This is a genomic window from Enterobacter sp. UPMP2060 (genome assembly GCF_053709655.1).
In genome coordinates this window covers 1-56,547 of record NZ_JBSKJQ010000010.1, presented here as the reverse complement: position 1 = coordinate 56,547, position 56,547 = coordinate 1, and the positions used below count along the sequence as shown (strand labels likewise).

Here is a 56,547-nt window from a genome sequence, read left to right as displayed (position 1 = left end):
TGTCACAACATGAGGCAATAAAGCGGTTCCTGCAGCACAAAGATTTTCAGGCACATCTCATCGGGCAATTCATTCATCGGGAATTGTATGTGAATAACCCGATTCCTTCGATGGTCTGCTATGAAGATTTTGCCGTGTTTCCCGGCATGCTGATGCAATCGAGTAAAATAGTCTATCAGCGTCAGGGACATTATTATTACATCAAACGTAACGACAGTTTGTCGAGCCGTCTCGACGCCAGTAAAATCGCTACGCTGGTTGATTGCACATTACAAATGGAAGAAACATTCCCTCGTTCTTTTAAGCATCTTGTTAATTGTCACTGGTTTGATATCTACAGAAACCACCGGCAGCATCTGACTGACCTGCAACTCAAACTGGTTAAACAGCGGGTCAATGCACTTTATTCTCTCTCTTTCTTCTTTACCAGAGATGTACGTTTCAGCTACAAAAAAAGGGTCATTGAGGCATTATGGAAAAAGTAAAACTGCGGCTTTATCAGCTGACGCTGATTTTGAGCCTTATTTCGCTTGCGCTGGCGCTGCTGAGTTCAGGTAAGCAGCGAGAGTTTTTCTATATTGCGATTTATGCCAGCATTATCGGCTTAGCGTGCGAATATAAAAAAATCACAATGCGTCCTTTTTCTATCGCATTGCCGATTTTATTGATTGGCCTGCTTAATCTTGGCTGGTATCTGGTGTATGAATATCATAGCGAAGGTCTGAACGTTTATAGCGATTATCTCGGTGCAAGTAAAAAATTAATTCTGGCAAGTATTCTCATTTTTTACCTTGACCGGTTTAAGTCTTATATTGATAGAGCATCCTTCCAGAAATATTTTTTATACGCCTCTGGTGCAGGGTTTATACTCGCCACTGGCTATGGCTTATGGCAGGCTTCACAGGGTATGGGGCGTATCGAGATGGCCATAAACCGTGCGACCGTGTCGGCCTATGTTTATTCTGTATTGTCACTGGCGTTTGTATACAGCCTTTATCTACAGAAAAATATCAAACTGTATGTAGCCGCAGGACTCATCATCTTAATATCTTATTTCGTCATTCTTCTAACGGGCACCCGTGCCGCAATGGGGTTATATCTACTCCTGGCGATTGTACTCACGCTTTATCACTTCAGAAGAATACACCTTAAATCTACGCTGATTTTCTTATGTATTGTGGCGGGTATTGTTATCGTTAGCTACAAACCATTAATCCTACCCAAGCTACAACAAACACAAGCTGAAGTTGAAAGTTATCAAAAAGGCTATGATGCAACCTCACTCGGCGCACGTTTCTCTATGTGGAGTGTTGGCATTCAAAACGGGCTGGCCCATCCTTTAGGGCAGTCAGTTGAAGACCGCGAAATATGGACACAGCAATATGTGAAAAATGGGCACCCACACCTCGCGGCTGCACTCGAGTTTATCAGGGTGCATCTGCACAATGAGTTTATTGAGAAATATTCTCTGCAGGGGATCCCAGGGCTGGCGATATTAGTGTTTTTCTATATATCGATGATCGTTTACGCCCTTAAAAACAGAAATGGCCTGCTGCTGACGACCATGCTTCTTTTATTACTCTATGGCCTGACTGACGTCATACTGTTGAGTTCTGAGGCTTTAATCTTCTTTGTCACCGTGTTTGCGCTGAGTACCCCTTTTTCGCAAACCAGGCAACGCTAATGATAATGCCCGCCTGGCGGGCATTATTTTTTCTTGTATTGATAAAACTCCGCCAGCGTCATCCCTACCGTCTTATCGGATAACCAGCTAAAAAGCGTTTCTAAATCCTGATACAACCCTTCAATCGCCGCCTCATCTTTAAACGTTGGGCTTCCGCCAGGCATAAATTCCGACGAATGAAGCATAAACTCCACGTACTCACTTCCCTGCGACAGGCATTGCTGTGCGACCTGAATCATTTGCGCCGCATTCCCACCGGACGGTCTTAGCCAGTTCACAGAGGGAGAGCGGTATTTACCGCGAAGCCTGTCGTAACCCTGTTTGATCGTGTTCAACCACGCCGGGTGTTTATACTGAATGCTCATCGGCACTTCGAGTAATGGGCTATGGCCTGCCCGGGAAATATTGTCTAAATCCATGAAATAGGCGTGGTCGGGGAAATGCTGATAATCCGTTCCGCCATTACCCTGTGGGGCGCCTTTCGCATTGCGCCAGTTCACGCGTGGCGTCACGGAGCAATCCACCTGGTAGCCCAGTTCAACGAGCAATTTTGCGTAGCGACTGTCAAATGCCCAACGTCCGGCACGGTGGCTTAACATTTTGGTCTGGAAGGTCTCTTCCAGCAGGCGTGTCATGAACAGCACTTTTTCGCGCATCACCTCATCCGAAAATTCAATCAGATAAGGCTGCCATCGCCAGTCATCGCCCGTGAGATCATGTTCCGGCGGGCTATTCCATGCGTGAAGGTGCATTCCCACCTCCCCCTGACCGCGGGCGATTGCGTCCCTGGCGAATTCGATGAAAACGGGTTCGATCGCCATCTCGTAATTGGTCAGCCACACGGGCTTAAAGCCGAAACGCTCACAAAGCGCCTGGAAACGCGCCAGATAACGCGCATTTTCCGTTTTAATGACGCGGTGATTTTGCCAGAGATTATCGCCCTCAGTATCAATTGTGATGATAAACGCTGGTTTGTTCATAATGAGTCCGCAAGACAGGAAAGTTAGCGCTATGTTACGCACTCTCCAAAGCATGAGTAAACCCTTCCAGGGAAATTACTGAGATTATGGAGAAAGAGTGCAAGTCGCTATCAGGTCTATTAGAATTGCCATCAGTACAACGCCGATAAGATGATGATGAATAACTTACCTGACACACCTGATTTGCGCATTTTACTTATCAAACTCCGCCATCATGGCGACATGTTGCTGACCACTCCCGTCATTGATTCGCTACGTCAAAAATGGCCGCAGGCGCAGATTGATGTCCTGCTGTATGAAGAAACGCGCGATATGCTCGCCGCGCATCCGGCGATCGGTACAATTTATGGAATCGATCGTAAATGGAAACAGCTTGGCACGCTGAAGCATCTTCAAAAAGAGTGGCAGTTGCTGCGTGCGTTAAGAAATCAGCATTATCATCTGGTGATTAACCTTGCCGATCAATGGCGTAGCGCGATCGTCACCCGCTTCACCGGTGCACCCGTTCGCCTCGGATTCGCGTTTAACAAACGCAACAGTGCATTCTGGCGTTTTTGTCACACCGATCTGGTCTCTGTCGACGGCCACAAATCCCTGCATACGGTCGAACAGAATCTTTCCATTCTGGCGCCATTACCGGTCGCGCCGCAGCCTGCCGTCACCATGGCTTACACCGCAGAAGACTGGCATCATGCCCGCCAAAAGCTGACGCAGACGGCTGTGGGCGACAGCTATATCGTGATCCAGCCGACGTCCCGCTGGTTCTTTAAATGCTGGAGCGAAGACAAAATGGCGCAAACCATTACTGCACTGCAGCAGGATGGTCATACGGTTGTGCTCACCGCGGGGCCGGATAAAAAAGAGCTGGCGATGATCGATCGCATTCTCGCCGCCTCGCCAAGGACGGGAGTCGTCTCGCTGGCGGGCCAGCTAACGTTGCGCCAGCTGGCCTCACTTATCGATCATGCGCGTCTTTTTATCGGCGTTGACTCCGTTCCAATGCATATGGCCGCCGCGCTGCAAACGCCCTGCGTGGCGCTGTTTGGCCCTTCTAAACTCACGTTTTGGTCTCCATGGCAAGTCAACGGTGAAGTCATCTGGGCCGGCGATTACGGCCCGCTACCCGATCCGGATGCCATTGATACCAAAACGAAAGAACGCTATCTCGACGCCATTCCCGTTGATGCTGTCGTCTCCGCCGCAAGGAGATATCTGTCATGAAAAACCATCGTCTGGCCATTGTTCGCCAAAAGTATCGCCCTGATGGCGGAGCGGAACGCTTCGTTTCGCGCGCTCTCACCGCGCTGAGCAATCAGAACCTTGAGCTCAACGTCATCACGCGTGAGTGGCAGGGAGAGAAGCAAGACGACTGGCATATCCACATTTGCAACCCTCAAAAATGGGGCCGCATCAGTCGGGAACGCGGATTTGCACAGGCCGCGCGCGCGCTGTGGCAGCAACAGCAGTTTGATATTGTTCAAAGCCATGAGCGCATCCCGGGTTGTGATATCTATCGCGCGGGTGATGGGGTGCATCGTCGCTGGCTGCTTCAGCGCGCGCGCATTTTACCAGCCTGGCGTGCGCAAATGCTGATGTATGACCGCTATCACCGCTACGTGATGCGTGCGGAACGGGAAATGTATCAGGCGCCTGAGTTAAAAGCCGTAATCTGCAATGCGGAGATGATCAAACGCGAAATCGTCGAAGACTTTGATATTGACGCAAATAAAATTCATGTGATTTATAATTCTATTGATTCCAGCCGCTTCGTTCCGGCCCAGGAGGCACAGCGTGCGATTTTGCGCCAACAATTTGGTTTGCCAGCCGATGCCGTTGTGTTCTGTTTCGTAGGCTCAGGGTTTGAACGAAAAGGATTAGCCAGCGCCATACGCGCTATCGCTGGAACATCAGCCTGGCTGATTGTGGTTGGGCAAGATAAAGCAGAACGTCGTTATCGCGACCTCGCCCGTTCGTTAGGCTGCGAGGGGCAAATCCGTTTCCTGGGGGTGCAAAAAGAAACTCTGCCTTTTTATCAGCTATCCGATGGTTTACTGTTGCCAACGCTGTATGATCCCTTTCCTAACGTCATTCTTGAAGCGATGGCCTGCGGCTTGCCCGTCATTACTTCAGAGAGTTGCGGTGGTGCAGAGTTTATTCAACAAGGCCAGAACGGATTTTATTGTGACGCACTTGATATCAGTACACTGAAGGAAGCGGTAGCCGCCATTCCTTCACTGGAAAAAAATAACAATATGGGACGAGCGGCACGTGAACGTGTAAAAGACGCCACTCCCGAAAAACTATCAAGTCAGCTTATTACGCTTTATCAAAAATTACTGGATTAAAAATGCGCATCCTAATGATTATTGATGGTTTACCCGGTGGAGGAGCTGAAAAAACGGTTCTTACACTCTCCCGTGGATTAATAGAAATGGGACATCAGGTCTCTCTATTCTCTCTGCGGAAAGTGTGCGACTACGCCATCCCGGAAGGCATCGATTATCAGGTTGTTCAGGACACATGTAAAAAACCGTGGCGAAAGCTGACGGAAATCCCACGCCGCGCCCAACTGCTGGATCAGGCGATTGAGCAAGCTGAGCGCAGCGGCAAATTTGATGTGGTGTTCTCTCACCTGCACAAAACAGACCGCATTGTGTCGCACTGCCGCGCGCTGGAACGTGACAAAGTCTGGTTCTGCGTGCACGGCATGTTCTCGTTTTCCTATCTTCGCCATCGCAGCGGACTTTCGCGCTGGTTTAAACATCTTAAAATTCGTCATACCTACGAAAACCGCAACGTTGTCGCCGTCTCAGGCGCCGTGTTGACAGACCTTTCCGAGACGCTGGCGCTCAATCTTCGACGCAAAGCGGTTATCCATAATCCTTTCGATATTCCTGAAATTCAGCGTCTGGCGGATGCGCCCTTCGAGATGCAGGGAAAGGATTACATTATTCATGTTGGCCGCTTCCATGAGCACAAACGCCACGACCGCCTTTTACGTGCGTTCGCCCTGAGTAAAATTGACACAACCCTGGTCATGATGGGCAATGGGTCTGACGCTCAAATTCAAAAACTCAAGCAGCTTGCTGCCGAGCTGGGTATTGAAAACAAAACGGTTTTCCGCCCGTTCGAGTCCAATCCCTATCCCTGGATTAAAGGGGCACGCCTTTTAGTGTTAAGTTCTGACTGCGAAGGTTTTGGTAATGTGCTGGTCGAAGCCATTATCTGCCAGACGCCACCGGTCAGTACAAATTGCCCCGGAGGCCCTGCCGAAATCCTCACCGGCGCTTTAGCGCGCGGGCTGGCAGAGTTAAATGACGAGTCACTGGCAAAAACGCTGGCGGATATTTATACCGCCCCACCGGTCGTTGGCGATACAACCATCGCGTCGTTCGGTATCAATGCCATTTGCCAGCAATATATTGCTCTGGTCGACAATCAAAAATAATCAGGTTTCTTATGCAAAATTCAGCCCCATTGTTAAGCGTGGTGGTTGCCGTTTATAACGGTGAAGCTTTCCTGGATCAGTTCTTTACCTGCCTTGTCAATCAACGCATCGACAGCATGGAAGTCATCATTGTCAATGACGGCTCTACTGACCGCTCGATGGAGATCGTCGAAAACTGGCGAGAAAAACTGCCGCAGCTGCAGGTCATAGAACAGCAAAACCAGGGCGTATCCATCGCGCGTAACACCGGTCTGGCCGTTGCGACGGGTCAATATCTCTCTTTCCCGGATATTGATGATGTCTTTAAACCCGGCATGTACCAACACCTGCTGGATATGGCCGTCACGCAGGATCTGGATGTCGCCACCTGTAACGGGAATTACGTCTGGGAGAATAACAAGAAACCCTCGCGCCCGATCTTCCCTGAAGACAAACTGGCTTCGACTGGGGTCATGGCTGGCCCTGCGTGGTTAAAAATGGCGCTGGACTCTCGTAAATTCCTTCACGTCACCTGGCTGAACATCTATCGCCACGACTTTATCCGTAAACACAATTTCCATTTCGAGCCCGGCCTGCGCCATCAGGATATCCCGTGGACCACCGAAGTGCTGCTCGCGGCAGAGCGGGTTCAGTACACCAGTGAACGTTATTACGACTACTACATTCACTCCGCATCGGTGTCCCATATGCCGGACAATGACGACACGCTGATTCGTTCCGCGCGTCACTACATGAAAATCCTGCAGATGCTCGACGCCATCAATCAGCGCTACCCGGATAAAGTGAAAGGGATCCCTGCCTGCCACTGGCAAATTGCCAAAGAGGGGCTGGGCATTATTCACACCTTCGACAACATGAAGGATGAGAAGAAGAAATCAATGATTATTAAAGAGTTCTTCGAAACAGGCATCTGGAAACTCATCTGGAAAAGTGCAAAAAGTCCGCGTCTGCGCTGGCGGCTGGGTCGACGTTATTTCCGTTTGAAACGGTATCTGGCATAAGAGATAGCTTTACCTGGCCTAAATGCTTAGAATTTGCCCGCCGAAACTAAAAAAACGGATAATCGCTTGGAATTGTTGTATACCGCTCTGCTCTACATCATTCAGCCACTGGTGTGGCTGAGACTGTTGCTTCGTAGCCGGAAAGCGCCTGCGTATCGTAAACGCTGGGCTGAACGCTATGGCTTCTGCCGCAATAAAGTCGTACCGGACGGTATTTTGCTGCATTCCGTTTCTGTCGGTGAAACGCTGGCAGCGATCCCGCTGGTTCGCGCCCTGCGTCACCGCTACCCGTCGCTGCCAATCACCGTCACGACGATGACGCCGACCGGCTCGGAGCGCGCGTTATCCGCTTTCGGCAAAGACGTGCAGCACGTCTATCTGCCTTACGATCTGCCCTGCGCCATGAATCGTTTCCTGAATACCGTTCGCCCGAAGCTGGTGATCGTGATGGAAACTGAACTGTGGCCGAATATGATTTCCGCCCTGCATGCCCGTAAAATCCCGCTGGTCATTGCCAACGCGCGCCTTTCAGAGCGCTCGGCGAAAGGTTACGGCAAGCTGGGTAAGTTTATGCGCCGCCTGCTGAGCAAAATTACGCTGATTGCCGCGCAGAACGAAGAGGATGCGGCACGCTTTATCGCGCTGGGCCTGAAACGCAACCAGCTTGCGGTAACGGGCAGCCTGAAATTTGATATTTCCGTTACCCCTGAACTCGCCGCCCGTGCGATCACGCTGCGTCGCCAGTGGGCCCCGCGTCGTCAGGTCTGGATTGCCACCAGTACTCATGATGGCGAAGAAGAGATCATTCTGCAGGCTCACCGCAAGCTGCTGGAAAAATTCCCTGATTTACTGCTGATCCTCGTGCCGCGCCATCCGGAGCGTTTTAAAGATGCCCGTGAAATGGTGCAGAAAGGCGGCTTCAGCTTCACGCTGCGCAGCAGCGGTGAAATCCCTTCCGGCAGCACCCAGGTGGTGATTGGCGATACGATGGGCGAGCTGATGCTGCTGTACGGAATCGCTGACCTCGCGTTTGTCGGTGGCAGCCTGGTCGAGCGCGGCGGTCATAACCCGCTGGAGCCGGCAGCCCACGCCATTCCGGTACTGATGGGGCCGCACACGTTTAACTTCAAAGATATCTGCGCGAAACTACAGCAGGCCGATGGTTTAATTACCGTGACCGATGCGGATTCGGTGGTTAAAGAGGTATCGACCCTTCTGACTGACGAAGATTATCGCCTGTGGTACGGGCGCCATGCCGTCGAAGTGCTGCACCAGAACCAGGGCGCACTGACCCGACTGCTGCAGCTTCTGCAACCTTATCTGCCCCAGCGGAGCCACTGATGTCAACGCGCCTGTCGGTCGTCATGATCGCCAAAAACGCCGCCGACCTGCTTCCGGATTGCCTGGCGTCGGTTGCCTGGGCTGACGAGATAGTCATTCTTGACTCCGGAAGTACCGACAACACGGTGGACGTTGCCCGGGCAGCGGGCGCAAAAGTCTTTGTCGACGCTGACTGGCAGGGCTACGGCATCCAGCGCCAGCGCGCGCAGGGGTATGCCACAGGTGATTATGTCCTGATGCTCGACACCGACGAACGCATCACGCCTGAGCTTCAGCAGGCCATTCAGGCGGTGATTTCCTCGCCCCAGCCTGGCGCCGTATACAGCATTGCCCGCCGCAACTACTTCCTTGGCCGTTTTATGCGCCACAGCGGCTGGTATCCTGACCGCGTGATGCGCCTCTACGAGCGCGAGCGGTATCAATACAACGACAATCTGGTGCATGAATCCCTGAGCTGCGATAGTGCCCAGGTGATTCCCCTGACGGGCGATTTGCTGCACCTGACCTGCCGTGATTTCGCGAGCTTCCAGCGTAAACAGCTCAACTATGCCACCGCATGGGCTCAGGAGCGTCACCAGCGCGGCAAGAAGGCCTCGCTGACGGGTATCTTCACCCACACGCTGGGCGCGTTCCTGAAAACGCTGCTGCTGCGTGGTGGCGTCCTGGACGGCAAGCAGGGCTGGTTACTCGCGGTTGTGAATGCCCAGTATACTTTCAACAAATACACCGAGCTGTGGGCGCTCTGCCGCGGCTACTCAGAGAAAACGTGAGCCATGAGCACAAAAGCGATTTATCCGGGTACCTTCGATCCGATCACCAACGGTCATCTTGATATCATCACCCGTGCGGCGTGCATGTTCGACAAGGTGATCCTGGCCATTGCCGCCAGCCCCAGCAAAAAGCCGATGTTTGACCTCAACGAGCGCGTACAGCTCGCCACCGATGCCATTTCGCACCTGCAGAATGTTGAGGTGGTCGGATTTAGCGACCTGATGGCAAACTTCGCCCGCGCTCAGCAGGCCAATATTCTGATCCGTGGTTTACGCGCGGTGGCAGACTTTGAGTATGAGATGCAGCTGGCGCACATGAACCGCCACCTGATGCCGGAGCTGGAGAGCGTGTTCCTGATGCCCTCCAAAGAGTGGTCGTTTATCTCTTCCACGCTGGTAAAAGAGGTGGCGCGTCATCACGGCGATGTCACCCATTTCCTGCCGACTAACGTCCACCATGCATTGATGGAAAAGCTAAAGTAGCCTTATTTCTGGCACTGACGGCAGTAGAACGTGGCGCGCTGGGCGTGCTTCGTGGCAATCACCGGCGTGCCGCAGACTCTGCACGGTTCGCCTTTACGGCCATACACCTGCAGCTCCTGGGCAAAATAGCCCGGCTTGCCGTCACTTTGCAGGAAGTCCTTCAACGTTGTCCCGCCCTGCTCAATCGAGCGAAGTAATACGGCTTTAATCACCCGGACCAGCAGCTCGCACTCCTGCGCCGACAGCGAAGAGGCCAGCCGATCGGGATGGATCCCCGCCGCAAACAGCGATTCGCTGGCGTAGATATTCCCCACGCCGACCACCAGCTTGTTATCCATCAGCCAGGGCTTAATCGGGCTTTTCTTCTTCGCACACTTCGCCTTGAGGTATTCCGCGTTAAACGTGTCTGAGAGCGGCTCCGGGCCCAGATGCGCCAGCACGTTATGCCCTTCCAGCTCCTTCGTCCACAGCCACGCGCCAAAGCGCCGTGGGTCGGTGTAACGGAGCACTTTGCCGTTGCTCATCACCAGATCGACGTGGTCGTGCTTTTCCGCAGGCAGTTCTTCGGTAAGAATGCGCAGGCTCCCGGACATCCCCAGGTGGATAATAATCCAGCCGTCGGGCAGTTCCAGCAGCAGGTATTTCGCGCGACGCTGTACGCTAAGGACGGGTTTATCGCTCAGGGCATGGATCTCATCGGACACCGGCCAGCGCAGACGTCCATTGCGGACCACCGCGTGAAGAATCGTCGCGCCGACCAGATGGGGCTCAATGCCGCGACGGCTGGTTTCTACCTCAGGTAATTCAGGCATGGTTCCTCCGTTGAGATGCAGAATGCAAAAAACCCCGCAGTTGCGGGGTTTTTCGATACAAGGAGACTAAAATTATTTGATTTTAGCTTCTTTGTACAGTACGTGCTGGCGTACAACTGGATCGAATTTTTTCAGTTCCAGTTTTTCCGGCTTAGTACGTTTGTTCTTCGTGGTGGTGTAGAAGTGACCTGTACCAGCAGAAGAAACCAGCTTGATTTTCTCGCGAATACCTTTAGCCATGATTTATTTCCTCTTTAAGTACTTAGTACTTTTCGCCACGGGCACGCAGTTCGGACAGAACTGTATCGATGCCTTTCTTATCGATTACACGCATACCTTTAGCAGATACGCGCAGGGTGACAAAACGCTTCTCGCTCTCAACCCAGAAACGGTGAGAGTGCAGGTTCGGCAGGAAACGGCGTTTAGTCGCGTTCAGTGCGTGGGAACGGTTGTTACCGGTCACCGGACGCTTGCCAGTAACTTGGCAGACTCGGGACATGTCTATTCTCCAAAAATCAAATTAGCTCGAGCTTCGTATGGGGTATCGGCGCCTCGTCAGGCTTTACAGCCCGGTCATCGCATAGTTCTAAGTGAACTCTCGATTGCCAGGCCCAAATGCCAAACCCGAGATTCTCAAAGGTGGCGTAGTATACGCTGACTCGGCGGTGTGCTCAAGTCCCGAACAGACAAAGATCCCGATGGATCGCGAGAAATAGCCTAAATCCAGCCATGTTCTGCGAAAGAAATGTACTCACCGCGGCCAATTATCAGATGGTCCAGCACACGAATGTCCATGAATTGACAGCATTTGATAATGCGTTCGGTGATTTCTTTGTCCGCTCTGCTCGGTTCTGCACAGCCAGAGGGGTGATTATGCGCGAGGATCACGCCCGCTGCATTCACTTTTATCGCTTCCCGCACAATTTCACGCGGATGCACCTCAACGTGACTCAACGTGCCCGCAAAGAGACAGCTATGTTTCAGCACCCGATTTCTGTTATCGACAAAGATCACTATAAAGATCTCGCGTTCAATATCAGTTAACTGGCTTTGCAGGAATTCACGCGTCATTTCTGGCGTCAGGATCGGATCTTCCTTCTCCATGCGGACATTGTAAAAACGGCGGGCAAGTTCAGCAATGCCCCTCAGCTGGGCATATTTCGCCACGCCAATTCCCTCAACGTGCTTAAACTGCGCCATATCGGCGGTCAATAAACCGTACAGCGAACCGAAATGTGCGATCAGCTCTTTTGCCAGCGTAAATACCGTTTTTCCGGGCGTTCCGGTACGTAAAAAGAGCGCCAGCAGTTCATCGTCTTTTAACAGGCTAACGCCATAGCGCAGCAGTTTTTCGCGCGGCAGCAGCTCCTCATCCTCTTCTTCCATGCTCTTTCTCCCCTTTTTAACCTTATGCTGCCACAGGCCAATCCGTCGCTCGACGGCCACATTGCGTTCTTGCGTAGCGCCTCGCAAAGTGGTCGAAGGACAAAATCACCCCGCTTTGGGGATTGTGATAAAATGCCCGCTCTCTGGTGAAACCCAACAGGAAAGAATCATGATGAGCCTGGCCGGTAAAAAAATCGTTCTTGGCGTGAGCGGCGGCATTGCTGCTTATAAAGCGCCGGAGCTGGTGCGTCGTCTGCGCGAGCGCGGAGCTGACGTGCGGGTCGCGATAACCGAAGGCGGTAAAGCCTTTATCACTCCCCTGAGCCTGCAGGCCGTTTCAGGATACCCGGTATCTGACAGCCTGCTCGATCCGGCCGCCGAAGCCGCGATGGGCCATATTGAGCTGGGTAAATGGGCAGACCTGGTTATCCTCGCCCCCGCCACGGCTGATTTAATCGCTCGGGTAGCGGCCGGTATGGCAAACGATCTGGTCTCCACTATTTGTCTGGCCACGCCTGCGCCTGTTGCCGTCGTTCCTGCCATGAACCAGCAGATGTACCGTAACGCGGCCACCCAGCATAATCTTGAGACGCTGGCCTCACGCGGCCTGCTTATCTGGGGTCCGGACAGCGGCAGCCAGGCCTGCGGCGACGTTGGCCCGGGTCGCATGCTTGATCCGCTGACGATTGTTGATATGGCCGCAGCCCATTTTTCGCCTGTCAACGATCTGCAACATCTCAACATCATGATTACCGCGGGCCCCACGCGCGAGCCGCTGGATCCGGTGCGCTACATCACCAACCACAGCTCCGGCAAAATGGGCTTTGCGATTGCCGCCGCCGCCGCAAGGCGTGGCGCGAACGTCACGCTGGTGAGCGGCCCGGTATCGCTGCCTACCCCTGCGTTTGTGAAGCGAATTGACGTCACCACCGCGCTGGAGATGGAAGCCGCCGTGCAGGCACATGCGCAAAGCCAGCAGATTTTTATCGGCTGTGCGGCCGTCGCAGACTATCGTGCCGAGACTATCGCCGAGGCTAAAATTAAAAAGCAAGGCGATGAATTAACACTAAAAATGGTGAAAAACCCGGACATTGTCGCCGGTGTCGCCGCACTAAAAAGCCATCGTCCATACGTTGTTGGGTTTGCCGCAGAAACGAATAATGTGGAAGAATATGCCCGGCAAAAACGTACCCGCAAAAACCTCGATTTGATTTGCGCGAACGACGTATCGCTGGCCACACAAGGATTTAACAGCGACAGCAACGCACTGCACCTTTTCTGGCAGGATGGAGATAAAGTCTTACCGCTTGAGCGCAAGGAACTCCTGGGCCAACAATTACTCGACGAGATCGTTACCCGTTATGATGAAAAAAATCGACGTTAAGATTCTGGACCCGCGTGTTGGCGAGCAATTCCCGCTGCCAACCTATGCCACCTCCGGCTCTGCCGGTCTTGACCTGCGCGCCTGTCTCGATGACGCCGTAGAACTGGCTCCGGGTGCCACTACCCTGGTTCCAACTGGCCTGGCAATTCACATTGCTGACCCGTCGCTGGCAGCGGTGATCCTGCCGCGCTCTGGTCTGGGTCATAAGCACGGCGTTGTGCTGGGTAACCTGGTCGGCCTGATCGACTCCGACTACCAGGGTCAGCTGATGGTCTCCGTCTGGAACCGTGGTCAGGACAGCTTCACCATTGAACCGGGCGAGCGTATCGCCCAGATGGTCTTTGTACCGGTGGTACAGGCAGAATTTAACCTGGTGGCAGACTTTGACGCCACCGACCGTGGCGAAGGCGGCTTCGGCCATTCCGGGCGCAAATAACGGCCCGAAAGATACGTATCTCACAGCGTTATAATGCAATAACAAACCGCAAACGCCCGTTTGCGGTCGCTGTGTGGATGCCAGCCTGGCAAGTGCTTATTTTCAGGGGTATTTTGTAACATGGCAGAAAAACAAACCGCGAAAAGGAATCGTCGCGAAGAAATACTTCAATCTCTGGCTCTGATGCTTGAATCCAGCGATGGCAGTCAACGCATCACCACCGCTAAACTGGCCGCCTCTGTAGGCGTGTCTGAGGCGGCGCTGTACCGTCATTTCCCGAGCAAGACCCGAATGTTCGACAGCCTGATCGAGTTTATTGAAGACAGCCTGATCACGCGCATCAACCTGATTCTGAAAGACGAAAAAGACACCACCGCGCGTCTGCGTCTGATTGTGCTGCTAATCCTGGGCTTCGGTGAACGCAATCCGGGCTTAACCCGTATCCTCACCGGCCACGCGCTGATGTTTGAACAGGACAGACTGCAGGGCCGCATTAACCAGCTTTTCGAGCGTATTGAAGCGCAGCTGCGCCAGGTACTACGCGAAAAGAAAATGCGTGAAGGCGAAGGTTACACCATTGATGAAACGCTGCTGGCGAGCCAGATTCTGGCGTTTTGTGAAGGGATGCTCTCCCGCTTTGTGCGTAGCGAATTCAAATACCGTCCAACGGACGATTTTGACGCCCGCTGGCCGTTAGTGGCTGCTCAGTTGCAGTAATCCGTAAGCCCGGTAAGCGTAGCGCCACCGGGCAATTTAATTACACCCCGAACTCTTCCCGGTACGCACGTACCGCCGCCAGATGGTCCGCCATCTCAGGCTTCTCTTCCAGATACGCAATCAGGTCTTTCAGGGTAATAATCGACGTCACTTTGCAGCTGTAATCGCGTTCGACTTCCTGAATAGCGGAAATTTCACCGCGACCACGCTCCTGACGATCCAGAGAAATCAGCACGCCAGCAAGCGTCGCACCGTTGGCCTGAATAATCTCCATCGATTCACGGATCGCCGTACCCGCGGTAATCACGTCATCGACCAGCATGACGCGGCCCTGCAGCGCGCTGCCGACCAGATTCCCGCCTTCGCCATGGGTTTTGGCCTCTTTGCGGTTAAAGCAGTACGGCACGTCGCGGTCATGGTGTTCCGCCAGCGCCACCGCGGTGGTGGTCGCAATCGGAATGCCTTTATAGGCCGGGCCAAACAGCAGGTCAAAATCAATCCCGGAATCCACCAGCGCTTCGGCATAGAAACGGCCTAACAGTGCCAGATCGCGCCCGGTATTAAACAGCCCGGCGTTGAAGAAATAGGGACTTTTACGCCCGGATTTCAGCGTAAATTCGCCAAACTTAAGTACCTGCTTGTTAAGCGCAAACTCAATAAACTGGCGCTGATACGATTTCATGGATTTGCTCCTTTGGTTTTTCTGTCTTACAGGCAAAAAAAAGGCGACTCATTGGTCGCCTTTAAAATCAATTTTCTAACGCCGCTTTCTGCGTCGTTACAATGGATTCGATTCCCCCTCGGGCTAACGCCAGCAGGGAGAGAAGCTCTTCGTGGGTGAACGGCTCGCCTTCCGCCGTGCCCTGCACCTCAATGATGCGACCGTCTTCGGTCATCACCACGTTCATGTCGGTTTCGGCTGCGGAGTCTTCAACGTATTCCAGATCGCAAAGCGCTTCGCCGTTAACGATACCTACAGAAACCGCCGCAACCATGCCTTTCATAGGGTTGGTTTTCAGCTTACCGGCCGCAACCAGCTTGTTCAGGGCATCGGCCAGCGCCACGCAGGCGCCGGTAATGGACGCGGTACGCGTGCCACCGTCAGCCTGAATCACGTCGCAGTCCAGCGTGATGGTGAATTCGCCGAGGATTTTCAGGTCAACGGCGGCGCGCAGCGCACGCGCGATCAGACGCTGAATCTCCATGGTACGACCGCCCTGCTTACCCTTTGCCGCTTCACGGGCATTACGGGTATGGGTCGCACGCGGCAGCATGCCGTATTCTGCGGTGATCCACCCCTGGCCCTGACCTTTCAGGAAGCGCGGAACGCCTTCTTCGATGGAGGCGGTGCACAGCACTTTAGTGTCACCAAACTCAACCAGCACGGAGCCTTCAGCGTGTTTTGTATAGTTACGGGTCAGGGTGACGGGACGCACCTGGTTGGCGCTACGACCTGATGGACGCATGATGGATTCTCCGGCTTGAAACGAATGTGGCTGCGCATTATACGGATAAAGGACGCTTATTCCTATCCTGAGAAGCCCCCGAAAGCTATAATCCCCCCATCTCTCCTTTAAAAACGGGAATGTCTATGATCCGCAGTATGACCGCCTACGCCCGGCGTGAAATCAAGGGTAGCTGGGGTAGCGCCACATGGGAAATGCGCTCGGTAAACCAGCGTTACCTGGAAACGTATTTCCGTATGCCGGAGCAGTTCCGCAGCCTTGAGCCTGTCGTACGTGAACGTATCCGTACGCGTCTGACGCGCGGAAAAGTTGAATGTAACCTGCGCTTTGAGCCTGATGCGAGCGCACAGGGCGAGCTCATCCTCAACGAAAAACTGGCAAAACAGCTCGTGAATGCGGCGAACTGGGTCAAAATGCAGAGCGATGAAGGCGAAATCAACCCGGTTGATATTCTGCGCTGGCCTGGCGTCATGGCCGCCGGTGAGCAGGATCTGGACGCCATTGCCGCTGAAATCCTGGCAGCTCTCGACGGCACGCTGGACGACTTTATCGTTGCCCGCGAAACCGAAGGTCAGGCGCTGAAAGCGATGATTGAGCAGCGTCTTGAAGGCGTGAGCACCGAAGTTGCCAAAGTCCGCACCCATATGCCAGAAGTGCTGCAATGGCAGCGCGAGCGCCTTGTCGCCAAACTGGAAGAAGCGGAAGTTCAGCTGGAAAACACCCGCCTGGAACAAGAGCTGGTGCTGATGGCGCAGCGTATCGATGTCGCTGAAGAACTGGACCGTCTGGAAGCGCACGTTAAAGAAACCTACAACATTCTGAAGAAAAAAGAAGCTGTGGGCCGCCGTCTGGACTTTATGATGCAGGAGTTCAACCGCGAGTCGAACACCCTAGCGTCTAAGTCGATCAATGCAGAAGTGACGAATTCAGCGATTGAGCTGAAAGTGCTGATTGAACAGATGCGCGAGCAGATCCAGAACATCGAGTAATGCTTTTCGGGTGGTGTCGACAGCACCACCCATTACTATTTCTAATCCATCTTAACGCCAATTTTGTCGCTTTACCGCCTTTCATCAAGCTTTCTCTATAGAACTTGATAAAAATTTATAGGGCAAACTGACTCGCCTTAGAAAATCTCAATCGTGATCTTGCGCACAAATCGCTAACCTCCCCCCGCGTTCACACCGGAGGGTATATGCTGCTTCACATCCTTTATCTCATTGGCATCACCGCAGAAGCCATGACCGGCGCACTTGCCGCCGGACGTCGCCGTATGGACACCTTCGGCGTGATCATTATTGCTACAGCAACCGCACTGGGCGGCGGTTCCGTGCGCGATATCCTGCTTGGCCATTACCCGCTCGGCTGGGTTAAACACCCTGAGTATGTGATTATTGTTGCGACGGCCGCCGTGTTAACCACCATAGTGGCGCCCGTTATGCCCCATCTTCGCCGCCTGTTCCTGGTGCTTGATGCGCTGGGGCTGATCGTCTTTTCGATAATCGGCGCGCAAATCGCGCTCGATATGGGGGAAGGACCGGTTATCGCCACCATTGCTGCCGTGGTCACGGGCGTATTCGGCGGTGTGCTGCGCGATATGTTCTGCAAACGCATCCCCCTGGTCTTTCAAAAAGAGCTGTATGCCGGCATCTCCTTTGCGGCAGCGGTGCTCTATATCGCCCTGCAGCATTACGTTTCAAACCATGATGTGGTGGTCATCTCGACGCTGCTGTTTGGCTTTACGGCCCGCATGCTGGCGCTGCGTCTGAAGCTCGGACTGCCCGTTTTTCATTACAAACACAGCACCCACTAGCTTCAGAACCCGTTGATGTGCTGTTCAGCGAGCCATTTCGCCAGCACATCAATCTGAGGCGCGTGAATCCAGTTTACGATTTGTCGCGCTTTCTCCTCTCCCGTTCCCGGCAGGGTCTGCCAGTCCTTTGCGTTGCGCCCGCTCATCTTCTGCCACGATATGTCTCCCATCGCCTTCAGCGAAGCCTGGGTCAATGGCACACCCATTGCCATGAGCCAGCGGATAAACGGCTTCTCGCGCACCAGATTAAATCGGTGCCAGAGCGCCAGCCCGCGTGCTGAGGAAAACCCCGGTGTAGCCTGCAGCTGCGCCTGCGTTAATAACAGCCATGAAAAGAGATGTTCAAAACGATGTGCCTGCCAGAGGGTCCGCCAGCCTGATTCGCCTAATCCTTCAATATCGAATACCTGCTTTGAACTGAGCCAGGTCAGCCGGGCAAAGAACTGCTCCATACACTCCGGCGAAGCATAGAAACAGCTAAGAGCATGATAGCGTGAGGCCGGTGGCTCTGGTTTATGTCTGTCAGTCCCGCGCCAGAGCACCTTATCAAGCCGGGGGATACCCTGCCCGGCCAGGCTGATCTGTATCTGATCCCCTGGAGCAATATCCAGACTCTGCCAGCGCCCAACCGAGCCCAGACTCACCCGCTGCACCTGTTTATCATCCAGTTGCACGGGTTCCAGCGCTGCTACAACGGAAATTTTGCCCGTGCGCCCCACGGAAAAATGAATATCACTCACCTCAGCGACCTGGGCTGCGGGAGGATATTTCCACGCGACAACCCAGATGCCTTCTCCCGGTAACCACTCTTCGCCCGCAGGTTCATCCTCCGAACGCACCACAATGCCATCCGTGGCAAAGGGTAATGCGGTCACGTGCCAGGCCGCGCGCTGCTTCTCGACGGCATCGACAGATTCGGCGGGTAGCGTATACCGTGCCGACAGCGTAAAACCGGCCTGAGACAGTTCAGCTAAAGATGTACGCATATCTTTCGGTCCGTCCGGCCAGGCCCAGATGAATACGCCGATCTTGCTTAATAGCGAGTTATCCTTTTGCCGCATCATCGCCCCCGCCACCTTGGCGCGAGCGTTCATTCCGCCCATCTGGTTCTGAATGTGGTTGTCGCGTAACCAGTAAAGCTCGCCCTGCAAGACGCTATTCGCCAGCGCGCCGGTGAGCTTTTGCGGAACCGACGGGATTAAACGCACCTTATCGGTCCAGTCTTCCCCTTTCAGGCCATCACCGCGACTGATAGCCTGGGTTAACTTTCCGTTGCGATAGACCAGCGTTACCGCCACACCGTCAACTTTGGGCTGCAGCCACAGATGTTGTCGGGTACGCATCCACTGTCTCAACTCCTCTTTGCTGGCCACTTTATGTACGCCCGTATGGGCAACGGGATGTTTTACACTTCCCGCCAGCGCCGGGAGTTTCTCTTCTGAAGGCTCACCGCCAAAACAGCGCTGCCACTGCGTTAATCGCCCGTGAAGCTGGTCGTAAACCTCGTCGTTGATCTCACTTACGCCCTGCTTCCAGTAAGCCTCATCCCAGCGTTTGATTTGGGCGCTTAACGACGCCATCTCTTTTTCTGCTTTTGCCTGCGACCACACCGGACACACCGCCACGCCATAGCCACACCACAACAGCATTAACCCGCTTATCCATCGCCACATCGCTACCCCTCCTATGCATTGCCGGAGATATACCCGGATACCTGAAACAACGCTAACGGCAACGTTTCACAATGCGATACGCTATCCGGTGTTTCTTTTGGTTGCTGAAAACCACAGATAAAACCTGAAAACGGCACGCAAAATTCAATAATCCAGGGGAAAAAGTGTGACAAAGGCTACGTCACACGGCGGTGACGTGTATAATAAGCCCGTATGTAGGACTTCTTCGTTAACACATACAAAAGACTCTCATGGCTCAAGGCACGCTTTATATTGTTTCTGCCCCTAGTGGCGCGGGTAAATCCAGCCTTATTCAGGCACTGTTAAAAACCCAACCGTTGTACGACACACAGGTTTCTGTTTCTCACACCACGCGAGCGCCGCGTCCGGGTGAAGTGCACGGTGAACACTATTTCTTTGTGGATCACGACGAATTCAGAGCGATGATCGGCAGAGACGCGTTTCTTGAACACGCTGAAGTATTTGGTAATTACTACGGTACCTCGCGTGAAACCATTGAGCAGGTTCTGGCCACGGGCGTGAATGTGTTCCTGGATATCGACTGGCAGGGCGCACAGCAAATTCGTAAGAAAATGCCTGATTCGCGCAGTATCTTTATTTTACCGCCATCGAAAGATGAGCTGGATCGCCGCCTGCGTGGCCGCGGTCAGGACAGCGAAGAAGTGATCGCAAAGCGTATGGAACAGGCTGTTGCAGAAATGAGCCATTACGCGGAATATGATTACCTTATTGTGAATGATGATTTTGATGCCGCACTGAGCGATCTCAAAACCATTCTTCGTGCAGAACGTCTGCGTATGAGCCGCCAGAAGCAGCGACATGACGCATTAATCACCAAACTGTTGGCAGACTGAACCCACTTTCAGTATCATGCCCAGTCATTTCTTCACCTGTGGAGCATTTTAAGTATGGCACGCGTAACTGTTCAGGACGCTGTAGAGAAAATTGGTAACCGTTTTGACCTGGTGCTGGTCGCCGCGCGTCGCGCTCGTCAGATGCAGGTAGGCGGTAAAGATCCGCTGGTACCGGAAGAAAACGATAAAACCACCGTTATTGCACTTCGCGAAATCGAAGAAGGTCTGATCAACAACCAGATCCTCGACGTGCGTGAGCGCCAGGAGCAGCAAGAGCAGGAAGCCGCAGAACTGCAGGCCGTAACCGCTATTGCTGAAGGTCGTCGTTAATTAAACCTGCGGGTCGCCCTTGTATCTGTTTGAAAGCCTGAATCAACTGATTCAAACCTACCTGCCTGAAGACCAGATTAAGCGTCTTCAGCAGGCGTATCTCGTTGCACGTGACGCTCACGAGGGCCAGACACGTTCAAGCGGTGAACCCTATATCACGCACCCGGTAGCGGTGGCCTGTATTCTGGCCGAGATGAAACTCGACTACGAAACGCTGATGGCCGCTCTGCTGCATGACGTGATCGAAGATACCCCTGCCACTTATCAGGACATGGAACAGCTGTTTGGCAAAAGTGTTGCCGAACTGGTGGAAGGGGTCTCTAAGCTTGATAAACTGAATTTCCGCGACAAGAAAGAGGCGCAAGCCGAAAACTTCCGCAAGATGATTATGGCGATGGTGCAGGATATCCGCGTCATTCTCATCAAACTCGCTGACCGTACCCACAACATGCGCACGCTGGGCTCACTTCGCCCGGATAAACGTCGCCGCATTGCCCGTGAAACCCTCGAAATCTACAGTCCGCTGGCGCACCGTTTAGGTATTCACCACATTAAAACCGAGCTGGAAGAGTTGGGTTTTGAAGCGTTGTACCCGAACCGCTATCGCGTGATTAAAGAGGTGGTGAAAGCCGCACGCGGTAACCGCAAAGAGATGATTCAAAAAATCCTCTCGGAAATTGAAGGGCGCTTACAGGAAGCGGGAATTCCGTGCCGCGTCAGCGGTCGCGAAAAACATTTGTACTCCATCTACTGCAAAATGGTGCTCAAAGAGCAGCGTTTTCACTCGATCATGGATATCTACGCCTTCCGCGTAATTGTCCACGACTCGGACACCTGCTATCGCGTGCTGGGGCAGATGCACAGCCTCTACAAACCGCGTCCGGGCCGCATGAAAGATTACATCGCCATTCCAAAAGCGAACGGCTATCAATCTTTGCACACCTCGATGATCGGGCCACATGGCGTACCTGTTGAGGTGCAAATTCGCACCGAAGACATGGACCAGATGGCAGAGATGGGTGTTGCCGCACACTGGGCGTATAAAGAGCACGGTGGCGAAAGCAGCACGACCGCACAAATCCGCGCCCAGCGCTGGATGCAGAGCCTGCTGGAGCTTCAGCAGAGTGCGGGTAGCTCGTTTGAATTTATCGAGAGCGTTAAATCCGATCTCTTCCCGGATGAGATTTACGTTTTCACCCCAGAAGGTCGCATTGTCGAACTGCCTGCGGGCGCAACGCCTGTCGACTTCGCATACGCCGTGCACACCGATATCGGGCATGCCTGCGTCGGCGCGCGCGTCGACAGACAGCCTTATCCGCTGTCTCAACCGCTCTCCAGCGGCCAGACGGTAGAAATTATTACCGCACCGGGCGCACGTCCGAACGCGGCCTGGCTGAACTTTGTCGTGAGCTCCAAAGCACGCGCCAAAATTCGCCAGCTGCTGAAAAACCTCAAGCGCGATGATTCCGTCAGCCTGGGGCGTCGTCTGCTCAACCACGCGTTGGGCGGTAGCCGTAAGCTGGCTGAAATTCCGCAGGAGAACGTCCAGCGTGAGCTGGAACGCATGAAGCTTGCGTCGCTTGACGACCTGCTGGCAGAGATTGGCCTCGGCAACGCCATGAGCGTGGTGGTGGCGAAGAACCTGCAGCAAGGCGACACGACAGCGGTGCCTGCAACCACGCAAAGCCACGGACACCTGCCGATTAAAGGCGCGGACGGGGTGCTGATCACCTTCGCAAAATGCTGTCGTCCAATTCCTGGCGACCCGATTATTGCACACGTCAGCCCGGGTAAAGGGCTGGTTATCCACCACGAGTCCTGTCGTAACATTCGCGGCTACCAGAAAGAAGCCGAGAAGTTTATGGCGGTCGAGTGGGATAAAGAGACCGCGCAGGAATTTATCACCGAAATTAAGGTGGATATGTTCAACCATCAGGGTGCCCTGGCGAACCTGACGGCAGCGATCAACACGGCTTCATCCAACATTCAGAGCCTGAATACGGAAGAAAAAGATGGCCGCGTGTACAGCGCCTTTATTCGTCTGACCGCCCGCGACCGCGTGCATCTGGCGAATATTATGCGCAAGATCCGCGTCATGCCGGACGTGATTAAAGTCACCCGAAACCGAAACTAGGTTTATGAATTCACAACGTTATGCACGTATCTGCGAAATGCTCGCCAGGCGTCAGCCTGACCTGACGGTCTGCATGGAGCAGGTGCATAAACCTCATAACGTCTCTGCTATCGTTCGTACCGCAGATGCCGTCGGTGTGCATGAAGTGCACGCCGTCTGGCCGGACGGCCGTATGCGCAATACGGTCTCGGCGGCGGCAGGCAGCAACAGCTGGGTGTCTGTCAAAAATCATCACACCATTGGCGAAGCCGTATCGCACCTGAAAGGGCGCGGGATGCAGATCCTGGCCACGAACCTGTCCGCTAAAGCCGTAGATTTCCGCGAGATCGACTACACCCGCCCGACCTGCATTTTGATGGGTCAGGAGAAAACCGGGATCTCCCGGGAAGCGCTGGATCTGGCGGATCGTGACATCATCATTCCGATGATCGGCATGGTCCAGTCTCTCAACGTCTCCGTGGCGTCCGCGCTCATTCTGTATGAAGCGCAGCGCCAGCGTCAGAACGCCGGGATGTACGAGCGCAGCAACAGCATGCTGCCGGAAGATGAGCAGCAGCGCCTGCTGTTTGAAGGTGGTTATCCGGTGCTGGCTCGCGTTGCGAAGCAGAAAAAATTGCCTTACCCCCACGTCAACGCGCAGGGCGAAATAGAAGCCGATGCCGAGTGGTGGGCCACCATGCAGTACGCCGGGTAAGCGATGAAAGGCCGCCTGCTGGATGCCATCCCTCTTAACAGCCTGACGGGCGTGGGCGCGGCGCAAAGCAATAAGCTGGCAAAAATTGGCCTGCACACCGTGCAGGATCTCCTGCTTCATCTCCCCCTGCGTTACGAAGACCGCACCCAGCTCTACAAGATTGGCGATCTTCTTCCCGCCATTTACGCCACCGTTGAAGGCGAAGTCCTGAACTGCAACATCACCTTCGGCGGACGCCGAATGATGACCTGCCAGATCAGCGACGGCACCGGCATTCTCACCATGCGTTTTTTCAACTTCAGCGCGGCGATGAAAAACAGCCTGGCGACGGGCCGCAGGGTGCTGGCCTATGGCGAAGCCAAACGCGGGAAATACGGCGCAGAGATGATCCACCCGGAGTACCGCGTGCAGGGCGATCTCAGCACGCCGGAAATGCAGGAGACGCTTACCCCGGTTTACCCGACAACCGAAGGCATCAAGCAGGCGACGCTGCGCAAGCTCACCGATCAGGCGCTGGAGCTGCTGGATACCTGCGCCATTACCGAGCTGCTGCCGCCAGAGCTGGCGCAGGGCATGATGAGCCTACCCGAGGCGCTGCGAACCCTGCATCGACCGCCGCCAACGCTGCAGCTCAACGATTTAGAAAGCGGCAAACACCCCGCACAACAGCGTCTTATCCTTGAGGAATTACTGGCACATAACCTGAGCATGCTGGCGCTTCGCGCGGGCGCGCAGCGTTTCCACGCTCAGCCGTTAAGCCAGAACGATGCGCTCAAAGATAAGCTGCTGGCCTCGCTGCCGTTTAAACCCACCGGCGCGCAGGCGCGCGTCACCGCCGAGATTGAACGCGATATGGCGCTCGACGTGCCGATGATGCGTCTGGTGCAGGGCGACGTGGGCTCCGGTAAAACGCTGGTTGCCGCCCTGGCGGCCCTGCGCGCGATTGCTAACGGTAAACAGGTGGCGCTAATGGCGCCGACCGAGTTGCTGGCTGAACAGCACGCCAACAATTTCCGCGCCTGGTTTGCGCCACTCGGAATTGAAGTGGGCTGGCTTGCCGGGAAGCAAAAAGGCAAAGCGCGCCTTGCGCAACAGGAGGCTATTGCCAGCGGGCAGGTGCAGATGATTGTCGGCACGCACGCCATCTTCCAGGAGCAGGTGCAGTTTAACGGTCTTGCGCTGGTGATTATCGACGAGCAGCACCGCTTCGGCGTGCATCAGCGTCTGGCGCTCTGGGAGAAAGGGCTGCAGCAGGGCTTCCACCCGCATCAGCTGATCATGACCGCTACGCCGATCCCGCGTACCCTGGCGATGACCGCCTACGCCGATCTGGATACCTCCACCATCGACGAACTGCCGCCGGGCCGTACGCCGGTCACAACGGTCGCCATTCCCGACACGCGCCGCAGCGATATCATCGACCGCGTGCGCAACGCCTGCACCCAGGAAGGGCGTCAGGCCTACTGGGTCTGTACGCTGATTGAAGAGTCTGAACTGCTGGAAGCGCAGGCTGCCGAAGCAACGTGGGAAGAGCTTAAGCTGGCGCTGCCCGAGCTGAACGTGGGTCTGGTTCACGGACGCATGAAGCCCGCCGAAAAACAGGCGGTGATGCAGTCGTTCAAACAGGGTGATTTACATCTGCTGATCGCCACCACGGTGATCGAAGTCGGCGTGGACGTCCCCAATTCCAGCCTGATGATCATCGAAAACCCGGAGCGTCTCGGCCTTGCCCAGCTCCACCAGCTGCGCGGGCGCGTCGGGCGCGGCGCGGTGGCGTCCCACTGCGTACTGCTCTACAAAGCGCCTCTTTCCAAAACCGCCCAGATGCGTCTGCAGGTGCTGCGCGACAGCAACGACGGTTTTGTTATTGCGCAAAAAGACCTGGAGATCCGCGGCCCGGGCGAACTGCTGGGCACGCGTCAGACGGGTAATGCGGAATTCAAAGTAGCGGATTTGCTGCGCGATCAGGCCATGATCCCCGAGGTTCAGCGGCTCGCCCGCCATATTCATGAACGCTACCCCGAACAGGCGGCAGCGTTAATTGAGCGCTGGATGCCGGAAACCGAGCGGTATTCCAACGCCTGATCTCAGGCAAACATCGGCAGCATCAGGTACAGCTTGATCACCAGCGCGTTGACGATATCAATAAAGAACGCCCCAACCATCGGGACCACCAGAAACGCCATGTGCGATGGTCCGAACCGTTCGGTGATCGCCTGCATGTTGGCTATAGCCGTTGGGGTAGCCCCCAGACCAAACCCGCAGTGACCCGCTGCCAGCACCGCCGCATCGTAGTTTTTGCCCATCATGCGCCAGGTCACGAACATGGCGTACAGCGCCATAAACAGCGCCTGTACCGCCAGAATCGCCACCATCGGCAGCGCCAGCGAGGCCAGCTCCCACAGCTTGAGGCTCATCAGCGCCATCGCCAGGAACAGCGACAGGCAGACGTTGCCGAGCACCGATACCGCCCGTTCAAACACGCGGTAGAAGCCCATCAGCGCCAGACCGTTGCTCAGGATCACCCCGATAAACAGCACGCAGACAAACGTCGGCAGTTCAAACGCGGAACCCGCCAGCCATTGCGCAACCACTTTGCCCACGGTCAGGCAGATGGCGATCGTCGCGATAGTTTCAATCAGCACCAGCGAGGTGATGCTGCGGCCAACGTCCGGCTTTTCGAAGGCGGTCGGCACCAGCTCATCGTCCGGCCTGCCGTTCGGCGTGGTGGAGTGCTTAACCAGATACCGCGCCACCGGACCGCCAATCAGGCCACCCAGCACCAGGCCAAAGGTCGCACAGGCCATCGCCACTTCCGTCGCGTTTTCAAACCCATAGCGCTCGATGAACAGCTTGCTCCACGCGGCCCCGGTTCCGTGACCGCCCGAAAGAGTAATCGACCCCGCCAGCAGACCCATCAGCGGATCCAGCCCCAGCAGCGTTGCCATGCCGATGCCAATGGCGTTTTGCATCAGCAGCAGCCCCACCACCACAATCAGGAATACGCCGAGCACCTTACCGCCCGAGCGCAGGCTTGCCAGGTTGGCATTCAGGCCGATAGTGGCAAAGAAGGCCAGCATCAGCGGATCTTTCAGGGACATATCAAAATCGATTTCCCAGCCCATGCTTTTTTTCAGTATCAGCAGGGCCAGCGCCACCAGCAGGCCACCGGCGACAGGTTCAGGAATGGTGTATTTCTTCAGAAGGGAAACGCTATGTACCAGCTTGCGACCAAGCAGAAGAACCAGCGTTGCGGCAACAAGGGTCGACAACGTATCGAGATGAATCATAAAAGGCTCCTGTTATGCGCGTGTTCCATACACACGCGGCGTTATCCTGGGCCGGTTTGCGCTCTTCATGAGCCCCCGGCGCAAAAAGTGTAATTTTTTTTCCCCACGCGTTGTAGAAAACCTGCTCACAGCGGCAGATTTTCTTCCCTTTTTTTGCTGGCAATCGTTTGCTTTTACCAGGTGGTCAGATAAAATGCCCGCTTTTCCACCGTGGGATTGCCGCCGATGTCCGTTAACACCATAGAGTCGCCTGATGCGCAACCGATTGCGCAGAAGCAAAATAGCGAACTGATTTACCGCCTTGAGGATCGCCCGCCGCTGCCGCAAACGCTTTTCGCCGCCTGCCAGCATCTTCTGGCGATGTTTGTTGCGGTGATCACCCCGGCGCTGCTGATTTGCCAGGCGCTCGGTTTACCGGCGCAGGACACGCAGCACATTATCAGCATGTCTCTCTTCGCCTCCGGCGTGGCCTCGATTATTCAAATTAAAGCGTGGGGGCCGGTAGGGTCGGGATTATTGTCGATTCAGGGCACCAGCTTTAACTTCGTGGCACCGCTGATCATGGGCGGTACGGCGCTAAAAACCGGCGGTGCGGATGTCCCAACCATGATGGCGGCGCTGTTCGGCACCCTGATGCTGGCCAGCTGTACGGAGATGGTCATCTCCCGCGTTCTGCATCTGGCTCGCCGCGTCATCACCCCGCTGGTTTCTGGCGTCGTCGTAATGATTATCGGCCTGTCGCTGATTCAGGTGGGCCTGACCTCCATTGGCGGCGGTTATGCCGCAATGAGCGACCACACCTTCGGCGCGCCGAAAAACCTGCTGCTGGCGGGTGTCGTGCTGGCGATCATTATTCTGCTTAACCGTCAGCGTAATCCTTACCTGCGCGTCGCCTCGCTGGTGATCGCCATGGCGGCGGGCTACCTGCTGGCGTGGGCGCTGGGCATGCTGCCGGAGAACACCGCGCCGACCAACAGCGCGCTGATCACTGTCCCCACGCCGCTGTACTACGGTCTGGGCATTGACTGGGGCCTGCTCCTGCCGCTGATGCTGGTCTTTATGATCACCTCTCTGGAAACCATCGGCGATATCACCGCTACCTCCGACGTCTCCGAGCAGCCGGTGTCCGGCCCGCTGTACATGAAGCGTCTGAAAGGCGGCGTGCTGGCGAACGGCCTGAACTCGTTTGTCTCTGCGGTATTCAACACCTTCCCGAACTCCTGCTTCGGCCAGAACAACGGCGTGATCCAGCTGACCGGGGTTGCCAGCCGCTACGTCGGTTTTGTGGTGGCGCTGATGCTGATCGTCCTCGGCCTGTTCCCGGCGGTAAGCGGCTTTGTGCAGCACATTCCTGAGCCGGTGCTGGGCGGCGCAACGCTGGTAATGTTCGGGACCATCGCGGCCTCCGGCGTGCGTATCGTCTCCCGCGAGCCGCTGAACCGCCGCGCGATCATGATTATCGCCCTGTCGCTGGCCGTCGGTCTGGGTGTTTCCCAGCAGCCGCTGATCCTGCAGTTTGCGCCTGACTGGGTGAAAAACCTGCTCTCTTCCGGCATTGCCGCGGGCGGTATCACCGCTATCGTTCTGAACCTCGTTTTCCCGCCTGAAAAGAACTGATCCTCTTCACGGCAGGCAGCCAATGCCTGCCGTGACATCTAATTACACCATTCCCGCCTTGAGGATTGCGCATAAATCGTGCATAACTCCCTTATGTGCGTTTTGCGGGATGGAAGACCATGAAATTTATTGGAAAGCTCCTCATCTATCTTCTGGTAGCCCTGCTCATTGTGCTGCTGGCGTTCTACATTTTGCTCCAGACCCGCTGGGGCGCGTCTCAGGTCAGCAGCTGGGTGACGGTGAATACCGACTACGAACTCAGTTTCGACAAGATGAATCACCGCTTTTCGTCGCCTTCCCACATCATTCTGGAAAACGTCACCTTCGGTCGGGACGGTAAACCCGCCACGCTGGTAGCCAAAAAAGTCGATATCGGCCTGAGCAGCCGCCAGATAACCGATCCGTTGCATATGGACACCATCACCCTGTTCGACGGCACGCTGAATCTCTCGCCCCAGACGGCACCGCTGCCTTTCCAGGCGGATCGCCTGCAGCTGAACAACATGGCCTTTAACAGCCCGAATACTGAATGGGACTTGAGCGCGCAGAAGGTCACGGGCGGCGTCAGCCCGTGGCAGCCGGAAGCGGGCAACGTGCTGGGGAACAACGCGCAGATCCAGATGAGCGCGGGCTCGCTGACCCTGAACGGCGTACCGGCGACCAACGTGCTAATCGAGGGCCAGCTCAACGGCAAGGAAGTGGTGCTGAAAACGATTGGTGCCGACATGGCCCGTGGCTCGCTTACCGGCTCCGCCCTGCGCAACGCCGACGGGAGCTGGATTATCGACACGATGCGCCTGAATGAGATCCGCCTGCAGAGCGATAAAACGCTGATGGCGTTCTTCGCGCCGCTGGCCTCCATCCCTTCTCTGCAGATTGGTCGTCTGGACGTAACCGACGCCCGGCTTCAGGGCCCGGACTGGGCGGTGACCGATCTCGATTTAAGCCTGCGCAACCTGACTCTCAGCAAAGGCGACTGGCAGAGCCAGGAAGGCCGGCTGTCCATGAACGCCAGCGAGTTTATCTACGGCTCGCTGCATCTTTTCGACCCGATCCTGAATGCGGAGTTTTCCCCGCAGGGCATGGCGCTGCGTCAGTTCACCTCTCGCTGGGAAGGCGGCATGGTGCGCACGTCCGGTAACTGGCTGCGCGACGGTAAAGCGCTGGTGCTGGACGATGTTGCCATCGCCGGGCTGGAGTACACCCTGCCGCAGAACTGGAAAACGCTGTGGATGGAGCCTCTGCCGGAATGGCTGAACAGCGTCACGCTGCAAAAATTCGGCCTGAGCCGCAACCTGGTGATCGACATCGATCCCGCCTTCCCGTGGCAGATCACCTCTCTGGACGGCTACGGCGCAAACCTGCAGCTGGTGAAAGATCGCCAGTGGGGTATCTGGGGCGGTAGCGCAACCCTGAACGGCGCGGCGGCGACCTTTAATCGCGTGGACGTGCGCCGTCCGTCGCTGGCGCTGAATGCGAACGCCGCCACGGTGAACATTACCGAACTGAGCACCTTTACCGAGAAAGGCATTCTGGAAGCCACGGCGACGGTTTCTCAGCTGCCGCAGCGGCAGACCACGGTGAGCCTGAACGGGCGCGGCGTGCCGCTCAACGTGCTGCAGCAGTGGGGCTGGCCTGCGCTGCCGATTACGGGCGACGGCAATATTCAGCTCACCGCCAGCGGCAGCGTGCAGGCCAGCGCACCGTTGAAGCCAACGGTGAACGGCAAGCTGAACGCGGTAAATATGGATAAACAGCAGGTGCAGCAGACGATGACGGGCGGTGTGGTATCGACCGCACCCTCACCCCAGCCCTCTCCCTGAAAGGGAGAGGGAGCAAACCCTTCCCTCGCCCCTTTGGGGAGAGGGTTAGGGTGAGGGGAATTAAAGGTGAACCACCACCTCATTCCCCTCCGCTTTCACCACCACACCCCATTCGCTGCCCGCGTGTGAACCACCTTTTACGCCGCTCACCTTCTGTACGTTGCGCAAGCACACGGACCAGTTTTGCGCGTCTCCCGCGCCGGTAAAGGTCACGATATCGCCCCGACGTGACGCCTTCAGCGTAAACGCCACGGCCCCGTCCGCCGCAGGCACTTCGCTCACCGCCGTTGCGCCATCGTCCAGGTTAAACAGCTGGAAGGCCGTCCCCGCGTTCCACGCGTAGTCCGGCTTCTGGTTATTGTTGCCCAGCGCCAGCAGGGTGTTGTCGCGCACGTAGACCGGCAGGCTCATGAAATCGTGCTGCTGCTTATGCCAGCGGCTGCCCTGAATTTCGTCGTTATGCCACAGATGCGTCCAGCGTCCTTCCGGCAGGTAGAACTGCACGTCGCCCGCCTCGGAGAACACCGGCGCGACCATCACCGCATCCCCCAGCATGTACTGGCGGTCGAGGTAATCGCATGCCGGATCGTCCGGGAACTCCAGCATCATCGCCCGCAGCATCGGCGTGCCGAACTCGCGGGCCAGCGCCGCCTGACGATACAGGTACGGCATCAGCTGACACTTCTGCTGGGTGAAGTGGCGCACCACGTCGCAGGACTCGTCATCGTACGCCCACGGCACGCGATAGGATTTGCTGCCGTGCAGGCGGCTGTTGCTGGAGAACAGCCCGAACGCGCACCAGCGTTTGTAGACGTGCGCCGGAGCGGTGTTTTCGAACCCGCCAATATCGTGGCTCCAGAACCCGAAGCCGGACAGGCCAATCGACAGCCCGCCGCGCAGGCTTTCGGCCATGGATTCATAGTTGGCGTAGCAGTCACCGCCCCAGTGCACCGGAAACTGCTGCGCCCCGACGGACGCCGAGCGGGCAAACAGCACCGCCTCTTCCTCCCCCACCGTCTCCTTCAGCACGTTCCACACCAGCTCGTTATAGATGTAGGCGTAGTGGTTATGCATCTTCTGCGGATCGGACCCGTCGTACCACTGCACGTCCGTCGGGATACGCTCGCCGAAGTCGGTCTTAAAGGAGTCGACGCCGATTTCCACCAGGCCTTTCAGCCTGTCGGCATACCACCGGCACGCTTCCGGGTTGGTGAAGTCGTAAATCGCCAGCCCCGGCTGCCATTTGTCCCACTGCCACAGGGAGCCGTCCGGGCGCCTGAGCAGGTAGCCCTTCTCTTTCAGCTCCCGGAAAATCGGGGATTTCTGGCCGATGTACGGGTTAATCCACACGCAGACCTTCAGCCCTTTCTCCTTCAGGCGGCGGATCATCCCTTCCGGATCCGGGAAGGTCACCGGGTCCCACTCGAAGTCGCACCACTGGAAGGCCTTCATCCAGAAGCAGTCGAAGTGGAACACGTGCAGCGGCAGGTCGCGCTCGGCCATGCCGTCAATAAAGCTGTTTACCGTCGCTTCGTCGTAGTTGGTGGTGAACGAGGTGGTGAGCCACAGGCCGAACGACCAGGCAGGCGGCAGCGCCGGACGCCCGGTGAACCGCGTATAGCGGTTCAGCACCTCTTTCGGCGTCGGGCCGTCGATCACGAAGTACTCGAGATATTCCCCTTCCACGCTGAACTGCACTTTGGAGACTTTCTCGGAGCCGACTTCAAACGAGACGTTCTCGGGATGATTCACCAGCACGCCGTAGCCGCGGTTGGTCAGGTAGAACGGGATGTTTTTGTAGGACTGCTCGGTACTGGTGCCGCCGTCGCGGTTCCAGGTTTCGACCGTCTGGCCGTTGCGCACCAGGGCGGTAAAGCGCTCGCCCAGACCGTAGACCGTTTCCCCCACGCCCAGATCCAGACGTTCGAAAATGTAATTGCGGTCGGCGTTGGTATCCTGCACGTAGCCGTTGTTTTTCAGCTGGCTGCCGGTAATGCGCTGGCCGTTGCGAAGGAAATCCAGCGCCCAGAACTCGCCTTTGGTGACGCGCACGCTGACACTGCCGCTTTTCAGCTCGGCAAACTCGGCGTTGTTTTCAATCTCTACCTTCACGTCTTTCAGAACGTTCAGCGGATAGTGCGGGCCGTTATTCAGCGCGCCCTGAAAATGCTCAATGCGCACCCCGACAATCCCTTCCTGCGGGGCAAACAGGCGCACCGTGAACATCAACGTGTCGAGCTGCCAGGTGCGCTCGCGCACGTCACGCGGCGCCACGTATACCACCAGATCGTTGCCCTGCTGCTCCACGTCGAACACCTGAACCGGATACGTCACGTTCAGGCCCGGTTGAATAAGCCAGTTTCCATCACTGATTTTCATGCTCTCGTCCTCTTAGTTCTGCAATTCTTTGCTGACCGGCAGGTTTTCAAACTCCTGCTGATTGCGGCGCGCGCCCTGCGCCAGCTCACCCATGATTTTGGTCAGGAAGGGGGTTTTCAGCGTGTAGTAGCGCTTGGCGATAATGGCGCTCAGCACGTAGCAGGCCGCCGGGGCCAGGGTAAACAGGCCGATAATGATGCTGATGGTCGCGCTGTTCTGGCTTTTGGCTGCCGCGTCGTAGCCGCCGCCTGCCAGCATCCAGCCGATCATCGCTCCGCCCAGCGCCAGACCGAGCTTCAGCACGAACAGCGTGCCCGCAAAGCTGATGCCGGTCAGGCGCTTGCCGTTGGTCCATTCGCCGTAGTCGACGGTATCGGACATCATCACCCACTGGATCGGCGTCACCAGCTGGTGCAGCACGCCGATGACGAAGATAAAGGCGAACATCAGCACGGTGGCGTGCATCGGCACGAAGAACATCGCCACGCTGACCACCGCCAGCGCGGCGTTGGTCCACCAGAAGATGCTGACCTTGCACTTCCAGTCGGTGAGCGGTTTCGCCAGCGCGGAGCCAATCAGGTTGCCGACGCAGTAGGTAGTGAGGAACGCGACGAACACCTCCGGCGAGCCCATGATCCAAGTGCAGTAGTACATCATCGCGCCGCCGCGCACGCAGACTGCGAGGATGTTGAGGATGGTGAGTACGCCGACGATGCGCCACTGGTCGTTGTGCCAGATGTCTCGCAGGTCTTCCCGCATGGAGGTGGTGCTCGGCGGCACCTGGATGCGCTCTTTGGTGGTGAAGAAGCAGAACGCCAGCATCAGGAACGCGACCACCGACAGCACGGCGATGCCGCCCTGGAAGCCGAACGCCTTATCGTCGCCGCCAATCAGGTTCACCAGCGGCATCATCAGCACCGTGGAGAGCATGCCGCCCGCCGTTGCCAGCACAAAGCGCCAGGACTGAAGGGAGATACGCTGCGTCGGGTCGTTGGTGATCACGCCGCCCAGCGCGCAGTAGGGGATATTGACCACGGTATAGAGCAGGGTCAGCAGGGTGTAGGTAACGGCGGCGTAAACCATTTTGCCGTTGAGGCTGAGGTCCGGCGTGGTGTAGGCCAGCACGCAGACGATGCCGAACGGGATGGCACCGAACAAAATCCACGGACGGAATTTGCCCCAGCGGCTGCGGGTGCGGTCGGCAATCAGCCCCATGCACGGGTCGGAGATCGCATCCAGCGCGCGCGCCAGCAGAAACATGGTGCCGACAAACCCGGCGGGAATACCGAAAATATCGGTGTAGAAAAACATCATGTACAACATGACGTTATCAAAAATGATGTGGCTGGCGGCATCTCCCATGCCGTAGCCAATCTTCTCTTTAACTGACAATACTTCGCTCATCTTTTTTTATCCTTCACGCTGTAGGGGGCGCTGAGACCGGTTACAGAGTTTTAAACCATTGTTTCAGGAGCGGGTATTGCGTTTTCTGGTTAGCAGATTACGTTTCTTGTTTTTTGTGATCGCGGTAAATGTTGGGAGCACGAGGGGCTAACATGAGGATTTTCTTAGGAATTAACTGAAACAGGGGTGTACAGGTCAAAAGAGAGGTGAAAAAAGTGTGTCGGGGTATGTGGTAAATGCCTGAAAGTAGCTATAATGCGCCCCGCCTCCATGTAGCAATCGAGGCGCGGAAGATCGTCATCTCCGGTGAGGTGGCTGGACTTCAAATCCAGTTGGGGACGCCAGCGTTCCCGGGCAGGTTCGACTCCTGTGATCTTCCGCCAAAAGTTGAATTAGTGCATTTTGGCGTTTCAGCTTCTTTAATCCCCGTTTTCACTAATAGAAAATATACACAAGCTTTTTTTTATGGCAGAATAAATTTATTGGCTGATTACATGAAGACGAAAAAAAATGTCCGTACACATGCCTATAAATATAGAGTCATTTTCAGATCAAGATTTAAGAAAGTATATTGACTCCATCATAAACATTATTACAAATGGTATTAATGATACAAAAAAAGTTATCTTTATTTGTGGAAAAGATAAATCTGACAAAGAAAGTTTTCGCTTTAAAATATCTCAACTACTAGAACAAAAAACTAATTATCAGCTGGCATATCCCGAAGATCTTTTTGAAGATCTATTAGAGGGGCAAGCAAGTAACAGCTTATTATCTTTAGAGCAACAATTAGCTGAAGCAGTAGACTTAATAATCCTAATCCCAGAAAGCCCTGGTTCTTTCGCAGAGCTTGGTGCTTTTTCAACGCAAAAAGAACTAGCAGAAAAAATGCTCGTATTGCGGCCTAAAAAATATAAAAGCGATAAGAGCTTCATTAATCATGGCCCGATCAGACTTGTCAGATCTTATAAAGGAAAAATATTAGACATACAAAGTAAATTTGATAATCAAAAAATAGAGCATACATCTTCGATATTGAAGACTGTAAAAAAAATGATCCCATCAGGAAGAAAATCCAAATCAATAAATAACATCCTGTTGTATCAAAACCATATATTATTATTAATCTATCTTTTCGATAGCTTATCTATGAATGCTATCCATAAATTAATGGCATTAATACTTACCAAAAGAAAACTAACCAATCAAGAGGTTATTGGATGTAAAGCGGCCATACATTCACTTACAAGATCTTTATTTATCGAGAAGATTGGCGATGAATTCTCAATTACTAGCCGTGGTTTTTTGGACATACAAAATAAATATTATGCATTAAATGAAATAAGTAGCTTAAGAGTTACCATAATGAATAAACAATTGTCTCCTTAGGGGTAGACATTCATTTCTGTTTATAGAATAATGACTAAGCTAACTCCTAAGCGGGAACTAATCATACGCGCAAGGCCTTAAATGCGGTGTGACGTTCCAGAGGATAGAGAAGCATTACCTCTAGTCCTACAATTTAGCTGTAACATGGTAATGCGATCGATTCGCCAAACCCACCCCCAGTGGTTTTGGCGCCTCGTGCGCATTACGAGCCAATCAGGGCTTAAAAACCCTGTGCGCCAGGGTTTTTAAGCCCTGCCTGGCTCTCCTTAGCCGTTAGGAGTTAGCACCATTTACGCTTTATTAATTTGGAGCTTATTTTGGCCAAACACTCTCAAAGCTTATATACTCAAAGGTTACTTTTCTTACCCATCTTACAAAGCATAGAAGATCTTTCCGTTAAGACACGACTGCCACATGCATTGCTTTCGCAATATTTAACTGATAACTCTCGATACTATTGTCACATCAAAGTACCAAAAAAAACTAGTGGTTATAGGTCAATTGATAGCCCAAATCGACAGTTAAAAGCTTTGCAACGATGGATATTACGTAATATTCTCGAAAAACTGCAGTCATCACCATATGCCACTGGTTTTATATCAGGCATATCATTAAAACAAAACGTTCAGCCGCATTCCGGAAATCAATATATTCTAAAATTGGATATAAAAGATTTTTTCCCTAGCATTAAAGCGAGCTATGTTTACTCTATTTTCAGAGCCGCTGGTTACTCCAAAAAAATAGCTTTCCATTTAACATCTATATGTACTTTAAACGGCTATCTACCACAAGGTGCCCCCTCTTCTCCTTGCTTATCAAATCTTGTTTCTTTGAGAATGGATCAGCGAATTGGGAAATATTGTGATAGACATGCGCTTACCTATACCAGATATGCAGATGATATATCAATATCAGGTAATAAACTTAGTGTTATAAAAAAAGCTTGGACCGTTGTTAAGTTAATCATTTGTGAGGAGGGTTACTCAATAAACAAAAAGAAAGAAATGCTTTCTGGACCACGCTCCCGAAGAGAAATTACTGGAATTATAGCAACCCCTAAATTGGGCATCGGTCAGAACAGTTATAACTCTTATAGAAATAAAATATTTCACCTTTCTAAGAAAGGTGATCCTAATAGCAAAGAAATTATTCTTGGCATCTTAGCTTTTATTAAAAGCGTTGATTTAGAAAGGCATGATAAGCTATTACGATACTATAAAAAGTTGTAATTAGGATTATTAAGCTTAATACTTTCCAAAATTTTATCTTATTTTATCCTTTTGGAGTTACTCCCTTTTGCCTCAGAGCCTCCCTCGCTAGCTCCTTTAACCAGCTGGCGAGGCTCACACCTTCCTCAGCCGCCACAGCATCCAACTGCTCCTTCAATGCCGGATCAATACGCATCTTAAACTGCGGAGACTGCCCACCGCCTTTTGGTTTTTTTTCGCGCGATATGATTGACATGAGGCCACCTAAACCTCCTGTATTTGCAACGCTCCGATGTGCGGGAACACAACCGGAGCGTCTAACCTCACCAACTATCAAGGAGTTGATTATGGCTGATTCGCATTCTACCCCAGACACCGACCAATCCGGAACAGAGCGTTCGTTAATTGTGGGATACCGCCCGAATGTTTTCGACAAATCCACCCCAAAAATCATCCTTTCCGGCAAGTGGCTGCGCGCGGCGGGTTTTGATACCGGACGGCAGGTCACGATAAAAGTCATGAAAGGATGCATCGTTTTGGTGGCGTATAATGAGCAGGAGCAGAGGTTGCAGGTGATTATAAACGGACGAAGGCAAAGCTTATTGAGATAGAGGACGCGCTTGCGGCGATTCAAACTCAGCGTCCTGGAAAGCGCCTCGCAAAACCAAATACAAACCATCTGGCTTAGCGGCTGTTTCTGGCATACTACAAGTGAGTTGGGTTAATCTTTAAAAAGAGGGAGGCGACATATGAGATGTCTCCCTATATGAAAGCCTCTTTTTATTTTTCAATAAGCTTTAGCACATTTTTTCTATCTATTGATAGATAGAAAATATTCATTGCACTAATTGTTAATGTTTTATCGCATTTATTGTTGGAGGCTTTGCAAGGCCAGTCACATTTTAATTTCACTTCGCATATTAAGCTTTTTAATGAGACCAACATCAACGGATAATTTTTATTTTGAAAAGGCACCATATAAAAGACGAAGTAAAAATTATGAGAACATTTAAGATGGCCATTCTAAAAGTGGACTGTAATGAATAGCATTAAGCTCTGGTTAAAAGAACAAATTCTCTTCATTCTTCGAGGCTTAGTACCATTACTATGTGTCATTATTTTTGCTTTGTTTGCCGTAACATGGCTACCAGAAAAAACTGCAATGAATTTGATATGGATTTTTGTTACAATCGTAGGCTTATACATTCTTTTATCAAAAAGAACATAACTGCTCTTTACGATTATTAATTTCAGTGCACAACTAAATCATTTAGACCTCTCCCTATAGGGAGAGGGATCCAATCGTCACTAACGGCATCAGTGAGGCACCTTATTCCAGTGATCCTCATATTTAATGTGTCCCTCCAGATAAAACCACTCGATACCGCGGTAACGAATCCCGATACTTTCCATCATATTATGACCAGGCGCCCCCGGAACCCAAGTATGGGCAGCATCGATAGACATAATCACGATACTATCCAGCGTTATGCGGTACACCTCGAATTCAAATCCTGCTTCGTTCACATCATAGTAGTGGATAACCGCTTTCTGTAGCCTTTTGCTTTGACATAAAGCATCTGCAAAGTAAGGCGACGTTTTGTCGATCTGCTTATGGATAGTGAATGCCCCATGTTCTCTGGCACCCATAAGATTGCCCGTGCTGGCGCTGCAAACCTGATGGATGTGGTAATTGCTGTTAAGGATCTCAATCGCACCTTCTCTGCCCGAAACATTGCAGCTGCCTTTGATCGGGTTTCCATTTTCATCATAAAGAAACATGTATGCGGGTAATGACATTGACTTTCCTCCTAATGATAATTTATGACTCTGCCGTCATTATCCTTGAAAAATGGATAGTAATAATTTCGCTCATTCAAGGTATAAGAGATTTCATAGGCATAGCCAGCTGGCAAGGCAATCTCGATACAACTATCTGGATATGAACGCCTTTGAAATTTGGTCGCAAACTCTTTATATTCACCGTGTTGCATAGACGAAATTGTATATCCATTCAAAATATCTTTTTCGTCAACACTAAAACAAAAATGATTGCCATTTATCATGATCGTTCGCTGCTCAGGAATATTCAGGTTTTCACCCGGACAACCGGTCAACATTGAGATAATCGGAATGAATAGAATTTTTAGTTTCACTGTGGAAAGTCTCCTAAAATAACTTCATACCGCCTGAGAAGATCCTGTTTTGGTTCCGATGGGTCATAATCAATGAGTTTATGCAGGTTGCTGCGGGGATCAAATCCATAGGTATTGAGCAGCCAGAAATCACTGACGATAGAGGCTTGTTGCTCGAGACCGTAATCAAGCAAGTGATGTTTATCTAAATGGTAGGAATAGTCGACAGCCCAGGAGAATGCTCCGCGAAGGCGTACCATCATACCGTGCTGATGCTGCCAAACATGCATCATTTCATGCAGAAAAAGATGCGCTCCGACGATACGAGACATTCTTTGATGGGACATGGAAAAGTCGTTTTCATACGTACCTTCCATAAAATAAATCTCACCGTTTGGCGTCATTGCGGTTCTGAAATTCTGCATATTGAAGGGCAAATAACTTCCCCGATGAATCCACACTTCATTATAACGAATACTTAAACCATAAAGTGTTTTGGCAAGGTTAATTTCACCGAGCGTTAGCAGTCGCACTCCGCCAATTTTTATTCCATCGCTCATCTGCGCTCTCCTTTTCGAGAGCTATATTAATATCACCGTAACTTAATACAATTATTTTTTTAATGAATGATAAGGGTGTAATTATATCCCTCAGAAATTACGGTAACGTTTTAAATTATCTATTGATTATTTATACTCACCCAACCGCATATGCAGCAACGGAAACGGATTCCCCTGCCCGTCCAGTTCCGAGCGTCCGACCTGCTCAAACCCCATATGGCGATAAAATCCCACGCCCTGCGGGTTCTGCTCATTCACGTCCACTTCGTTCGCGCCGAACGCTGCGATGGCGTGTTGCAGCAGCAATTTCCCGACGCCCTTCCCGCGGCTCGCGTCATCAACAAACAGCATTTCAATGCGGTTTTCATCCACGCCTAAAAAGCCGTGAATAACGCCTGCGTCATCGCGAGCGATTACGACCTTGAGGTTTGGCAGATAGGCGTTGAGCAATAACGGGCGCAGCGCCGCAATATCGCTTTCCTGTAAAAAGTAATGGGTGGCGCGGACGGAGGATTCCCAGATCGCGACCAGACGTTCAAAGTGTGTGGGGAGTGCGGTTTCTATTTTCATGGGGGGATCATGTTGGGAAAATCTTACTAATGCAAGTCACTCTGTGCGCCCTGCTCCCCCTCACCCTAGCCCTCTCCCTCAGGGAGAGGGAACCGATTGTGCGGTTTGTCCCCCCACACAGCTCGCGCTAAACCCTAATCTCCATCACCGCGTACACCCCGTCCTTCGGCACCACCACGGTGACGTTTTCCACCGGCACGCCCGCCGCGAGGTGAATATCCTGCAGCTGCTGTAACGATCTCGGGTGAATATCCTCCCAGCCGATACCCCGCAGCACAAAGTCAATTTGCGGGCTGCTGGTGAGCATGTTCGACACAATCACCGCGCCGCCGGGCTTAACCAGCCGCAGCGCGCGCTGGAGAAAAATCACCGCATCGGTATCGTTGAAGTATTCGAAAATCCCAAGCGCGTCGACCAGTTCGGCCTGATGCTCGCCCAGCTCCAGCAGCAGGTCCTCGTTACGCACCAGCGTATGGAGCAGGTTGCGCCTGAGCAGCGTCAGCTGTTCGCCCACCACAATCCCTTCCTGCGCCGCCATGGTTTCGGCCCAGCTGAGCGCCACCGGGTCTTTGTCCACCAGCGTGAGATACACCCGCTGGCCGTCAAGCTTTGCTTCGCGCAGCGCCTCCAGCACCGGGATGGCGGCACCGCTCGCGAGGCTAACCCAGTTGTTCTCGCTCTCATTATGAATGTACTTATCCACCAGCGCGGCCAGCACCCTGGCGCGGGATCGCACGCCAACCGCATCGTTAGCGTGTATAAACCACTGGCGGCTGTCGCTGTCCATTTTCGTGCCGTCGGGCAGGCGGTCCTCCAGCGGGTTTTGCACCACAAACAGCGCCAGCGCGGAGGGCACCAGCCGGGTGCGCCACGCGGTGAGCGCCGGGCGGTTGCGGAAGGCCTGTTCGGAATAGCGGTTCTGCGGGACAAGCACGGCCTGCCCCCCTTCGTCGTATTCCACTCTCGGAGGCCGGAGCGCTGGCTCGGCTTTCAGGGCGCGGTCAAGGGAGGCGATCTCACGGGCAGCGTCGTCTTTCATCGGCCACTGGTCGCTGACGTCGGGAAATGACGCGCTGAAAATCGTCATATTTTCCGGTGCATCGCCGCGAAAAGGCTGCCAGTTCATGTCGTCTTCCCTCCGTTAGGCTTTTAACGGAAGTCTATCCAGGCGAGCCAGTAATACCCTACGAAGAAAGCACGAAATAGGTGCATCAGTTCTGCGACGTGCGCCATACCCCCGGCGTGCAGCCGTACTCGGTCTGAAAATGACGAATAAAATGGGCGCAGTCGCTAAACCGCATCCGCCGCGCAATATCCGTCACGCTTTGCTGAGAGTTTTTCAGCAGCCAGCAGGCATAGCGCAGCCTGGCGCTGCGAATAAATTCCCGCGCCGTTTTGCCAAACTCGGCGTGAAACAGGCGGTTAAGCTGGCGTTCGCTCAGCTTAACGTCCTGCGCGAGCCTGGCGGCGTTCAGCGGGTGAGTCAGATACTGTTCGACGATCGTCACCGCCCTGCGCAGCCGTGAATCAGGGATCATGGCGATATTCGCGGGCCGCGGCGTGGCGGCGTCATGCGGAGGAAGGGACAGCCGCCGGGAGGTGGTGGCCGCAATGTCGTCTCCCCCGTGGGCGCGGATCAGCGCCGTTACCAGGGTGAGCGTTGAGATCCCGCCCGGGCAGGTCAGCACATCGCCTTCGTCGATAAAATCGAGGCCTTGCTCAGCATAAACCTGCGGAAACCGTTGCGTGAAAACGTCATGGTGATGAGGATGAATCGAGGCGCGGCGCTCGTTCAGTAAGCCTTCCTCCGCCAGAATAAAGCTGCCGGTACCAATACCAATCAGGGGAACGTTGTTGTGATAAGCCTCCGTGAGAAACGCTCTGTCGCCACGGTGTCCCTGGTGAAGATGCTCCAGACCTCCGCCGATCGCCGCAATATAGTCGAAGTCGCCGGGCGGCGCATGGGCGGCCTCAGGCCGCACGCTGAGCCCTGAGCTGCTCACTACCGGTAAGTCGGGGTAAGTGCTTATCAGGCTGAGTTTAAAGCGTATTTTCTGGCTACGCTTCTGGACGCTGGATGCAATACGTAACGCCTCTATTAATCCTGAATATGCGAAAAGCGAGAAATGGGGCCACAGGAGTAAACCCATATGCAGGGATTTATTCCGTGCAGGCGTCATTCTGACGCTATCATCAATTATATTTTTCATTAACTTGCCGAAGAATAATTACATTATCGCAACATTATTGTCGCTGTTATATTTTCCTAAGATAGGTCCTGGCTGTTAAATCAAGCATAAATGATGCCCGCAAAAAATTAAAAACATTTCTCCCTGTCGCTATCCGTTTTTTGACGTGTGGCACACATAGGTCGGCAGCGTTCCCAGAATAAATAAATAATTCTCATTCTGCTGTTTCTTAATACGCATATAAATATTCTTATTCGGATAGATAAAAAATAAGGGCTCGTACTTCTCCAGCCAGCTGTCGCTGATGTTGTCGTCCGGAAATTTCATATTGCGTATGGACGTCAGATTATAGACGCTGTCTTTGCGCTCAATCTGAAAGAAAACTTTGCGATTCAGGGTCTTCGTGGGATCGCTTTTCAACCGGCCATTCATGCTGAGTATTCCGCTGTTACCCTCCACGGTGTAATTCAGCCACAGAGAGAGCGTTTCATCACGGTGATGCTGAATAAAGTTCGCCTGGCAGGAAAAGGGCTGGATGTAATGGCGATGCCAGAGGTAATACGCTGCCACGACAGCCCCCATCAACAGGCACAGGCAGAGCGCAACAAGCGTTTGACGGTAGCGAACCATACTAGCGATCCTCTATAAAATAATCGGACATACAGCGGTTGGGTTCCGTCATTGGCCTGTCACAGCGAATGACCGATGCGCGAGGCAGCAGGATGTAGCCGCTGACGTACACCCAGGGATAGTTCGCGCACTGGTCCTTAAACGGGGCGGCATAGGCCAGGGCTTTATCCCTGTCGCGCTGCGTTTCAATATCGCGAGAAAAATAGAGCTGGCATTCGCCCATCTTCATCGCGAAGCGATACCCGTCAACGAAATAGCTGTCATGCAGCAGGTTATGGCTGATAACGCTCACGCCAGCCAGCATCAGCAATAGCACCAGCGCGCCCGGCAGCCAGAAGCGGCGTGTCGGGGGCGTCGGGCCGACAGTCTCTTCGCAGACATCCGGAGCAGCACGTTCTTCCTCATCAGCCTGCGGCTGCGTCTCTTTAACGGTGATTTGCGTATCGCTTGCGAGCGTCAGCCCAATGCGCGGGATAGTGACAATCGGATCGGTTTCAAACCCCACTTTCTTCAACCCCTTACGCAGAATAGAAATATTCTGGTAGTAGGTATTAGGCGAAACCAGCATCCCCCGGCGCTGCCAGACAATATCCATGCACTCCTGTTGAGTCACAATACTTCCGACTCTTTCTATTAATAACAACAAACAGCGGCCCGCCGGGGAATTTAATACCACCACCCGGTCAGGATTGTTGAGATCGCGTAATGTGCTGGCCGCTGGATGAAACTCTACCAGGCCATTAATAATGTAATGCTTATGCATAGAATGGGCTAAATACCTCCGGTCAACGCCTGTTGCTCCAGTAGATTCCCTTCACGGTTAACCTGCGTATCCCTCGCCTGTGTAAGGATTAATGTGACGGATAAATGCGCAACTGTATATCCTGGCGCCTGGCGCCTGGCGAAAAATCTTATTTTTCCTTTCTCTTTATCTGACCGGTCTGAAGTTTTCTTAACCGCGATTTTAAGCCGTCTTGACACTGACAAAACTCGACAAAGGCGCCCGTTGAACGCTTTAGCCATCATTGTCTGAATTATTCAGCGCGCTTAATTTGTTTTTTTAATAAAAAGCAGAGAGAACGCGCTCTGCCAGCGGGTTTCGAAATTACGACCAATTCGAAAGCTGTCGTCTTAATTAACAATTTCGGTGCGAAACTGTTAGCCACCGTCAGTAACAACCCGCGTCGCATGACGTCTCCAGACTCTTTCCTTACAAAACATTTATTAAAGCCAACTTTTCAATAAAAACTACCGGTATGATTATTTACAGGCAGATAAGCAAAAGCCGGTTCAGCGAGGAGAAATTGACGCTACACCTAAACCGTACTTAAAACAAATTAAGATTAATTCAGGTTACCTCTTTTACGCCCTGAGTATAGTGGGCTCACACCGTGCAATGCTTAATTGCTTCGAAAATACAGGCATCGTTCTGCCAGACAGACGAGTCTCATTACAATTATAAATCGAGGGAATGACATGGCGAATAAGCTCAACAACACACGTCATTTAAATATCGCGCTATTGGGTGGAGATCACTTTGCGCGCCAGGGGATCGCCGCGTTATTAAAAAATATTGTCCCGGCTATGCAGATTACAGCATCGATCGATAATTACGCGGAGATCGAAACGATACTCGCAGCCGCACCGGTAGACGTGATTTTTTTATCCGGCATGGAGAAATATCACGCGGGATATGACTGCCTGAAATATATCAGGAAGATGAAAGTACTTTATCCCGACGTACTTATTTGCATGTATTCCGCACCGGCAAATTCCTGGCTGTGGATACGCGGTGAAATAGACGCCTATCTCTCGCTGCAGGACCCGCTTTATCACTGGCGAGCCAGCGTATTAAAAATGGTCGATAGCCGTTATCGCCCACTAAAAAAACCCACGGCGTTATCGCTGACGCCGGGTGAATGGAGGGTATTGAAGGAACTGCGAAAGGGTCTGGATATGCGTTACATCGCCGAAACAGAGCAGCTTTCTTACCGTCGTGTCAGCGCGTTAAAAAGCTCAGCGATAAGAAAACTCGGGCTCAGGAACAAGACAGATTTGCTGGTCTTTTTAACCAGTTAGACCTGCTGCTTTCAGAGCAAATCTCGACATAACACCATAATGGAATCAGGACAATGAAAGCTCAATTCAATAATAAAACGCTGCTCGCGATCGCTATTGCGGCATTACTGCCAGCGGGCACGGCCCTGGCTGCCGGCACCAGCGGCGGCACGGTGAACTTTAGCGGCAAAGTGGTGACCTCCGCCTGCGCCATCAGCGCAGGAAGCGCCAACATTGACGTGGACATGGGTGAAGTGCGTACCGCAACGCTGGCGACCGCCGGCAGCGTTGCCAGCACGGCAAAAGCGTTTGCCATCACCCTGGAAGATTGCGAAATCGCCGATACCTCAGCCTCTACGGATGAGAACCCGATTGCCGCCACAACCGTGGCCGTCACCTTCACCGGCACGCCGGACACTTCCGATGTTAATAGCTTGTCCGTCGGAGCAAACGGCAGCGCCAACTCTGCGCAAAACGTGGCTATTCGCCTTTATGACGAGCAGGGCAACGTGGTGAACCTGGGTGAACCTGCTGCGGCCATCCCTCTGCGTAAGGGTGCCAACACCCTGAACTTCAGCGCGAAATATTACTCGCCGAAGGGCGGCGCCACCGCGGGTGATGCCAGCGCCGTCGCAACCTACACCGTGACCTATTCGTAATCTTCAGGCCCGGTCTGCGGCCGGGCCTGTCTTAGCTTTCAGGAGAAACACTATGCGCGTAAACACATGGATTTGCCTGGCGGGCGCGTTATGTTCCTCCGCCGTCTATGCCGGCGGCGTGGGGCTGGGCGCAACGCGAATGGTCTACTCCAGCGCCACCAGCCAGGCCATGATGCAGGTGAGAAACACCCATCCCGACGCTACGTTCCTCATCCAGTCGTGGATGGAGAATGAGAAAGGCGAACGCACCAACGACTTCGCGATCACGCCGCCGCTGTACGTCATAAAACCGGCCAGCGAAAGCGCGGTGAAAATCATGTTTAACGGCAAAGCCCTGCCAGCGGATCGGGAGACGCTCTACTGGATGACGGTCAAAGCCATCCCCCAGCAGGCGAAAAGCGGCGCCGGGAATACGCTGCAGTTTGCGTCGGCTAACCGCATCAAGGTCTTTTATCGCCCGGAGGGACTCAGCGAGAGCCCGGGAGAGGCGTGGAAAAAACTGGCCGGTGCCTATCGCGCCGGAAAAGTCACGCTCAGCAACCCCACGCCGTACTACCTCACCACCATCAACGTGAAAATTGACGGTATGCCGGTGCAGCCGGTGATGGTGCCCCCGAAAAGCAGCGTGACCCTGGCCGAAACCTTCAGCCATGCGGGCAGCATGAGCTATCAGACCATTAACGATTACGGGGCATGGACCCCCGCCGCGCGCGCGTCGTTATCCCAATAATAAAAACAGTAAGGCGTGACCACGTGAAAATAAAAATCCTGTGCGCCACGGTGATCTCCCTGGTGATTCGGCAAGCCGTGGCTGCTGAAAGCGAGCTGCAATTTAATCCCGCGTTCCTCAACGGCGAGAGCGCAAACAGCGCCGATCTCGCCTGGGTCAACGCCGGGAGCGCGTTGCCGCCGGGTGATTACAACCTCAACGTATATATCAATACGAATTATGCGTTCACGGGTAACGTCACGTTCCGCCTTGCTGAAGACAGCACGGGTGAAGCGCTGCCCTGCCTCACGCCTGAACAATTCGCCGCGCTGGGCATCGATAGCCATCAGGCGAAGGGCGGCGACCTGCCGCTGGCGCAGCGCTGCATCTTCCTAACGAAGGCGTTTGCGGATACGCAGTTTGATCTGGACCAGAAGACGCTCACCCTGAGCTTCACCGTACCGCAAAGTGCGATGCGCAATTTGCCGCGCGGGTACGTCAGCCCGGAAAGCTGGGAGGCGGGCATTCCTGCCGCGTGGCTGAATTACGTGGTCAATGGCTCGAACAATGAGTATCGCGGCGAGACGCGCACGCGGGAACAGCAGCTGTTTGCGAGCCTCAACAGCGGCGTCAACCTGGGCGCGTGGCGGCTGCGTGATTTCACCACGTGGACCAAAGACAGCAATGAGCTCACCCACGTGCAGACCTGGCTGCAGCGCGATATTCACGCCCTGCGCGCGCAGGTGTATGCCGGGGAAACGTACACATCGGCGCAGGTGTTCGACTCCGTAGGCCTGCGCGGTATCGCCCTGAAAACCGATGACAACATGCTGCCCGCCAGCCTCAGCGGCTATGCACCTGAAGTTCGCGGCATCGCGCGCAGCAACGCCACGGTCACGGTTCGTCAGAACGGCAACATCATCTATCAAACCTCCGTCCCGCCGGGGGCGTTTGTGCTGAAAGATCTCTACCCGACCTCCTCGGGAGGCGATCTGGCGGTCACCATTCAGGAGAACGACGGCAGCAAAACGCAATACACGCTCCCCTTTGCCAGCGTGCCGAACCTGGTGCGTAACGGACAGGTGAAATATGCCCTCGGCGCCGGGAAATACCGTCCGACGGGCAATCAGGACGCGCCCGCTTTCGCGCAGGGCGAGCTGTTCTACGGCTGGCGATACGGCCTGACGTTTTACGGCGGGGCGCAGTTTGCCGATCGCTATAACGGCCTGGCCCTCGGGTTTGGGCAAAACCTCGGCCGCTTTGGCGCCTACTCCATCGACCTGACCCACGCCCGCAGCCAGCTGGCGGACGATCGGCGCTATACCGGTGATTCGGTGCGCCTGCGCTACAGCAAGCTGCTGAACGACATTGGCACGCGGGTGAATTTCTTCTCGCTGCGCTACTCCACGAAAGGGTTTTATACCCTCAGCGACACCACGTACAAAGGCATGTCGGGCGGATCGCCAAAGCAGACGGTGGAAGACGATGGCACCGTCACCACCCAATACGACACCGTGTACAACCTGCGCATGTCGCGCAAGGCAAAAAACCAGCTGCTGCTGTCGCAGCCGATGGGACAATACGGCTCGCTGTCACTGTCGTGGGATCAGCAGACCTACTGGAACACGTCAAATACCACGCAAAGCCTGCAGTTTGCGTGGAACGCCACGTTTCGCAACGTGTCGCTTGGCGTCAGCGTCCAGCGAAGCTCGAGCCTGTATGACGACAAGAAAGATAACATCCTGTCGATGTCGATTTCGGTCCCGCTGGGCAACCCGACGCTGTCGACCCGCGCGCGCTTTACCACGACCCATGCGGACTCCACCGGCACAACCACCAGCACGGGCGTGAGCGGCTACCTGCCGGGTGAGGAGAATCTGTTCTATAGCGTCAACCAGCGCTACAGCTCCCGACAGCACTACGGCGGCGATGCCACCTTGCAATACGAAGGCGCGTGGGGAGACTACAACCTGGGCTACAGCTACGCCAGCGACTCCCGCAACCTCAGCTACGGCATCAGCGGCGGCGCGGTAGTGCATGAAGATGGCCTGACGCTGAGCCAGCCGCTCGGAAATACCAACATTCTGGTAAAAGCCCCGGGAGCCAGCAATGTCGCCGTGCTTAACCATAAGGGCATCAAAACGGACGGCCGTGGCTACGCGGTGATCCCGTACGCTACGCCGTACCGCGTTAACCAGGTCGCGCTGGACGTGACGACCGCCGGCAACGACGTGGAGCTGGAAAACGCCATCGCCAACAAAACGCCTACCGATGGCGCCCTGGTTCGCGCCACCTTCACCACGCACCAGGGGGCAAAAGCGATGTTTATCGTACGTCACGGCAACGACGTGCTCCCCTTCGGCACGCTGGTCTCGCTCGATGATGACAAAACCAGCGGCATCGTCGGCGATGGCGGCAGCCTGTATCTCTCCGGTTTGTCAGAGAAGGGCACGCTGAACGCCGTGTGGGGCCGCGGCAGCCGCCAGCGCTGCGCCATTACCTACGCCTTAAACAAGCAGAACTATAACGCCCGCACCGGTCTTTATTCTCAGGAGGTGGTATGTCAGTAACGCTTCGGATCGGCTGCCTTGCGCTGCTGCTGGTTTTCACGCTCCCCGTTCGCGGCTACGACGTGCTGGTCTCCGTCACCGGCAATTTGATCGGCAACACCTGCGTGGTGGCGCAGGACTCCGGGGAGCAAAACGTGCCGCTGGGCACCATTGGTATTAAACAGTTCAGCCGTGCCGGGGCCGTCAGCAATATCAAAACGCCCTTCACGCTCAGGCTTGAAGCGTGCGGGCCAACCTTTGCTGGCGTAAAAATTCGCTTCAGCGGTACGCCGGATGATGCCAACCCGCAGCTGCTGAAAATTGCCGACGGTGGCGCTACCGGCGTGGCGGTGCAGATCCTCGATAAAGAGAGCGTACTCATTCCCCTGAATACAAAGACCACCGCGTACGGAACGGCGGGGGATGACAGCGTACAGATGACCTTCTACGCGCAGCTGGTTGCCACTGCTACGCCGGTGAGCGCCGGTGATGTGTCAGCCCTCGCCACCTGGACAACGGAGTATCTATGATGCGTTTAGCGTTTCTTCTCGGCGGATTACTTTTCTGCGCCAGCGTGCAGGCTCTGGACTGGAAATCGGACATTACGCTCTCCCCTCAGCCGATGACCTACAGCGGGCCAGCGGATTCCGTGGTGCCGGGCAGCATTATCGGCTCGACCTGGAGCGCCACCGCCAGCGTGCAGCAGGTGTTCTGGTGCGGGCTTATTTTTACCTGCAACAAAGGCACGCTGCAGCCCAGCAGCAGCGCCATCTCAAGCGGTGCGACGGTCACCGTCGACGGCGCGAATTACACCATTTTTGAGACCGGCGTACCGGGCGTGGGGTATATCATCGGGCTGAAGGATTTTAAGAGTACGCAATATATTCCCCTGCAAACCGGTATCACGCAAAGCTACCCGGCAGAGGGCACCAGTGGGTTTGCCCAGGATCTGGGATGGTCAGCAAAGGTCACCTTTATTAAAACCGGTGCCGCCCTGAAATCCGGCGTCTATAACATCCCGACCATCAACGCCGCGGTGCTCACCGCCTATAACAACGAAACGAAAACGGCGCAGGTGATTATCAGCCCGACCACCATCACGGTGACCGCCAGCGGGTGTACGGTCGGCAGCAAAAACGCCAGCGTGGCGCTGGGCACCATTGATATTCGCACCCTGCCCACGATGGGAAGCACGTCGCCATCGGGGACGTTTACCGTCGGTCTGACCTGCGACGCGAACGTAGCGGTTCACGCCGTGATGACCGATCAGACCACGCCGTCGAACACCTCGTCGGTGGTGACCCTGACCGGAGATTCCACGGCGTCCGGCGTTGGGGTGCAGTTTTTCTACAACGGCAGCGGGCCGCTGACGATGGGGCCGGACAGCTCGGCCGCGGGTGCGACCGGCCAGTTCTTCATCCAGAGCACCACGGCGGCGCAGACGCTCACGTTACCGTTCCAGGCGCAGTACATCCGAACCGGCGAACTGGTCCCCGGCTCGGCCAACGCGCTGGCCAGCATTACGTTTTCCTACCAGTAGGGGCTACTGCTTCACCCACACCAGCTGATCGGTTCGGAAGCCCAGACCGCGCGCGGTGTTCAGGTAATCCTGCTTCACCGCATCCGGAATGGTTGGCGTGCGTGACAGGATCCACAGGTAGTCGCGGTTCGGGCCGCTGACCAGGGCGTACTGGTACTTATCGTCCAGCCTGATCACGTTATAGCCGCCGTAGAACGGGCCGAAGAAGGACACCTTCAGCGCGGCGGTGGTTGGCTCGCCGGTAAAGTACGCTTTGCCTTCGCTCTCGTTCCACTTGTTCTTCACCGGATCGTAGCCCCGGTTGAGCACGCTGATGCCGCCGTCGCTGCGCTTGCCGTAGGTGGCGGTTACCTGCTCCAGCCCGCGTTCAAAGCGGTTTTCCAGACGGGCGACCTCGTACCATTTGCCAAGATAGCGGCTGGCGTCAAAACCGGAAATCGGCTGCACGCCCTTCGGCGGCGTGGGGGATTTACAGGCGACCAGCGTCAGCGCAATGGCAACACCGGTCACTACAGGCCATAGCTTCATGAGAATTCCTTTCATTTGCACGGTTGGACGTTAAGTGTAGTGCACCGTTTCGGCGCTTCATCCCGTTCGGGAAAATTCGTAGTATATTGAGAGTATTCCTCCACTCTGGACACGGACATGGCTTACTCCATCGGCGAATTCGCCAGACTCAGCGGCATCACCGCCACCACCCTGCGGGCGTGGCAGCGTCGCTATGGTTTACTCAAGCCACAGCGCACGGAAGGCGGCCACCGCCAGTACAGCGACGAGGACGTCCAGCAGGCGCTAAAAATTCTCGACTGGGTCAAAAAAGGCGTCCCGATCGGCCAGGTCAAACCGCTGCTGGAACGCCCGATGCCGGGTCGGACCAACAACTGGCAAACCCTGCAGCAGAACATGCTGCAACGTCTGCAGGACGGCAAGGTCGAGTCCCTGCGCCAGATGATTTACGACGCCGGACGCGAATACCCAAGGCCGGAGCTGGTCGCGAACGTGCTGCGCCCGCTGCGCAGCCAGGTCTCGGCCAACGTCGCCGCCGCCATGACCCTGCGCGCGATCCTCGACGGCATCATCATCGCCTACACCTCGTTTTGCCTCGAAGGCGATAAAAAAGCGCCGGGCGATAATATTTTGCTCAGCGGCTGGCACCTGAACGACCCGTGCGAGATCTGGCTCGAAGCCTTAACGCGCACCGGGCAGGGCCACCGAATCGACATCCTGCCGGTTCCGCCTGACGCGCTGGCACCGGAAATTTTCCCGGAGCGCAAATGGCTTCTGGTCACCAGCGGCAAACTCACCGCCGGGCGGAAAAAACAGGTGGAGCAGTGGCAGCAGCAGGTATCGCTTGAAGTGATTATCCTCTGATAATTTTCTCCTGCGGGAATCTTCACGAAAAGTTGAATATTTTCCCGCGCCGCAGATGCTAACGTTTTCCTGTGACGAATAACTCAACAGGAAAACACCATGAAAAAAACTGCCCCTCTGCTGATCCTGGCCTCGATGGCCTTTGCCCCTGCTGCCTTTAGCGCCCCTGCCGGCACGCTGAGCGTCCACATTCTCGACCAGCAAACCGGGATGCCGCCATCAGACGTGACCGTTACGCTGGAGAAACAGCAGCAGGACAAATGGACCCCGATTGCCAGCGGTAAAACCGACCACGACGGCCGCATCAAATCGCTCTATCCGCAGGATCAGGACATGCAGCCTGGCGTGTATAAAGTGACCTTCAAAACCGCAGAGTACTTCCACGGCAAAAAGCTGGACTCCTTCTTCCCGGAGATCCCTGTGCTGTTTACCGTGACCCGCACCAACGAGAAGCTGCACATCCCGCTTCTGCTGAGCCAGTACGGTTACTCGACCTACAAGGGCAGCTAAGACGCGTTGATTTTAAAGGAATAAAAAAAATAGTTCCGCTAATACTTGGACAAATTAGTCATGTTGTGTAAGTTTTAATTATATGAACGGGAGGACTACACCATGACAACGAAACCTGTGCTCGGTATTAGCGGATGTTTGACCGGATCCGCCGTTCGCTTTGACGGCGGACACAAGCGTATGGGCTTCGTCATGGATGAGCTGGCCCAGTGGGTGAATTTCAGGCCCGTCTGCCCTGAAATGGCCATCGGCCTGCCGACGCCTCGCCCGGCCATACGCCTGACGCTGACGGACAGCGGCGAAACGCAGCTCCGTTTCAGCAAGCCGCCTCATGATGACCTCACGCAGAAAATGGCCGACTTTACGGCGGGCTATCTGCCAAAAATCGGCGATCTGTCGGGATTTATCGTCTGTGCAAAATCCCCAAGCTGCGGCCTGGAACGCGTGCGGCTGTACGATGAAAACGGCAACCGGGGCCGCAAGGAGGGCGTCGGGCTGTTCACCGCCGCCCTTCTTGAAACCTACCCGTGGCTGCCCGTCGAGGAAGATGGTCGGCTGCACGACCCGGTGCTGCGGGAAAACTTTATCGAGCGGGTATTTGCCCTGCACGAGCTAAACACGCTGCGCGCTAAAGGTCTGACGCGCCGTGGGCTGCTGGATTTTCACAGCCGCTATAAGCTTCAGCTACTGGCGCACCATCAGGCAGGCTATCGCGAAATCGGCCCGTTCGTTGCCTCGCTGCACGAGTGGGAAGACCTGGACGCCTTCTTCGTGGCGTATCGGGAAAAACTGATGACCATCCTGAAAAAACCCGCCTCGCGGAAGAATCACACCAACGTGCTGATGCATATCCAGGGATATTTCCGTAACCAGCTGAACACCCGCCAGCGCGGCGAGCTGCGCGACGTGATCCTGCACTATCGCAACGGACAGTTGCCTATTCTCGCCCCGATCACGCTGCTGAAGCACTACCTGGCCGAATACCCCGACCGGTATCTGATGACGCAAAACTACTTTGATCCCTATCCTGATGATTTGGGTCTGCGTCTGGCAGTCAAGTGATCATAAAAATGCGAAGGCCCCATTGACCCGTAGAGGCCCAAAGCAGTACCCCGTTTAGACGACATCCTCACTGTCGTCTCTTTTTTGCATTTCATCTCAAAGACTGTGATTATATACAGGCTTATTCTGCAAAAGGGGCCTGCCAGTGATCAACACCCTGCACATTCAAAACTACCGATCCATCCGCGACATGTCGCTGGAGCTGGAGCAGCTCAACATCGTCTTCGGGCCGAACGGCACCGGGAAATCCAATATTTACAAGGCGATACACCTGATGCACAGCGCCGCCCAGGGGCAATTTTCCCAGGCGCTGGCAAACGAGGGCGGCATTCTGAAGGTGTTCTGGGCAGGCAAAACCCGCAGCGACCAGCTGCGGCGGATGAATCTGGCGGTGGAAACAGAGACCTACGAATACGAGCTGCAGGTCGGGTTTGTGGAGAAGCTGCCCTATCCCTCGCAGTTTCAGCTCGATCCGGTGATCAAAGAGGAGTCCATCTGGCTGAGCGGCCAGCACCGTCGGCCTTCGTCACAGCTGATGAAGCGTAAGAACCAGGCGGTGTTTCTCAACAACGTGCATCACGAGAAAGTGACCCACAGCGGCACGCTGTACGAGAACGAATCGGTGTTCGGGCAGCTCGGCGAACCGCATCTTTACCCGGAAGTGTCGCAGATGCGCGAGTCCCTGCGTAACTGGCGCTTTTATCATGAGTTTTCTGTATCACTCGGCTCGGCGATGCGCGCCCCGCAGGTCGGCTTCCGCTCCCCGGTGCTGGCCAGCGACGGTGCCAACCTGGCGGCGGCATTTCAGACTATCGTCGAGATCGGCGACGAGCTGCTGCTGATGCGCATCCTTGACCAGGCCTTCCCCGGCTGCGTGTTTTACAGCGACAACACCGGCGGACGTTTTCGCATGATGATGCAGCGCGAGGGGCTGAGCAGGCCGCTGGAACCGGCGGAGTTCTCCGACGGCACCCTGCGCTTTCTGTGCCTGGCGGTAGCGCTGTTAAGCCCGCGCCCACCGGCGTTTATCGCGTTGAACGAACCGGAAAACAGCCTGCACCCGCAGATGCTTCCCGCGCTGGCGAGCTTAATCGCCGAGGCCAGCCGCTACTCGCAGATCTGGCTCACCAGCCACTCGCCGGAGCTGGCGAAGTTGATTGAGAAACAGCGATCGTTTTCGCTGTATCAACTGTCAATGGTGGAGGGGGAGACGCGGGTGGAGAGGCTGGGGTAGTCTCCAGGGGCACGGAGACTGTTTTGCAGTATCTCGCTTCAGTGAAGCATGCCAATAAAGAACCCCAGATACCCGGACCTGCTTAACCATATAAAGGGGCTGGTGAGGCCGGACCGCCGGAGATTAATCAACTCTCTCATGGGAGCCAGGCCATCATTTTTGATAACGACATTTTTTGCACAATAGCGACAATGCATAATCAGAAATAAAATCCCGGCGATCCCAAAACCAAAATAGCTTTCGCGACTGCCCCAAAAATGAGTGCTTAATTTTAAATAAGTTAATCCCCAGATAGTGACTAAAAAGGCGATAAATGAACATGCTGCGATGTTCATGTCTCGCTTACTACCCAGACCAAAAAAGAGCGCGTCAAAGAAAAACATCGGGGTAAACGGTGACTGGACGCTTCTTCCCGTCGCTTTACTAAAACGAAAAAAAACGACCGTTCCGACGAAAAATGCGAACAGCGCAATTCCTAATAGCAGATAAATCATTTAATTAATCCTTTTTGAAGGGCCAGGATATGAGTTCGGTACTGATAGAGTCGTTAAGTTTGGAGAGCAATAGCTCAGTAAAAACTGTAAAAACTGTAAAAACTTTTATCCAATCCCGTTAGGACGCTATTCCACACTCATTAGCATCTAATAAATGCTTGTTTTTTCTTATCTGTTCCCAGCTTTTTCAAATCAGACAGAAGCTATTCCCTCTCGTCCTCAGCCTCCGCACTTACGTACTTTTCGGTGAAGATTGTGATGTCCTTATCACCCCAAAAATATTCTCAACAACAACCAAATTCTATTATTTATATTTTTTCATTTTCAAGAATAAATTCACAAAAAACATGAGCACACCAAAAACAAACCCATTGAAGAGACTAAAGTTAAAGTCATCAAGGAAATTAACAATCGAATAAGAAGGCCAATGTCCTTCTATCAGTAAAGCAGTCAATCTGCTAGACACTGAAACTAAAACACATCCTGCTAAAAGGGTAACGAAACCCATAAGTAAAAAAAGAAGAAAGGAAAAAATTATTTTTTTCATTTCAATTTCCCCTTGACGTAATCTTCACCTGCTTTTCCCGCTCTCTCAGATAGATAGCCACCTGCTGTAGCACCTGCTATTGCTGGTAATTGGTTTACTTTAGGTGGCTCTATTATTGATGGCATTCTCGAATTTTGATAATCTTTAAACCCATTACTCCAAGGATTCCATACCTTATTATCAACCTTCTGAACACCCAACCCAAACAAATAACCTAACGTAGCTCCACCTGCAGCCCCGATCATAGGCGCTGTTGGATTCTTACCATCAATGAGGCTACTTATCCCTGCTCCTGCGGTGCTCACTGCTGTAGTTCCAACATATTTCATACCAGTTGTAGCTGCTCCAGTAATCATTGCTGTGATAAGACTATTCGGGCTAAATACCTCACTTGGATCATTATGGATATTGTACGCTTGAGACGTGGCGTTTGCGATTCCACTTGTAGCCGCAGAAACACCTCTTGTTGCTAATGTTGAACTGCCAATCAAGTCCGCAACAGCAGGAGCAACGGCACGACCAAGAATCGGTATTGAAAGAGAAATCGTTGCGATAGCTGCTTTAGGTATGTTGTTTGATCGCTGCATCTCGTCATAGTTATCAATCACTGGCGACAGCTGATTAATGCTGTACTGTGCCAGTTGCTTACAATCTGCATCACAACCCGGTGATTGCATAAGCTGAATAAGGTCATCCTGTTGTTTAACAAGATAATCCTTACTGATCTGTGTGTTCAGCGCTTTTTGCTGTTGAGCCGCATTCGCTTTGCTCGCAACATCCACCAGTTTCTTACGCTCTTCATCCGTTGATGCCGATTTATATTTCTCAAGCCATGAGGTTGTCTGGTCAGCGCTGAGATAATTATTCTCAACACTATTCTTCCCGGCACTGGCCCCGGCCGCCGCACCAGCCGTATTTCCCCCAGCAATCCCGCCGGCTATGCCCGCTGAAACAGATGCCAGCGTACTCACGGTCTGCTTCTGCTCTTCCGTCAGCTTCGACGGGTCTGTGTCCGGATAGAACTGTCTGGCGATAGCTGTCGCAATCAGTTCGCCGGATGCGGCTCCCACAGCGCCTGCTGCGGCACTGTTGCCCTGAAGGGCTGCGGTTACGCCGCCGAGGATGGCATGGGCAATCGCTTTTGCCGCCTTGTCGTCGTTAATGCCTGCGCGGTGACCGATGATGTGCGCCAG

55 protein-coding genes, 1 tRNA gene and 2 pseudogenes (1 of these 58 only partly in view) are annotated in these 56,547 nt (G+C 54.1%); 35 read left to right on the top strand and 23 right to left on the bottom strand.

Translation table 11 applies throughout. From position 1 onward, the window contains the following. A protein-coding gene (locus ACWKXN_RS17700) for a glycosyltransferase family 2 protein (RefSeq protein ID WP_033147037.1) crosses the window boundary here: on the top strand, nt 1-485 show its 3' portion. It extends 424 nt beyond the left edge of the window; 485 of the gene's 909 nt are visible here — the last part of the coding sequence; its start codon lies beyond the left edge, outside the window; it ends in the stop codon at nt 483-485. Continuing rightward, nucleotides 473-1,684, top strand: coding sequence for an O-antigen ligase family protein (locus ACWKXN_RS17695; RefSeq protein ID WP_454544085.1), 1,212 nt, complete (start codon nt 473-475; stop codon nt 1,682-1,684). Before ACWKXN_RS17700 ends, ACWKXN_RS17695 begins: the two co-directional genes overlap by 13 nt. Before the next feature lie 23 nt (nt 1,685-1,707). Here the strand turns inward: ACWKXN_RS17695 and ACWKXN_RS17690 are convergent, their stop codons facing one another. Then, on the bottom strand, nt 1,708-2,664 hold the full coding sequence (locus tag ACWKXN_RS17690; RefSeq protein WP_241174765.1) for a polysaccharide deacetylase family protein: 957 nt from the start codon (nt 2,662-2,664) through the stop codon (nt 1,708-1,710). Nucleotides 2,665-2,814: 150 nt separating this feature from the next. Here ACWKXN_RS17690 and rfaQ point away from each other — a divergent pair, with 150 nt between their 5' ends. The 7 genes from rfaQ to coaD all read left to right on the top strand — a co-directional run bounded on the left by rfaQ (nt 2,815) and on the right by coaD (nt 9,707). Next, nucleotides 2,815-3,885, top strand: a complete 1,071-nt coding sequence (gene rfaQ / locus ACWKXN_RS17685; protein WP_454544084.1) for a putative lipopolysaccharide heptosyltransferase III — start codon at nt 2,815-2,817, stop codon at nt 3,883-3,885. Next, nucleotides 3,882-5,009 carry a glycosyltransferase family 4 protein gene (locus tag ACWKXN_RS17680; protein WP_045887677.1) on the top strand — a complete coding sequence of 376 codons (1,128 nt, stop codon included), beginning with the start codon at nt 3,882-3,884 and terminating at the stop codon, nt 5,007-5,009. Before rfaQ ends, ACWKXN_RS17680 begins: the two co-directional genes overlap by 4 nt. A gap of 2 nt (nt 5,010-5,011) precedes the next feature. Next, a complete protein-coding gene (locus tag ACWKXN_RS17675; RefSeq protein ID WP_087823691.1) occupies nt 5,012-6,112 on the top strand; it encodes a glycosyltransferase in 1,101 nt (366 codons plus the stop codon). 11 nt (nt 6,113-6,123) lie between these two features. Then, the gene (locus tag ACWKXN_RS17670) at nt 6,124-7,113 is read left to right on the top strand and encodes a glycosyltransferase (protein WP_045887675.1); all 990 of its coding nucleotides are present in this window, start codon (nt 6,124-6,126) and stop codon (nt 7,111-7,113) included. A gap of 66 nt (nt 7,114-7,179) precedes the next feature. Continuing rightward, nucleotides 7,180-8,454, top strand: a complete 1,275-nt coding sequence (gene waaA, locus ACWKXN_RS17665; RefSeq protein WP_032661923.1) for a lipid IV(A) 3-deoxy-D-manno-octulosonic acid transferase — start codon at nt 7,180-7,182, stop codon at nt 8,452-8,454. Continuing rightward, nucleotides 8,454-9,224, top strand: a complete 771-nt coding sequence (locus tag ACWKXN_RS17660) for a glycosyltransferase family 2 protein (protein ID WP_045887674.1) — start codon at nt 8,454-8,456, stop codon at nt 9,222-9,224. Before waaA ends, ACWKXN_RS17660 begins: the two co-directional genes overlap by 1 nt. 3 nt (nt 9,225-9,227) lie before the next feature. Then, on the top strand, nt 9,228-9,707 hold the full coding sequence (gene coaD / locus ACWKXN_RS17655) for a pantetheine-phosphate adenylyltransferase (protein WP_045887673.1): 480 nt from the start codon (nt 9,228-9,230) through the stop codon (nt 9,705-9,707). Nucleotides 9,708-9,709: 2 nt separating this feature from the next. Here the strand turns inward: coaD and mutM are convergent, their stop codons facing one another. The 4 genes from mutM to radC form a co-directional block, all read right to left on the bottom strand. Then, entirely contained in the window at nt 9,710-10,519 is an 810-nt protein-coding gene (mutM, locus tag ACWKXN_RS17650; protein WP_182931383.1) for a bifunctional DNA-formamidopyrimidine glycosylase/DNA-(apurinic or apyrimidinic site) lyase, read from the bottom strand. A 72-nt stretch (nt 10,520-10,591) separates the two neighbouring features. Then, entirely contained in the window at nt 10,592-10,759 is a 168-nt protein-coding gene (gene rpmG / locus ACWKXN_RS17645; RefSeq protein WP_003024094.1) for a 50S ribosomal protein L33, read from the bottom strand. A gap of 22 nt (nt 10,760-10,781) precedes the next feature. Further along, nucleotides 10,782-11,018 carry a 50S ribosomal protein L28 gene (gene rpmB / locus ACWKXN_RS17640; RefSeq protein ID WP_002436699.1) on the bottom strand — a complete coding sequence of 79 codons (237 nt, stop codon included), beginning with the start codon at nt 11,016-11,018 and terminating at the stop codon, nt 10,782-10,784. Between the two features lie 218 nt (nt 11,019-11,236). After that, the gene (radC, locus tag ACWKXN_RS17635) at nt 11,237-11,905 is read right to left on the bottom strand and encodes a RadC family protein (protein ID WP_048980254.1); all 669 of its coding nucleotides are present in this window, start codon (nt 11,903-11,905) and stop codon (nt 11,237-11,239) included. 172 nt (nt 11,906-12,077) lie between these two features. Here radC and coaBC point away from each other — a divergent pair, with 172 nt between their 5' ends. From coaBC to slmA, 3 genes are all read left to right on the top strand, one after another. After that, nucleotides 12,078-13,289, top strand: coding sequence for a bifunctional phosphopantothenoylcysteine decarboxylase/phosphopantothenate--cysteine ligase CoaBC (coaBC, locus tag ACWKXN_RS17630; RefSeq protein ID WP_087823747.1), 1,212 nt, complete (start codon nt 12,078-12,080; stop codon nt 13,287-13,289). Then, nucleotides 13,267-13,725: a dUTP diphosphatase gene (dut, locus tag ACWKXN_RS17625; RefSeq protein ID WP_008502691.1), complete on the top strand. Its 459-nt coding sequence runs from the start codon at nt 13,267-13,269 to the stop codon at nt 13,723-13,725. The genes coaBC and dut overlap by 23 nt, the downstream gene beginning before the upstream one ends. Nucleotides 13,726-13,845: 120 nt before the next feature. After that, complete coding sequence (gene slmA, locus ACWKXN_RS17620; RefSeq protein ID WP_010426428.1) at nt 13,846-14,442, top strand: nucleoid occlusion factor SlmA; 597 nt, start codon at nt 13,846-13,848, stop codon at nt 14,440-14,442. A gap of 40 nt (nt 14,443-14,482) precedes the next feature. Here the strand turns inward: slmA and pyrE are convergent, their stop codons facing one another. Continuing rightward, nucleotides 14,483-15,124, bottom strand: coding sequence for an orotate phosphoribosyltransferase (gene pyrE, locus ACWKXN_RS17615; protein ID WP_010426430.1), 642 nt, complete (start codon nt 15,122-15,124; stop codon nt 14,483-14,485). 67 nt (nt 15,125-15,191) lie between these two features. Next, entirely contained in the window at nt 15,192-15,908 is a 717-nt protein-coding gene (gene rph, locus ACWKXN_RS17610; RefSeq protein WP_010426431.1) for a ribonuclease PH, read from the bottom strand. A 125-nt stretch (nt 15,909-16,033) separates the two neighbouring features. Between rph and ACWKXN_RS17605 the strand changes: the two genes are divergently transcribed. Further along, nucleotides 16,034-16,897, top strand: coding sequence for a YicC/YloC family endoribonuclease (locus ACWKXN_RS17605; protein ID WP_023309886.1), 864 nt, complete (start codon nt 16,034-16,036; stop codon nt 16,895-16,897). A gap of 206 nt (nt 16,898-17,103) precedes the next feature. Beyond that, nucleotides 17,104-17,721, top strand: coding sequence for a trimeric intracellular cation channel family protein (locus ACWKXN_RS17600; protein ID WP_048980250.1), 618 nt, complete (start codon nt 17,104-17,106; stop codon nt 17,719-17,721). A gap of 2 nt (nt 17,722-17,723) precedes the next feature. Here the strand turns inward: ACWKXN_RS17600 and ligB are convergent, their stop codons facing one another. Next, a complete protein-coding gene (gene ligB, locus ACWKXN_RS17595) occupies nt 17,724-19,394 on the bottom strand; it encodes an NAD-dependent DNA ligase LigB (RefSeq protein WP_454544083.1) in 1,671 nt (556 codons plus the stop codon). A 251-nt stretch (nt 19,395-19,645) separates the two neighbouring features. On the opposite strand from ligB, the gene gmk reads away from it, so the two are divergent. The 5 genes from gmk to recG are packed head-to-tail and all read left to right on the top strand — an operon-like array spanning nt 19,646 to nt 25,512. Beyond that, nucleotides 19,646-20,269: a guanylate kinase gene (gene gmk, locus ACWKXN_RS17590; RefSeq protein WP_010426438.1), complete on the top strand. Its 624-nt coding sequence runs from the start codon at nt 19,646-19,648 to the stop codon at nt 20,267-20,269. A 54-nt stretch (nt 20,270-20,323) separates the two neighbouring features. Next, nucleotides 20,324-20,599 carry a DNA-directed RNA polymerase subunit omega gene (gene rpoZ, locus ACWKXN_RS17585; RefSeq protein ID WP_000135058.1) on the top strand — a complete coding sequence of 92 codons (276 nt, stop codon included), beginning with the start codon at nt 20,324-20,326 and terminating at the stop codon, nt 20,597-20,599. A 19-nt stretch (nt 20,600-20,618) separates the two neighbouring features. Beyond that, nucleotides 20,619-22,733: a bifunctional GTP diphosphokinase/guanosine-3',5'-bis pyrophosphate 3'-pyrophosphohydrolase gene (spoT, locus tag ACWKXN_RS17580; protein ID WP_023309883.1), complete on the top strand. Its 2,115-nt coding sequence runs from the start codon at nt 20,619-20,621 to the stop codon at nt 22,731-22,733. A gap of 4 nt (nt 22,734-22,737) precedes the next feature. Further along, nucleotides 22,738-23,427: a tRNA (guanosine(18)-2'-O)-methyltransferase TrmH gene (gene trmH / locus ACWKXN_RS17575; RefSeq protein WP_045354723.1), complete on the top strand. Its 690-nt coding sequence runs from the start codon at nt 22,738-22,740 to the stop codon at nt 23,425-23,427. Nucleotides 23,428-23,430: 3 nt separating this feature from the next. Next, nucleotides 23,431-25,512 (top strand): ATP-dependent DNA helicase RecG, encoded by a 2,082-nt coding sequence (gene recG, locus ACWKXN_RS17570; protein WP_182382833.1) that lies wholly within the window; start codon nt 23,431-23,433, stop codon nt 25,510-25,512. Between the two features lie 2 nt (nt 25,513-25,514). Here the strand turns inward: recG and gltS are convergent, their stop codons facing one another. Further along, complete coding sequence (gene gltS, locus ACWKXN_RS17565; protein ID WP_023309880.1) at nt 25,515-26,717, bottom strand: sodium/glutamate symporter; 1,203 nt, start codon at nt 26,715-26,717, stop codon at nt 25,515-25,517. Nucleotides 26,718-26,942: 225 nt separating this feature from the next. Between gltS and xanP the strand changes: the two genes are divergently transcribed. Continuing rightward, nucleotides 26,943-28,334, top strand: a complete 1,392-nt coding sequence (xanP, locus tag ACWKXN_RS17560) for a xanthine/proton symporter XanP (protein ID WP_014881972.1) — start codon at nt 26,943-26,945, stop codon at nt 28,332-28,334. 119 nt (nt 28,335-28,453) lie between these two features. Continuing rightward, on the top strand, nt 28,454-30,157 hold the full coding sequence (locus ACWKXN_RS17555; RefSeq protein ID WP_454544082.1) for an AsmA family protein: 1,704 nt from the start codon (nt 28,454-28,456) through the stop codon (nt 30,155-30,157). Nucleotides 30,158-30,217: 60 nt separating this feature from the next. On the opposite strand, the gene yicI is transcribed toward ACWKXN_RS17555, so the two are convergent. Then, a complete protein-coding gene (yicI, locus tag ACWKXN_RS17550) occupies nt 30,218-32,536 on the bottom strand; it encodes an alpha-xylosidase (RefSeq protein WP_454544081.1) in 2,319 nt (772 codons plus the stop codon). A 12-nt stretch (nt 32,537-32,548) separates the two neighbouring features. Next, nucleotides 32,549-33,940, bottom strand: a complete 1,392-nt coding sequence (locus ACWKXN_RS17545) for a glycoside-pentoside-hexuronide family transporter (protein WP_039263514.1) — start codon at nt 33,938-33,940, stop codon at nt 32,549-32,551. Between the two features lie 288 nt (nt 33,941-34,228). On the opposite strand from ACWKXN_RS17545, the gene ACWKXN_RS17540 reads away from it, so the two are divergent. From ACWKXN_RS17540 to ACWKXN_RS17530, 3 genes are all read left to right on the top strand, one after another. Beyond that, nucleotides 34,229-34,323, top strand: a tRNA-Sec gene (locus ACWKXN_RS17540). Nucleotides 34,324-34,450: 127 nt separating this feature from the next. Next, the gene (locus ACWKXN_RS17535) at nt 34,451-35,329 is read left to right on the top strand and encodes a retron St85 family effector protein (RefSeq protein ID WP_069303464.1); all 879 of its coding nucleotides are present in this window, start codon (nt 34,451-34,453) and stop codon (nt 35,327-35,329) included. Between the two features lie 317 nt (nt 35,330-35,646). Continuing rightward, nucleotides 35,647-36,558: a retron St85 family RNA-directed DNA polymerase gene (locus ACWKXN_RS17530; protein ID WP_454544080.1), complete on the top strand. Its 912-nt coding sequence runs from the start codon at nt 35,647-35,649 to the stop codon at nt 36,556-36,558. Nucleotides 36,559-36,601: 43 nt separating this feature from the next. Here the strand turns inward: ACWKXN_RS17530 and ACWKXN_RS17525 are convergent, their stop codons facing one another. After that, nucleotides 36,602-36,793, bottom strand: coding sequence for a toxin-antitoxin system HicB family antitoxin (locus tag ACWKXN_RS17525; protein WP_045631216.1), 192 nt, complete (start codon nt 36,791-36,793; stop codon nt 36,602-36,604). A gap of 91 nt (nt 36,794-36,884) precedes the next feature. Between ACWKXN_RS17525 and ACWKXN_RS17520 the strand changes: the two are divergent. After that, a pseudogene (locus ACWKXN_RS17520) lies at nt 36,885-37,225 on the top strand (SymE family type I addiction module toxin). Nucleotides 37,226-37,854: 629 nt separating this feature from the next. Here the strand turns inward: ACWKXN_RS17520 and ACWKXN_RS17515 are convergent. From ACWKXN_RS17515 to ACWKXN_RS17480, 8 genes are all read right to left on the bottom strand, one after another. Beyond that, a complete protein-coding gene (locus tag ACWKXN_RS17515) occupies nt 37,855-38,337 on the bottom strand; it encodes an Hcp family type VI secretion system effector (RefSeq protein WP_454544079.1) in 483 nt (160 codons plus the stop codon). 11 nt (nt 38,338-38,348) lie between these two features. Next, the gene (locus ACWKXN_RS17510) at nt 38,349-38,693 is read right to left on the bottom strand and encodes a putative T6SS immunity periplasmic lipoprotein (protein WP_454544078.1); all 345 of its coding nucleotides are present in this window, start codon (nt 38,691-38,693) and stop codon (nt 38,349-38,351) included. Further along, nucleotides 38,690-39,232, bottom strand: a complete 543-nt coding sequence (locus tag ACWKXN_RS17505; protein ID WP_109845908.1) for a type IV secretion protein Rhs — start codon at nt 39,230-39,232, stop codon at nt 38,690-38,692. The genes ACWKXN_RS17510 and ACWKXN_RS17505 overlap by 4 nt, the downstream gene beginning before the upstream one ends. Nucleotides 39,233-39,358: 126 nt before the next feature. Continuing rightward, nucleotides 39,359-39,802, bottom strand: a complete 444-nt coding sequence (locus ACWKXN_RS17500; RefSeq protein WP_454544077.1) for an acetyltransferase — start codon at nt 39,800-39,802, stop codon at nt 39,359-39,361. Between the two features lie 127 nt (nt 39,803-39,929). Next, on the bottom strand, nt 39,930-40,928 hold the full coding sequence (locus ACWKXN_RS17495; RefSeq protein ID WP_064673829.1) for a class I SAM-dependent methyltransferase: 999 nt from the start codon (nt 40,926-40,928) through the stop codon (nt 39,930-39,932). An 85-nt stretch (nt 40,929-41,013) separates the two neighbouring features. Then, nucleotides 41,014-41,952, bottom strand: a complete 939-nt coding sequence (locus tag ACWKXN_RS17490; protein WP_045143055.1) for a GlxA family transcriptional regulator — start codon at nt 41,950-41,952, stop codon at nt 41,014-41,016. A 189-nt stretch (nt 41,953-42,141) separates the two neighbouring features. Then, on the bottom strand, nt 42,142-42,621 hold the full coding sequence (locus ACWKXN_RS17485; RefSeq protein WP_023309865.1) for a hypothetical protein: 480 nt from the start codon (nt 42,619-42,621) through the stop codon (nt 42,142-42,144). A 1-nt stretch (nt 42,622) separates the two neighbouring features. Then, nucleotides 42,623-43,384 carry a winged helix-turn-helix domain-containing protein gene (locus ACWKXN_RS17480; protein WP_320711199.1) on the bottom strand — a complete coding sequence of 254 codons (762 nt, stop codon included), beginning with the start codon at nt 43,382-43,384 and terminating at the stop codon, nt 42,623-42,625. A gap of 713 nt (nt 43,385-44,097) precedes the next feature. Between ACWKXN_RS17480 and ACWKXN_RS17475 the strand changes: the two genes are divergently transcribed. The 6 genes from ACWKXN_RS17475 to ACWKXN_RS17450 are packed head-to-tail and all read left to right on the top strand — an operon-like array spanning nt 44,098 to nt 50,136. After that, nucleotides 44,098-44,700, top strand: a complete 603-nt coding sequence (locus ACWKXN_RS17475) for a helix-turn-helix transcriptional regulator (RefSeq protein ID WP_087823667.1) — start codon at nt 44,098-44,100, stop codon at nt 44,698-44,700. 53 nt (nt 44,701-44,753) lie between these two features. Beyond that, the gene (locus ACWKXN_RS17470; RefSeq protein ID WP_029740784.1) at nt 44,754-45,338 is read left to right on the top strand and encodes a fimbrial protein; all 585 of its coding nucleotides are present in this window, start codon (nt 44,754-44,756) and stop codon (nt 45,336-45,338) included. Between the two features lie 52 nt (nt 45,339-45,390). Then, a complete protein-coding gene (locus ACWKXN_RS17465; RefSeq protein ID WP_454544076.1) occupies nt 45,391-46,068 on the top strand; it encodes a fimbrial biogenesis chaperone in 678 nt (225 codons plus the stop codon). Nucleotides 46,069-46,091: 23 nt separating this feature from the next. Next, nucleotides 46,092-48,617 (top strand): fimbria/pilus outer membrane usher protein, encoded by a 2,526-nt coding sequence (locus ACWKXN_RS17460; protein ID WP_454544075.1) that lies wholly within the window; start codon nt 46,092-46,094, stop codon nt 48,615-48,617. Next, nucleotides 48,608-49,126 (top strand): fimbrial protein, encoded by a 519-nt coding sequence (locus tag ACWKXN_RS17455; RefSeq protein ID WP_039263502.1) that lies wholly within the window; start codon nt 48,608-48,610, stop codon nt 49,124-49,126. The genes ACWKXN_RS17460 and ACWKXN_RS17455 overlap by 10 nt, the downstream gene beginning before the upstream one ends. After that, nucleotides 49,126-50,136 carry a fimbrial protein gene (locus ACWKXN_RS17450; protein ID WP_454544107.1) on the top strand — a complete coding sequence of 337 codons (1,011 nt, stop codon included), beginning with the start codon at nt 49,126-49,128 and terminating at the stop codon, nt 50,134-50,136. The genes ACWKXN_RS17455 and ACWKXN_RS17450 overlap by 1 nt, the downstream gene beginning before the upstream one ends. Nucleotides 50,137-50,139: 3 nt before the next feature. Here the strand turns inward: ACWKXN_RS17450 and ACWKXN_RS17445 are convergent, their stop codons facing one another. Next, complete coding sequence (locus ACWKXN_RS17445; RefSeq protein WP_047059663.1) at nt 50,140-50,664, bottom strand: lipocalin family protein; 525 nt, start codon at nt 50,662-50,664, stop codon at nt 50,140-50,142. A gap of 117 nt (nt 50,665-50,781) precedes the next feature. On the opposite strand from ACWKXN_RS17445, the gene ACWKXN_RS17440 reads away from it, so the two are divergent. The 4 genes from ACWKXN_RS17440 (at nt 50,782) to ACWKXN_RS17425 (ending at nt 54,313) form a co-directional block, all read left to right on the top strand. Beyond that, on the top strand, nt 50,782-51,507 hold the full coding sequence (locus tag ACWKXN_RS17440; protein ID WP_032661978.1) for a MerR family transcriptional regulator: 726 nt from the start codon (nt 50,782-50,784) through the stop codon (nt 51,505-51,507). 99 nt (nt 51,508-51,606) lie between these two features. Next, nucleotides 51,607-52,017, top strand: coding sequence for a hydroxyisourate hydrolase (uraH, locus tag ACWKXN_RS17435; RefSeq protein WP_033147068.1), 411 nt, complete (start codon nt 51,607-51,609; stop codon nt 52,015-52,017). Nucleotides 52,018-52,119: 102 nt separating this feature from the next. After that, complete coding sequence (locus ACWKXN_RS17430; RefSeq protein ID WP_094935840.1) at nt 52,120-53,079, top strand: YbgA family protein; 960 nt, start codon at nt 52,120-52,122, stop codon at nt 53,077-53,079. A 145-nt stretch (nt 53,080-53,224) separates the two neighbouring features. Next, nucleotides 53,225-54,313, top strand: coding sequence for an AAA family ATPase (locus ACWKXN_RS17425; protein ID WP_454544074.1), 1,089 nt, complete (start codon nt 53,225-53,227; stop codon nt 54,311-54,313). Between the two features lie 38 nt (nt 54,314-54,351). On the opposite strand, the gene ACWKXN_RS17420 is transcribed toward ACWKXN_RS17425, so the two are convergent. Continuing rightward, on the bottom strand, nt 54,352-54,807 hold the full coding sequence (locus ACWKXN_RS17420) for a hypothetical protein (protein ID WP_058841828.1): 456 nt from the start codon (nt 54,805-54,807) through the stop codon (nt 54,352-54,354). Between the two features lie 1,398 nt (nt 54,808-56,205). Next, nucleotides 56,206-56,547, bottom strand: a pseudogene (locus ACWKXN_RS17415) (VENN motif pre-toxin domain-containing protein); the annotation flags it as partial.

Bases quoted from the DNA above. Each gene is read 5' to 3' on its own strand.
- ACWKXN_RS17495 (WP_064673829.1), bottom strand. From the start codon at position 40,928: ATGAACTGGCAGCCTTTTCGCGGCGATGCACCGGAAAATATGACGATT.
- ACWKXN_RS17600 (WP_048980250.1), top strand. From the start codon at position 17,104: ATGCTGCTTCACATCCTTTATCTCATTGGCATCACCGCAGAAGCCATG.
- ACWKXN_RS17465 (WP_454544076.1), top strand. From the start codon at position 45,391: ATGCGCGTAAACACATGGATTTGCCTGGCGGGCGCGTTATGTTCCTCC.
- ACWKXN_RS17525 (WP_045631216.1), bottom strand. From the start codon at position 36,793: ATGTCAATCATATCGCGCGAAAAAAAACCAAAAGGCGGTGGGCAGTCT.
- ACWKXN_RS17690 (WP_241174765.1), bottom strand. From the start codon at position 2,664: ATGAACAAACCAGCGTTTATCATCACAATTGATACTGAGGGCGATAAT.
- ACWKXN_RS17420 (WP_058841828.1), bottom strand. From the start codon at position 54,807: ATGATTTATCTGCTATTAGGAATTGCGCTGTTCGCATTTTTCGTCGGA.
- ACWKXN_RS17545 (WP_039263514.1), bottom strand. From the start codon at position 33,940: ATGAGCGAAGTATTGTCAGTTAAAGAGAAGATTGGCTACGGCATGGGA.
- ACWKXN_RS17555 (WP_454544082.1), top strand. From the start codon at position 28,454: ATGAAATTTATTGGAAAGCTCCTCATCTATCTTCTGGTAGCCCTGCTC.
- ACWKXN_RS17490 (WP_045143055.1), bottom strand. From the start codon at position 41,952: ATGGGTTTACTCCTGTGGCCCCATTTCTCGCTTTTCGCATATTCAGGA.
- yicI (WP_454544081.1), bottom strand. From the start codon at position 32,536: ATGAAAATCAGTGATGGAAACTGGCTTATTCAACCGGGCCTGAACGTG.
- coaBC (WP_087823747.1), top strand. From the start codon at position 12,078: ATGAGCCTGGCCGGTAAAAAAATCGTTCTTGGCGTGAGCGGCGGCATT.
- ACWKXN_RS17430 (WP_094935840.1), top strand. From the start codon at position 52,120: ATGACAACGAAACCTGTGCTCGGTATTAGCGGATGTTTGACCGGATCC.
- radC (WP_048980254.1), bottom strand. From the start codon at position 11,905: ATGGAAGAAGAGGATGAGGAGCTGCTGCCGCGCGAAAAACTGCTGCGC.
- ACWKXN_RS17480 (WP_320711199.1), bottom strand. From the start codon at position 43,384: ATGCATAAGCATTACATTATTAATGGCCTGGTAGAGTTTCATCCAGCG.
- ACWKXN_RS17440 (WP_032661978.1), top strand. From the start codon at position 50,782: ATGGCTTACTCCATCGGCGAATTCGCCAGACTCAGCGGCATCACCGCC.
- ACWKXN_RS17660 (WP_045887674.1), top strand. From the start codon at position 8,454: ATGTCAACGCGCCTGTCGGTCGTCATGATCGCCAAAAACGCCGCCGAC.
- ACWKXN_RS17695 (WP_454544085.1), top strand. From the start codon at position 473: ATGGAAAAAGTAAAACTGCGGCTTTATCAGCTGACGCTGATTTTGAGC.
- ACWKXN_RS17455 (WP_039263502.1), top strand. From the start codon at position 48,608: ATGTCAGTAACGCTTCGGATCGGCTGCCTTGCGCTGCTGCTGGTTTTC.
- ACWKXN_RS17515 (WP_454544079.1), bottom strand. From the start codon at position 38,337: ATGTCATTACCCGCATACATGTTTCTTTATGATGAAAATGGAAACCCG.
- ACWKXN_RS17535 (WP_069303464.1), top strand. From the start codon at position 34,451: ATGTCCGTACACATGCCTATAAATATAGAGTCATTTTCAGATCAAGAT.
- ACWKXN_RS17445 (WP_047059663.1), bottom strand. From the start codon at position 50,664: ATGAAGCTATGGCCTGTAGTGACCGGTGTTGCCATTGCGCTGACGCTG.
- gmk (WP_010426438.1), top strand. From the start codon at position 19,646: ATGGCTCAAGGCACGCTTTATATTGTTTCTGCCCCTAGTGGCGCGGGT.
- rpmG (WP_003024094.1), bottom strand. From the start codon at position 10,759: ATGGCTAAAGGTATTCGCGAGAAAATCAAGCTGGTTTCTTCTGCTGGT.
- trmH (WP_045354723.1), top strand. From the start codon at position 22,738: ATGAATTCACAACGTTATGCACGTATCTGCGAAATGCTCGCCAGGCGT.
- ACWKXN_RS17470 (WP_029740784.1), top strand. From the start codon at position 44,754: ATGAAAGCTCAATTCAATAATAAAACGCTGCTCGCGATCGCTATTGCG.
- ACWKXN_RS17505 (WP_109845908.1), bottom strand. From the start codon at position 39,232: ATGAGCGATGGAATAAAAATTGGCGGAGTGCGACTGCTAACGCTCGGT.
- rfaQ (WP_454544084.1), top strand. From the start codon at position 2,815: ATGATGATGAATAACTTACCTGACACACCTGATTTGCGCATTTTACTT.
- coaD (WP_045887673.1), top strand. From the start codon at position 9,228: ATGAGCACAAAAGCGATTTATCCGGGTACCTTCGATCCGATCACCAAC.
- mutM (WP_182931383.1), bottom strand. From the start codon at position 10,519: ATGCCTGAATTACCTGAGGTAGAAACCAGCCGTCGCGGCATTGAGCCC.
- ACWKXN_RS17680 (WP_045887677.1), top strand. From the start codon at position 3,882: ATGAAAAACCATCGTCTGGCCATTGTTCGCCAAAAGTATCGCCCTGAT.
- ACWKXN_RS17450 (WP_454544107.1), top strand. From the start codon at position 49,126: ATGCGTTTAGCGTTTCTTCTCGGCGGATTACTTTTCTGCGCCAGCGTG.
- dut (WP_008502691.1), top strand. From the start codon at position 13,267: ATGATGAAAAAAATCGACGTTAAGATTCTGGACCCGCGTGTTGGCGAG.
- slmA (WP_010426428.1), top strand. From the start codon at position 13,846: ATGGCAGAAAAACAAACCGCGAAAAGGAATCGTCGCGAAGAAATACTT.
- pyrE (WP_010426430.1), bottom strand. From the start codon at position 15,124: ATGAAATCGTATCAGCGCCAGTTTATTGAGTTTGCGCTTAACAAGCAG.
- ACWKXN_RS17605 (WP_023309886.1), top strand. From the start codon at position 16,034: ATGATCCGCAGTATGACCGCCTACGCCCGGCGTGAAATCAAGGGTAGC.
- uraH (WP_033147068.1), top strand. From the start codon at position 51,607: ATGAAAAAAACTGCCCCTCTGCTGATCCTGGCCTCGATGGCCTTTGCC.
- xanP (WP_014881972.1), top strand. From the start codon at position 26,943: ATGTCCGTTAACACCATAGAGTCGCCTGATGCGCAACCGATTGCGCAG.
- rpoZ (WP_000135058.1), top strand. From the start codon at position 20,324: ATGGCACGCGTAACTGTTCAGGACGCTGTAGAGAAAATTGGTAACCGT.
- rpmB (WP_002436699.1), bottom strand. From the start codon at position 11,018: ATGTCCCGAGTCTGCCAAGTTACTGGCAAGCGTCCGGTGACCGGTAAC.
- ACWKXN_RS17475 (WP_087823667.1), top strand. From the start codon at position 44,098: ATGGCGAATAAGCTCAACAACACACGTCATTTAAATATCGCGCTATTG.
- ACWKXN_RS17670 (WP_045887675.1), top strand. From the start codon at position 6,124: ATGCAAAATTCAGCCCCATTGTTAAGCGTGGTGGTTGCCGTTTATAAC.
- rph (WP_010426431.1), bottom strand. From the start codon at position 15,908: ATGCGTCCATCAGGTCGTAGCGCCAACCAGGTGCGTCCCGTCACCCTG.
- ACWKXN_RS17500 (WP_454544077.1), bottom strand. From the start codon at position 39,802: ATGAAAATAGAAACCGCACTCCCCACACACTTTGAACGTCTGGTCGCG.
- ACWKXN_RS17485 (WP_023309865.1), bottom strand. From the start codon at position 42,621: ATGGTTCGCTACCGTCAAACGCTTGTTGCGCTCTGCCTGTGCCTGTTG.
- ACWKXN_RS17675 (WP_087823691.1), top strand. From the start codon at position 5,012: ATGCGCATCCTAATGATTATTGATGGTTTACCCGGTGGAGGAGCTGAA.
- ligB (WP_454544083.1), bottom strand. From the start codon at position 19,394: ATGTGGCGATGGATAAGCGGGTTAATGCTGTTGTGGTGTGGCTATGGC.
- gltS (WP_023309880.1), bottom strand. From the start codon at position 26,717: ATGATTCATCTCGATACGTTGTCGACCCTTGTTGCCGCAACGCTGGTT.
- recG (WP_182382833.1), top strand. From the start codon at position 23,431: ATGAAAGGCCGCCTGCTGGATGCCATCCCTCTTAACAGCCTGACGGGC.